The sequence below is a fragment of the Aequorivita viscosa genome, from assembly GCF_900106795.1.
In the GTDB taxonomy this organism is placed as follows: domain Bacteria; phylum Bacteroidota; class Bacteroidia; order Flavobacteriales; family Flavobacteriaceae; genus Aequorivita; species Aequorivita viscosa.
This window is the reverse complement of the sequence record NZ_FNNS01000013.1, coordinates 1-57,671: the sequence shown is the minus strand read 5'-3', so window position 1 is coordinate 57,671 and position 57,671 is coordinate 1. Positions and strand designations below refer to the sequence as shown.

General features: G+C 36.2%; 57 protein-coding genes and 1 pseudogene (1 of these 58 running past the window's edge). 35 read left to right on the top strand and 23 right to left on the bottom strand.

The window, feature by feature from the left end:
- Nucleotides 1–410 carry the 5' portion of a tetratricopeptide repeat protein gene (locus BLW28_RS09100; protein ID WP_073218102.1) on the bottom strand. 358 nt of this gene lie to the left of the window's left edge, so 410 of the gene's 768 nt are visible here — the first part of the coding sequence; the start codon lies at nt 408–410; its stop codon lies off the left edge, out of view.
- 139 nt (nt 411–549) lie between these two features.
- Here BLW28_RS09100 and recF point away from each other — a divergent pair, with 139 nt between their 5' ends.
- The 3 genes from recF (at nt 550) to BLW28_RS09085 (ending at nt 3,380) form a co-directional block, all read left to right on the top strand.
- A complete protein-coding gene (recF, locus tag BLW28_RS09095) occupies nt 550–1,647 on the top strand; it encodes a DNA replication/repair protein RecF (protein ID WP_073218253.1) in 1,098 nt (365 codons plus the stop codon).
- A gap of 49 nt (nt 1,648–1,696) precedes the next feature.
- Nucleotides 1,697–2,470 carry an O-methyltransferase gene (locus BLW28_RS09090; RefSeq protein ID WP_073218105.1) on the top strand — a complete coding sequence of 258 codons (774 nt, stop codon included), beginning with the start codon at nt 1,697–1,699 and terminating at the stop codon, nt 2,468–2,470.
- A gap of 214 nt (nt 2,471–2,684) precedes the next feature.
- Entirely contained in the window at nt 2,685–3,380 is a 696-nt protein-coding gene (locus BLW28_RS09085; RefSeq protein ID WP_073218108.1) for an ABC transporter ATP-binding protein, read from the top strand.
- Nucleotides 3,381–3,571: 191 nt separating this feature from the next.
- Here BLW28_RS09085 and BLW28_RS09080 read toward each other — a convergent pair whose 3' ends face one another.
- The gene (locus BLW28_RS09080) at nt 3,572–4,501 is read right to left on the bottom strand and encodes a T9SS type A sorting domain-containing protein (RefSeq protein WP_073218111.1); all 930 of its coding nucleotides are present in this window, start codon (nt 4,499–4,501) and stop codon (nt 3,572–3,574) included.
- A gap of 234 nt (nt 4,502–4,735) precedes the next feature.
- Complete coding sequence (locus BLW28_RS09075) at nt 4,736–5,386, bottom strand: NUDIX domain-containing protein (protein WP_073218114.1); 651 nt, start codon at nt 5,384–5,386, stop codon at nt 4,736–4,738.
- Nucleotides 5,387–5,393: 7 nt separating this feature from the next.
- Here BLW28_RS09075 and pyrE point away from each other — a divergent pair, with 7 nt between their 5' ends.
- Together pyrE and BLW28_RS09065 are read left to right on the top strand one after the other, a co-directional pair.
- Nucleotides 5,394–6,035: an orotate phosphoribosyltransferase gene (gene pyrE, locus BLW28_RS09070; RefSeq protein WP_073218116.1), complete on the top strand. Its 642-nt coding sequence runs from the start codon at nt 5,394–5,396 to the stop codon at nt 6,033–6,035.
- A gap of 143 nt (nt 6,036–6,178) precedes the next feature.
- Nucleotides 6,179–6,571 carry an orotate phosphoribosyltransferase gene (locus tag BLW28_RS09065; RefSeq protein ID WP_073218119.1) on the top strand — a complete coding sequence of 131 codons (393 nt, stop codon included), beginning with the start codon at nt 6,179–6,181 and terminating at the stop codon, nt 6,569–6,571.
- A 224-nt stretch (nt 6,572–6,795) separates the two neighbouring features.
- Here the strand turns inward: BLW28_RS09065 and BLW28_RS09060 are convergent, their stop codons facing one another.
- Nucleotides 6,796–7,527, bottom strand: coding sequence for a biotin--[acetyl-CoA-carboxylase] ligase (locus BLW28_RS09060; RefSeq protein WP_073218256.1), 732 nt, complete (start codon nt 7,525–7,527; stop codon nt 6,796–6,798).
- A gap of 90 nt (nt 7,528–7,617) precedes the next feature.
- On the opposite strand from BLW28_RS09060, the gene rsfS reads away from it, so the two are divergent.
- The 6 genes from rsfS (at nt 7,618) to BLW28_RS09030 (ending at nt 12,433) form a co-directional block, all read left to right on the top strand.
- Complete coding sequence (rsfS, locus tag BLW28_RS09055; RefSeq protein ID WP_073218122.1) at nt 7,618–7,989, top strand: ribosome silencing factor; 372 nt, start codon at nt 7,618–7,620, stop codon at nt 7,987–7,989.
- 15 nt (nt 7,990–8,004) lie between these two features.
- Nucleotides 8,005–9,960 carry an ATP-dependent zinc metalloprotease FtsH gene (gene ftsH, locus BLW28_RS09050; RefSeq protein ID WP_073218125.1) on the top strand — a complete coding sequence of 652 codons (1,956 nt, stop codon included), beginning with the start codon at nt 8,005–8,007 and terminating at the stop codon, nt 9,958–9,960.
- Between the two features lie 111 nt (nt 9,961–10,071).
- Nucleotides 10,072–10,692: an LUD domain-containing protein gene (locus BLW28_RS09045; RefSeq protein WP_073218128.1), complete on the top strand. Its 621-nt coding sequence runs from the start codon at nt 10,072–10,074 to the stop codon at nt 10,690–10,692.
- 1 nt (nt 10,693) lies between these two features.
- On the top strand, nt 10,694–11,527 hold the full coding sequence (locus BLW28_RS09040; RefSeq protein WP_073218131.1) for a phosphatidate cytidylyltransferase: 834 nt from the start codon (nt 10,694–10,696) through the stop codon (nt 11,525–11,527).
- On the top strand, nt 11,517–12,170 hold the full coding sequence (locus BLW28_RS09035; protein WP_073218134.1) for a phosphatidylserine decarboxylase family protein: 654 nt from the start codon (nt 11,517–11,519) through the stop codon (nt 12,168–12,170). Before BLW28_RS09040 ends, BLW28_RS09035 begins: the two co-directional genes overlap by 11 nt.
- Nucleotides 12,167–12,433, top strand: a complete 267-nt coding sequence (locus BLW28_RS09030; RefSeq protein ID WP_073218137.1) for an acyl-CoA-binding protein — start codon at nt 12,167–12,169, stop codon at nt 12,431–12,433. Before BLW28_RS09035 ends, BLW28_RS09030 begins: the two co-directional genes overlap by 4 nt.
- 246 nt (nt 12,434–12,679) lie before the next feature.
- On the opposite strand, the gene BLW28_RS09025 is transcribed toward BLW28_RS09030, so the two are convergent.
- Entirely contained in the window at nt 12,680–15,310 is a 2,631-nt protein-coding gene (locus BLW28_RS09025; protein WP_073218140.1) for a valine--tRNA ligase, read from the bottom strand.
- Nucleotides 15,311–15,437: 127 nt separating this feature from the next.
- Between BLW28_RS09025 and BLW28_RS09020 the strand changes: the two genes are divergently transcribed.
- A complete protein-coding gene (locus BLW28_RS09020; protein ID WP_073218144.1) occupies nt 15,438–15,833 on the top strand; it encodes a DUF1573 domain-containing protein in 396 nt (131 codons plus the stop codon).
- A 54-nt stretch (nt 15,834–15,887) separates the two neighbouring features.
- Here BLW28_RS09020 and BLW28_RS09015 read toward each other — a convergent pair whose 3' ends face one another.
- A complete protein-coding gene (locus BLW28_RS09015) occupies nt 15,888–17,138 on the bottom strand; it encodes an aspartyl protease family protein (RefSeq protein WP_073218147.1) in 1,251 nt (416 codons plus the stop codon).
- Between the two features lie 117 nt (nt 17,139–17,255).
- Here BLW28_RS09015 and BLW28_RS09010 point away from each other — a divergent pair, with 117 nt between their 5' ends.
- From BLW28_RS09010 to gap, 7 genes are all read left to right on the top strand, one after another.
- Nucleotides 17,256–18,446, top strand: a complete 1,191-nt coding sequence (locus BLW28_RS09010; RefSeq protein ID WP_073218149.1) for a pyridoxal phosphate-dependent aminotransferase — start codon at nt 17,256–17,258, stop codon at nt 18,444–18,446.
- Nucleotides 18,446–19,459, top strand: a complete 1,014-nt coding sequence (gene murB, locus BLW28_RS09005) for a UDP-N-acetylmuramate dehydrogenase (protein WP_073218152.1) — start codon at nt 18,446–18,448, stop codon at nt 19,457–19,459. The genes BLW28_RS09010 and murB overlap by 1 nt, the downstream gene beginning before the upstream one ends.
- Before the next feature lie 415 nt (nt 19,460–19,874).
- The gene (locus BLW28_RS09000) at nt 19,875–20,078 is read left to right on the top strand and encodes a membrane or secreted protein (RefSeq protein ID WP_073218155.1); all 204 of its coding nucleotides are present in this window, start codon (nt 19,875–19,877) and stop codon (nt 20,076–20,078) included.
- Between the two features lie 141 nt (nt 20,079–20,219).
- The gene (locus BLW28_RS08995; protein ID WP_073218158.1) at nt 20,220–21,314 is read left to right on the top strand and encodes a glycosyltransferase; all 1,095 of its coding nucleotides are present in this window, start codon (nt 20,220–20,222) and stop codon (nt 21,312–21,314) included.
- The gene (locus BLW28_RS08990; RefSeq protein ID WP_073218162.1) at nt 21,305–21,871 is read left to right on the top strand and encodes an RNA polymerase sigma factor; all 567 of its coding nucleotides are present in this window, start codon (nt 21,305–21,307) and stop codon (nt 21,869–21,871) included. Before BLW28_RS08995 ends, BLW28_RS08990 begins: the two co-directional genes overlap by 10 nt.
- A 242-nt stretch (nt 21,872–22,113) precedes the next feature.
- Nucleotides 22,114–22,986, top strand: coding sequence for a lipoyl synthase (gene lipA / locus BLW28_RS08985; RefSeq protein WP_073218165.1), 873 nt, complete (start codon nt 22,114–22,116; stop codon nt 22,984–22,986).
- Nucleotides 22,987–23,002: 16 nt separating this feature from the next.
- Nucleotides 23,003–24,001 carry a type I glyceraldehyde-3-phosphate dehydrogenase gene (gene gap, locus BLW28_RS08980; protein WP_073218168.1) on the top strand — a complete coding sequence of 333 codons (999 nt, stop codon included), beginning with the start codon at nt 23,003–23,005 and terminating at the stop codon, nt 23,999–24,001.
- 6 nt (nt 24,002–24,007) lie between these two features.
- Here the strand turns inward: gap and lpxK are convergent, their stop codons facing one another.
- Entirely contained in the window at nt 24,008–25,000 is a 993-nt protein-coding gene (gene lpxK, locus BLW28_RS08975) for a tetraacyldisaccharide 4'-kinase (RefSeq protein WP_073218171.1), read from the bottom strand.
- 101 nt (nt 25,001–25,101) lie between these two features.
- On the opposite strand from lpxK, the gene BLW28_RS08970 reads away from it, so the two are divergent.
- From BLW28_RS08970 to BLW28_RS16055, 4 genes are all read left to right on the top strand, one after another.
- Nucleotides 25,102–26,214: a Nif3-like dinuclear metal center hexameric protein gene (locus BLW28_RS08970; RefSeq protein WP_073218174.1), complete on the top strand. Its 1,113-nt coding sequence runs from the start codon at nt 25,102–25,104 to the stop codon at nt 26,212–26,214.
- A gap of 5 nt (nt 26,215–26,219) precedes the next feature.
- On the top strand, nt 26,220–27,002 hold the full coding sequence (locus BLW28_RS08965; RefSeq protein WP_073218176.1) for a zinc ribbon domain-containing protein: 783 nt from the start codon (nt 26,220–26,222) through the stop codon (nt 27,000–27,002).
- A gap of 104 nt (nt 27,003–27,106) precedes the next feature.
- A complete protein-coding gene (msrA, locus tag BLW28_RS08960; protein ID WP_073218259.1) occupies nt 27,107–27,778 on the top strand; it encodes a peptide-methionine (S)-S-oxide reductase MsrA in 672 nt (223 codons plus the stop codon).
- A gap of 169 nt (nt 27,779–27,947) precedes the next feature.
- The gene (locus BLW28_RS16055; protein ID WP_262481106.1) at nt 27,948–28,079 is read left to right on the top strand and encodes a hypothetical protein; all 132 of its coding nucleotides are present in this window, start codon (nt 27,948–27,950) and stop codon (nt 28,077–28,079) included.
- A gap of 61 nt (nt 28,080–28,140) precedes the next feature.
- Here BLW28_RS16055 and BLW28_RS08955 read toward each other — a convergent pair whose 3' ends face one another.
- Complete coding sequence (locus tag BLW28_RS08955) at nt 28,141–28,410, bottom strand: GNAT family N-acetyltransferase (RefSeq protein ID WP_073218179.1); 270 nt, start codon at nt 28,408–28,410, stop codon at nt 28,141–28,143.
- 93 nt (nt 28,411–28,503) lie between these two features.
- Between BLW28_RS08955 and BLW28_RS08950 the strand changes: the two genes are divergently transcribed.
- From BLW28_RS08950 to BLW28_RS08930, 5 genes are all read left to right on the top strand, one after another.
- The gene (locus BLW28_RS08950) at nt 28,504–29,229 is read left to right on the top strand and encodes a hypothetical protein (RefSeq protein WP_073218181.1); all 726 of its coding nucleotides are present in this window, start codon (nt 28,504–28,506) and stop codon (nt 29,227–29,229) included.
- Nucleotides 29,230–29,374: 145 nt separating this feature from the next.
- Nucleotides 29,375–30,640 (top strand): kynureninase, encoded by a 1,266-nt coding sequence (gene kynU / locus BLW28_RS08945; protein ID WP_073218184.1) that lies wholly within the window; start codon nt 29,375–29,377, stop codon nt 30,638–30,640.
- A 94-nt stretch (nt 30,641–30,734) separates the two neighbouring features.
- Nucleotides 30,735–32,162 carry an FAD-dependent oxidoreductase gene (locus tag BLW28_RS08940; RefSeq protein ID WP_073218187.1) on the top strand — a complete coding sequence of 476 codons (1,428 nt, stop codon included), beginning with the start codon at nt 30,735–30,737 and terminating at the stop codon, nt 32,160–32,162.
- 154 nt (nt 32,163–32,316) lie between these two features.
- On the top strand, nt 32,317–32,766 hold the full coding sequence (locus BLW28_RS08935; RefSeq protein WP_073218190.1) for a RidA family protein: 450 nt from the start codon (nt 32,317–32,319) through the stop codon (nt 32,764–32,766).
- Nucleotides 32,767–32,850: 84 nt separating this feature from the next.
- The gene (locus tag BLW28_RS08930) at nt 32,851–34,308 is read left to right on the top strand and encodes an aldehyde dehydrogenase (protein ID WP_073218193.1); all 1,458 of its coding nucleotides are present in this window, start codon (nt 32,851–32,853) and stop codon (nt 34,306–34,308) included.
- Between the two features lie 114 nt (nt 34,309–34,422).
- Here the strand turns inward: BLW28_RS08930 and pdxH are convergent, their stop codons facing one another.
- From pdxH to rpsA, 6 genes are all read right to left on the bottom strand, one after another.
- Entirely contained in the window at nt 34,423–35,067 is a 645-nt protein-coding gene (gene pdxH, locus BLW28_RS08925) for a pyridoxamine 5'-phosphate oxidase (protein WP_073218196.1), read from the bottom strand.
- A gap of 85 nt (nt 35,068–35,152) precedes the next feature.
- Complete coding sequence (locus BLW28_RS08920) at nt 35,153–36,061, bottom strand: ribonuclease Z (protein ID WP_073218199.1); 909 nt, start codon at nt 36,059–36,061, stop codon at nt 35,153–35,155.
- 102 nt (nt 36,062–36,163) lie between these two features.
- Entirely contained in the window at nt 36,164–36,499 is a 336-nt protein-coding gene (locus tag BLW28_RS08915) for a ribonuclease Z (RefSeq protein ID WP_073218202.1), read from the bottom strand.
- Entirely contained in the window at nt 36,489–37,424 is a 936-nt protein-coding gene (locus BLW28_RS08910) for an aspartate carbamoyltransferase catalytic subunit (RefSeq protein WP_073218262.1), read from the bottom strand. The genes BLW28_RS08915 and BLW28_RS08910 overlap by 11 nt, the downstream gene beginning before the upstream one ends.
- Before the next feature lie 80 nt (nt 37,425–37,504).
- On the bottom strand, nt 37,505–38,044 hold the full coding sequence (gene pyrR / locus BLW28_RS08905) for a bifunctional pyr operon transcriptional regulator/uracil phosphoribosyltransferase PyrR (protein WP_073218205.1): 540 nt from the start codon (nt 38,042–38,044) through the stop codon (nt 37,505–37,507).
- A 181-nt stretch (nt 38,045–38,225) separates the two neighbouring features.
- Nucleotides 38,226–40,076: a 30S ribosomal protein S1 gene (gene rpsA, locus BLW28_RS08900; RefSeq protein WP_073218208.1), complete on the bottom strand. Its 1,851-nt coding sequence runs from the start codon at nt 40,074–40,076 to the stop codon at nt 38,226–38,228.
- 290 nt (nt 40,077–40,366) lie between these two features.
- Between rpsA and BLW28_RS08895 the strand changes: the two genes are divergently transcribed.
- Nucleotides 40,367–41,056, top strand: coding sequence for a DUF4377 domain-containing protein (locus BLW28_RS08895; RefSeq protein ID WP_073218210.1), 690 nt, complete (start codon nt 40,367–40,369; stop codon nt 41,054–41,056).
- A gap of 8 nt (nt 41,057–41,064) precedes the next feature.
- Here the strand turns inward: BLW28_RS08895 and BLW28_RS08890 are convergent, their stop codons facing one another.
- The 3 genes from BLW28_RS08890 to BLW28_RS08880 all read right to left on the bottom strand — a co-directional run bounded on the left by BLW28_RS08890 (nt 41,065) and on the right by BLW28_RS08880 (nt 46,139).
- Complete coding sequence (locus BLW28_RS08890) at nt 41,065–43,713, bottom strand: DNA gyrase/topoisomerase IV subunit A (protein WP_073218213.1); 2,649 nt, start codon at nt 43,711–43,713, stop codon at nt 41,065–41,067.
- A gap of 79 nt (nt 43,714–43,792) precedes the next feature.
- A complete protein-coding gene (locus tag BLW28_RS08885; RefSeq protein ID WP_143036860.1) occupies nt 43,793–44,230 on the bottom strand; it encodes a hypothetical protein in 438 nt (145 codons plus the stop codon).
- Between the two features lie 58 nt (nt 44,231–44,288).
- Nucleotides 44,289–46,139 (bottom strand): DNA topoisomerase IV subunit B, encoded by a 1,851-nt coding sequence (locus BLW28_RS08880; protein WP_073218218.1) that lies wholly within the window; start codon nt 46,137–46,139, stop codon nt 44,289–44,291.
- Nucleotides 46,140–46,675: 536 nt separating this feature from the next.
- On the opposite strand from BLW28_RS08880, the gene BLW28_RS08875 reads away from it, so the two are divergent.
- Nucleotides 46,676–47,587 (top strand): DnaJ C-terminal domain-containing protein, encoded by a 912-nt coding sequence (locus BLW28_RS08875; protein ID WP_073218221.1) that lies wholly within the window; start codon nt 46,676–46,678, stop codon nt 47,585–47,587.
- The gene (locus BLW28_RS08870; RefSeq protein WP_073218223.1) at nt 47,587–47,877 is read left to right on the top strand and encodes a chaperone modulator CbpM; all 291 of its coding nucleotides are present in this window, start codon (nt 47,587–47,589) and stop codon (nt 47,875–47,877) included. The genes BLW28_RS08875 and BLW28_RS08870 overlap by 1 nt, the downstream gene beginning before the upstream one ends.
- Nucleotides 47,878–48,013: 136 nt before the next feature.
- Here BLW28_RS08870 and BLW28_RS08865 read toward each other — a convergent pair whose 3' ends face one another.
- Together BLW28_RS08865 and ychF are read right to left on the bottom strand one after the other, a co-directional pair.
- Entirely contained in the window at nt 48,014–48,673 is a 660-nt protein-coding gene (locus BLW28_RS08865; protein ID WP_073218226.1) for a hypothetical protein, read from the bottom strand.
- 574 nt (nt 48,674–49,247) lie between these two features.
- Nucleotides 49,248–50,342, bottom strand: a complete 1,095-nt coding sequence (ychF, locus tag BLW28_RS08860) for a redox-regulated ATPase YchF (RefSeq protein WP_073218229.1) — start codon at nt 50,340–50,342, stop codon at nt 49,248–49,250.
- Nucleotides 50,343–50,614: 272 nt separating this feature from the next.
- Between ychF and BLW28_RS08855 the strand changes: the two genes are divergently transcribed.
- Nucleotides 50,615–51,133 carry a hypothetical protein gene (locus BLW28_RS08855; RefSeq protein WP_143036859.1) on the top strand — a complete coding sequence of 173 codons (519 nt, stop codon included), beginning with the start codon at nt 50,615–50,617 and terminating at the stop codon, nt 51,131–51,133.
- Nucleotides 51,134–51,329: 196 nt separating this feature from the next.
- On the top strand, nt 51,330–52,031 hold the full coding sequence (pepE, locus tag BLW28_RS08850; protein WP_073218265.1) for a dipeptidase PepE: 702 nt from the start codon (nt 51,330–51,332) through the stop codon (nt 52,029–52,031).
- Between the two features lie 64 nt (nt 52,032–52,095).
- Here pepE and BLW28_RS08845 read toward each other — a convergent pair whose 3' ends face one another.
- A complete protein-coding gene (locus BLW28_RS08845) occupies nt 52,096–52,530 on the bottom strand; it encodes a GNAT family N-acetyltransferase (RefSeq protein WP_083540713.1) in 435 nt (144 codons plus the stop codon).
- Between the two features lie 37 nt (nt 52,531–52,567).
- Between BLW28_RS08845 and BLW28_RS08840 the strand changes: the two genes are divergently transcribed.
- Nucleotides 52,568–53,320 carry a M15 family metallopeptidase gene (locus BLW28_RS08840; protein WP_073218236.1) on the top strand — a complete coding sequence of 251 codons (753 nt, stop codon included), beginning with the start codon at nt 52,568–52,570 and terminating at the stop codon, nt 53,318–53,320.
- 77 nt (nt 53,321–53,397) lie between these two features.
- Here the strand turns inward: BLW28_RS08840 and argE are convergent, their stop codons facing one another.
- The 3 genes from argE to BLW28_RS08825 form a co-directional block, all read right to left on the bottom strand.
- Complete coding sequence (gene argE, locus BLW28_RS08835) at nt 53,398–54,552, bottom strand: acetylornithine deacetylase (protein WP_073218239.1); 1,155 nt, start codon at nt 54,550–54,552, stop codon at nt 53,398–53,400.
- A gap of 72 nt (nt 54,553–54,624) precedes the next feature.
- Nucleotides 54,625–56,037: a YfcC family protein gene (locus tag BLW28_RS08830; protein WP_073218242.1), complete on the bottom strand. Its 1,413-nt coding sequence runs from the start codon at nt 56,035–56,037 to the stop codon at nt 54,625–54,627.
- 86 nt (nt 56,038–56,123) lie between these two features.
- Nucleotides 56,124–56,966: a cyclase family protein gene (locus BLW28_RS08825; protein WP_073218245.1), complete on the bottom strand. Its 843-nt coding sequence runs from the start codon at nt 56,964–56,966 to the stop codon at nt 56,124–56,126.
- A gap of 449 nt (nt 56,967–57,415) precedes the next feature.
- Between BLW28_RS08825 and BLW28_RS08820 the strand changes: the two are divergent.
- Nucleotides 57,416–57,671 (top strand): annotated as a pseudogene (locus tag BLW28_RS08820) (IS982 family transposase); the annotation flags it as partial.

The window sequence follows — 57,671 nt, the reverse complement described above, 5'->3', positions numbered from 1 at the left end:
TAGTAGTGCGATAAATTGGCAGCATCTGTACCACTGTAGTTTTCGATTATATCTAAGAAACCGTATTTACCTTCGCCTCCTTGAAGTGAAAGATTGTATAACGAATCTTTTGCTGGTGCTGTTAAAGCTTGTTCCCAATAATGCTGTGCTTGAAACATTTCGTTTGTTGCTTCAGCTTCTCTTGGTTTCTGAACGTATTGGTGATACGCAAAATAGCCTAAAACACAAACTGCCACCAATGCAATTACGCCAATGATAGCTTTTTGATTCTTTTCTACCCAAGCCTCAGTTCTTGAAGCTCCTTCATCAAGGCTATTAAATACTTCTGCCGTTGTGCTGTTGTCTTCTATTTCGACTTCTTTTTCAGCCTTGGTTCTCGGTTTGCCCGCGCGTTTTTTGTACGTTGCCATAGTTCTTGGTTAATGTGGCGCAAAATTAAAATTATTAATGGAATTTGAAAGGATAAATATTTCTTATTTTTTGATAATTTGCAAAGTTGAATTTACTTTTTTTTCAAAAAGATTTAAAATTCACAACCCCCTCATAATTATGGTACTACAGAAATTATCGTTACTCAATTATAAAAATTTAGAATCCGAAACATTTGACTTTGATCCGAAAATTAACTGTTTTGTTGGAAATAATGGCGTAGGCAAGACAAATGTACTCGATGCAATCTACCATCTTTCGTTCGGAAAAAGCTATTTTAACCCAATCACCACCCAGAACATTAAACACGGAACAGACTTTTTTGTGGTGGAAGGAATGTATGCAAAGAAAAACACTGCCGAAAAAATTGTTGTAAGCGCAAAAAAGGGTCAAAAAAAAGTTATCAAACGAAATGGTAAAGCCTATGAACGATTTAGCGATCACATTGGTTTTTTGCCACTCGTAATCATTTCACCAGCAGATCGCGACTTAATAATTGAAGGTAGCGACACCCGAAGAAAATTTATAGACGGCGTAATCTCGCAACGCGATTCAGAATATCTTCACAACTTAATAAAATACAACAAAGTTTTAGCGCAACGGAATTCACTTTTAAAATATTTTGTTGCGAACAACACATTTAATCAAGATACTTTAGATATTTATAACGAACAGCTTCACGTTTTTGGCACTTCAATTTTTGGAAAGCGGACAGCTTTTTTGGAAGAATTTTTACCTATTTTTTTAAATCGTTATAAATCAATTAGCAGTGGCAACGAACAAATAAACTTAATATACGAAAGTCAACTTCAAGAAAACGATTTGTTGACATTGCTACAAAATAATGTTGCCAAAGATAGAATGGCACAATACACCAACTTTGGTATACATAAAGACGATTTAATTTTGGAAATTGACGGACACCCTATCAAGAAGTTTGGCTCTCAAGGGCAACAAAAATCATATTTGATTGCTTTAAAACTCGCTCAATTTGACTTTATAAAAACGCATTCAAAAACGAATCCGATTTTGCTATTAGACGATATTTTTGATAAACTGGACGAAACACGCGTTGCACATTTAATTTCGTTAGTTGATGACGAAAATTTTGGGCAAATTTTTATTAGTGACACCCACGCCGAACGCACAGAAGAAGTAATTAAAAAAGTGCGCCAAACGTATAAAATGTTTCCGCTAGGTAATCAGGAAAAAGAGTAACACATATTGAAAGCAATACGAACCATCATTAATAATTATTTTTCAGCTAATGATTCATCAGGCAAAAAGTCTTATTAAATTTCTTAGGCTATCGAAAAACAAACACGGGGTACATTCGCCTTTTGTATATGGCTTAGTGACGAAGTGTTTTAACGATAAAACGAAGTATGCCAATTACCAAGTTTTAAAAACTCACAGAAAAGCCTTAAAAAAAGACAATTCCGTAATCGAAATGAAAGATTTTGGTCAAGGATCACGAATTTTCAAAAAGCCTGTTAGAAAAGTTTCTGCGGTTTTAAAAAATGCAGGAATGAAAAAAGATCGTCAAAAACTCTTGTTTAGAATTGCTGCTTATCTAAAATGTGAAAATATGTTAGAATTGGGCACTTCACTCGGACTGGGAACCACAGCCCTATCCCTTTCAAATCAATTTGCCTACGTTCATACCGTCGAAGCGTGTTCCAATACTGCTAAGGTGGCACAAGAGTATTTCAAAAAGTTCGGCTTAAAAAATATTACGCTTCACAACGAGACTTTTAATGATTTCATCTTAAAAAATTCTTCTGAAACCTTCGATCTCATTTTTATTGATGGCGATCACAATGGCGAACGGACTTTAAACTATTTTAATTCATTGCTCAACAACGTTCACAATGGTTCGGTTATCATTTTTGACGATATTTATTGGAGCAAGGATATGACCGAAGCCTGGGAAAACATAATCGCTAATGAAAAAGTAACTGTGAGTATAGATACCTTCCAATGGGGAATTGTTTTCTTTAGAAAAGAGCAAGCAAAAGAACATTTTATAATTCGCGTATAGCTTTTGTACAATTTTATGAGCCAATAATTTTAATTTTCATTAAACTAAATCCAATGCTTATTCAAGACAACCCTGTTTGGTTTTTAAGCGTATGTGGTTTACAAAACCTGAAAGCTTTCTAAATTCGCAGAAGACTGTAACAGTAGCAGTATATTTGCGTCTTACAGATAATATAAAACATACATCCTTAACAGCTAAGAAATAAAAAAAAGTCATGAGCTTAATAATAAACATCAAAAATATTACTCGTAATTTTCCTATGGGAAATGAAGTTGTTAAGGTTTTAAAGGGAATTGACCTAGAGATTGAACGAGGAGAATATGTTGCGTTAATGGGACCTTCTGGATCTGGGAAATCTACGCTAATGAATCTTTTAGGGTGTTTAGATACACCTACATCGGGTAGTTATGAGCTTAACGGAAAGGACGTGAGCAACATGACCGACGATGATTTGGCGGAAATACGTAATAAAGAAATAGGTTTTGTATTCCAAACGTTCAATCTGCTTCCTCGGACTACTGCCTTGGAGAATGTTGCACTCCCGATGATATATGCCGGAGCTTCAAAGAAAGAGCGTACAGAGCGCGCTAAAGAGGTTTTAACTCAAGTAGGTTTGGCAGATAGAATGGATCATAAACCAAACCAACTTTCAGGAGGTCAACGACAGCGGGTCGCTGTAGGAAGAGCGTTGGTTAACAGCCCCTCTATAATTTTAGCCGATGAGCCCACAGGAAATCTCGATTCAAAAACATCAGTTGAAATTATGAGTCTTTTTAATAAAATTCACGCTGCTGGAAATACAGTGATATTAGTTACCCACGAAGAAGACATAGCCGAAAACGCACATCGTATTATCCGACTAAGGGATGGAATAATAGAAAGTGACACTAAGAAAGAAATTGTTGTTTAAGGCTTTTGATAACTATTAAATTACATCTTAAACCCTGAGAAAACCAGTTGTTCCATCCCTTCACAAGACTTCCTAAACAAGCAATTGCACCAAATTAACAACATCGCTGACAAGTTTTCTTTTGAGCTATAAAAAAGAAAAAGCCCCAATCTTTCGATTGAGGCTTTTTAAGTATTTAGATTAAGCAATAATTATTGCTTAACAACTTTTTGGGTAAGCGTACCAGCAGAAGTTTCTACTTTCAAGATGTAAACACCTTGAGAAAGAGAAGTCATGTTGATAGCGCTGTTGTTGTAGTCTGCGTTTACTTTTTTACCTAATACGTCAAAAAGAACAACAGATGTTACATCTACGTTAGCTGGAGTTTGAATGTTTAATACATCAGAAGTTGGGTTTGGATAAACTGCAACTTGAGACAATGCATTAGAGTTTACGCTCAATGCGTTACACTCACCAGAGATAGTTCTTACGTAATCAGCTGGGTCCATAGGGTCAGTGAATACTGTGCTTCCTGGGTACCAAGCAGCTGTATCAGCATCGTATAAATAACCTTCGTTAGGAGTAGTAATGATTGAAGTTACCTCCCAGTAAACAGAAGCACCACTGTAAGCAAGTACAGCTCCCATCCAGTATACAGTTTCAGCACCAGCAGAACCAACAAACTCAGTTGGAGTAATATCGATTACAACTCTTCTTACGTCGAAACCAAAGTTTTCACCAATTACTTCTTGTGAAGTGATTTCTTGTTGAGTAAAAGAAGCTACCTCGTCACCTGGTCCCATACCTGAGTCAGAGTAAAAGAATACATCAGCTTCATCAACTTCAACACCTGGCTCTGTAAGAACGTTGAAACCAACTTGAGTAACTGTAAATGATTCGCCCATGTTTACAACGAAATCATCTGCCCAAATAGATGCTGGATCATTTGCAGGTCCCCATCCATTTTCAAAGTCGTTACTTGGGATATCAAAATCACAAGGAGCTAAATTGTTAGTTTGGTTACCGTAATTTACAGTTTGTGCATTAGGGTCTCCCATTTCCTTTGCAGTAGAAACATTGCTTTGAGCAAAACCTACCGAGCAAACCAATGCTAAGGACAATAATGAAGTAATTTTTTTCATAATATAAAGTTTTAAGTTATTAATGAACTACAAACATAAACAACAATATTAAAAAAACCTAATGCTTTTCTATTGTTGATTTCTCCTTAACGTTAACACTGGCGCGTGTTTCTCAAATTCATAAGAAAAAAAACTAAGAAGTGTTTAAACAAAAGCTTCAAAAAAGAAGAATCTCGCATAAATTACACTCTTATCTTATTTAATCAAAAAAAAAGTTAAATTAAAAAGTACAAATTACTTAACCCCGTTGTGCAACTTCGATTTCAAATTACGGTCGTTTGGATGTGTAGTTAGGTATTCCTTAGGAAAAAGTAGCTTTATGTTCTCATACGAATCTTGTAACGCCTTTTGAGATTTTTCAAAATTCTTCCATCGTACTTTTTTAATACCTTCACTAGACTCAGGAGTAAGCGGCCCGTTATAATCACTAAACATTTCGTACCAATACGTAATCTTTAATTTAAATTTACCGTTTCGGGTAAAAACGTGATAAGTGGTTTTTAAGAAATCCCGAATTTCCAAATCCTTAATTCCTGTTTCCTCCATTACCTCGCGAATTGCCGCTTGTTGATAGGTCTCCCCTTTTTCAATTTTGCCTTTAGGAAGATCCCATTTTTTATTTCGTCTTATAAAAAGAATTTCTTTGTTACTATTATACACTAAGCCGCCACCAGCTTCTACTACTTTTATTTTCTTTCGTAGATATTGTTCTAATTTTTCAGCATTTTTGTGGTATAGATTAACGTAAAGGAGCTCGCCATTGTATATTTTTTTTACCAATTTCTTAAAATTGGCTTCCTTTAACGGGATGGTGGTGTAGTGTTCCCCTATATTTTTTTCTGTGGAGAGAATAATAGGGATTTCTTTTACAAAAACTTTATACATTTGTACAATGATATTAAATAACGAAACGGCTCAAAAAACTGCTGCATTATTATTGCAAATTAATGCAATTAAATTACAACCACAAAAACCATTTACGTGGGCTTCTGGTTGGAAATCTCCTATTTATTGCGATAATCGCGTTATACTTTCGTATCCTACTATTCGAAATTACATACGCGAAAACCTTGCAAGACAAATTGAAGAACTTTACGGAAAGCCCGAAATGATTGCTGGTGTAGCCACTGGTGCTATCGGAATTGGAGCTTTAGTCGCTGAGTATTTAAACGTTCCTTTTTGTTATGTTCGACCGGAAGCAAAAGGCCATGGCAGACAAAATAAAATTGAAGGCCACCTTGAAAAAAACACAAACGTAGTAGTTGTTGAAGATTTAATTAGCACCGGAAAAAGCAGTTTACTTGCCGTAGAAGCCCTAAAAGAAGCTAACGCAAACGTAAAAGGAATGGTAGCCGTATTTAGTTATGGCTTTCAAGTTGCTGAAGACAATTTTAAAAAAGCAAATATTACCTTAAACACGCTTAGTAATTACGAAATGTTACTAAAAGAAGCTGAAAAATCTAGATATATTAATGAGTCGGAAGCAATGCTTCTTTCTGAATGGAGAAATGCACCAGATACTTGGGGAATGTAGTGCTCAGTGATTCAGTACGCCGTGTTCAGTAGTTCAGTAATTAGTTTTCAGGATTACTATAAGGATCTACGCTTTTAAACTACTAAACTCATAAACACCTAAACCCCATTAATTCACAAACCTTAAACTTTTAAAATTTACAAATGAAACTAAATAGCAAAAGAGTAACCGTACAAAAATCTGCCGATCAACTTTGCGAATTTTTGACTGATGTTAAAAATTTTGAAGGCCTAATGCCCGAAAACACCAGTAAATTTGAAGTAATAAGAGATAACGCGTTCGTATTTGGATTGAAAGGAATGCCCGAAATAGCATTAGAACTAAAAGAAGTGGTAAAACCTAACAAAGTAGTTTTAGGCGCTATTAGCGATAAACTGCCTTTTACCTTAACAGGAGATATTCGAGAAGAATCTGAAAACACCTCGAGTGTAGAATTAATTTTTGATGGTGAATTTAATGCAATGATGGCAATGATGATTAAAAGCCCAATTACAAAGTTTATCGAAACGCTTGCTACAAATTTAGAAAAGTTATAACCACTTTTTCCGTCACCTTCAAAGGCCGATCCCTCTGAATTGCAAACGAAAAAAAAAACACTTTCACCCGTCTTTTCACCAACAACCTTCTTTACACTCCCTACCCTACTATCCTAGTGATTCGCAGAGGTTAAAAGCTTTTTAAACGTATAGTTCTTCTTGTAAAATCGCGGAGGTCATTAAGTATTATTCACATTCAACTTCATCTTCAACGTCAACTTCGCTTAATAAATCAGCTTCAATTCTTTTATTTGAAACGGCTCGATAGCTTTGTTTTCAGTTTCTATCAATAATTCGCCAATTCCCGAAATTCCTTTAATAATAGCATTAAAGTGCTGTCCTTCCTTGTTTTCAAATACCGAAACAATGTCTTTTCGAAATAAATTCTGCTCGTAAACATTTCGTAAGTCTGAAAAATTTTGAGTTGTCATTAGTTCAAATTTATCGAACATATTCTTTAAAACTGCATGCAGCACTTCCTCTAACTCAAGTGACTTGCCAATTTCCAATTTTAATGAGCTGGCTTGAGGTAAACTTGGAAATTCCATTTCGTTTACATTAATACCAATACCAATTACAGAATATTTAACCGTAGCGCCTTCCAAAACATTTTCGATTAATATTCCGGCAACTTTTTTATTTCCTGACAATATGTCGTTAGGCCATTTAATTGACACTTTTGGCAATCCGAAGGTTTTAAACGCATTGATAATTGCCAAAGAAACGGCCATTGAAATCATAAACTGATCCTCGGCCATTACACCTTTAAAACTCTTGAAAACACTGAATGTAAGGCTTTGACCTTTTCTAGATAGCCATCCATTTCCCATTTGGCCCCTACCCCTTTGTTGGTCTTCTGCAAGTACCACAGTTTGGTCTACAACATTGGTTTTATTAACCAATAATTTAAGGTAAGTATTGGTAGAATCGGTGGCATTAAGTTTGATTATATTCAAAACGACAACTATGTTTGGTTTTAGGCTTTTTATGGTGTCCACAAGAAACAAAAAAGTAATAACTTTGCGAAATAGAAAAGAAAGTAATTGATGCAAAAAAAACAAGCTGAAACAGATCAACTTATCACTGAAATAATAAAAGGGATTGAAGACATAAAAGGACAAGACATCGAGATTCTTGACCTCCGCGATATAGAAAACACCGTATGCGACTATTTTATCATCTGCAACGGAACTTCCAACACCCAAGTAAATGCTATTGTAGGCTCTATTCAAAAATCTGTGAGTAAATCACTAAAGGAAAAGCCATGGCATATTGAAGGCAGCGAGAACGCCGAATGGATTCTTATGGATTATGTTCACGTTGTTGTTCACGTTTTTCAAAAACATATTCGTGAATTTTACGATATTGAAGGACTTTGGGGCGATGCAAAATCAGTTAAAATAGAAAACACACACTAAAAGAAAGTTAGCCCTATGGCCACAGAAAATAAAAACAAAAAGAACGACTCAAAAAAACCGAGACCAAATTACTATTGGATTTATGCAGCAGTGATTCTGTTGTTTTTCGGTATTCAAATATTTGGAGGTGGCAATTGGGCACAACCAGCAAAAACATCGCAAGCACAATTTGAAGAATACTTAAAGCAAGGTGATGTTGAACGAGTAGACATCATAAACAAAAAAATTGCTAAGGTCTATCTTACAGATGAAGCCAAAACCCAAGCGGAACACTCCAAAAAAAGTGATGCACCGGCTTTTATGACTCCAGGTCCAAACGACCCTGATTATCAGTTTGAATTTGGAGATCTTCAGAATTTCGAAAACTCATTTCAACAAATTAAGCAGGAAAACAATCTTTCCACTAAAATGGAATGGCATACCGAGTCGAACGTATGGGGTGATATTTTAATGGGAATTCTACCTTTTGTAATTATTATTGCAATTTGGATATTCATCATGCGCCGTATGTCGTCTGGTGCTGGAGGTGGTGCTGGCGGACAGTTATTCAATATAGGAAAATCGAAGGCCAAGTTGTTTGACGAAAAAACGGACATTAAAACTTCGTTTAAAGATGTTGCAGGATTAGAAGGTGCTAAAGAAGAAGTGCAAGAAATTGTTGATTTCTTAAAAAACCCTGATAAATACACCTCTCTAGGCGGAAAAATTCCAAAAGGAGCTTTATTGGTCGGCCCTCCAGGAACTGGTAAAACACTCTTGGCAAGAGCTGTTGCAGGAGAGGCACAAGTTCCCTTCTTCTCGCTGTCTGGTTCAGATTTCGTCGAAATGTTCGTAGGAGTTGGAGCTTCAAGAGTTCGCGATCTTTTTAAACAAGCAAAAGAAAAATCACCAGCAATTATTTTTATTGATGAAATAGACGCTATTGGTCGCGCGCGTGGCAAGAATAATTTCTCCGGAAGTAATGACGAAAGAGAAAATACGCTGAACCAACTACTTACCGAAATGGACGGTTTTGGTACTAATACGAACGTAATCGTTCTAGCTGCTACCAACCGTGCAGATGTTTTAGATAAAGCATTAATGCGTGCAGGTCGATTTGATAGACAGATTTATGTAGACCTTCCAGACGTTCGTGAACGTGAAGAAATTTTTGAAGTACATCTACGCCCTATCAAAAAAGACGAAGGTTTAGATACAGATTTCCTTGCAAAACAAACTCCTGGCTTCTCAGGCGCCGATATAGCCAACGTATGTAACGAGGCTGCCCTAATTGCAGCTAGAGGTGGTAAAAAATCGGTTGGCAAGCAAGATTTCTTAGATGCTGTCGACAGGATTGTAGGCGGTTTAGAGAAGAAGAATAAAATAATGACGATTGATGAAAAACGCGCTATTGCCTTTCACGAAGCAGGACATGCAACAGTTAGTTGGATGCTTGAACACGCTGCTCCCCTTGTAAAAGTTACTATTGTACCCAGAGGGCAATCATTAGGCGCTGCTTGGTATTTACCCGAAGAAAGATTAATTATCCACCCAGAACAAATGCTAGATGAAATGTGTGCTGCCTTAGGAGGACGTGCTGCAGAAAAAGTTATCTTCGACCGTATTTCTACTGGTGCTCTTAGTGATCTCGAAAAGGTTACAAAGCAAGCTCGCGCTATGGTTACCATATACGGACTGAATGATAAAGTTGGAAATATTACCTATTACGATAGTAGCGGACAGTCGGAGTACAACTTTACTAAACCCTATAGTGAAAAGACTGCAGAACTAATAGATTCTGAAATTTCTAAGCTTATCGAGGAGCAATACCAAAGAGCGGTAAGAATATTAGAAGAAAACAAAGATAAATTGACCGAACTTGCAGAAGTACTTCTCGAAAAAGAAGTTATCTTCAAGGATAATCTTGAGAAAATATTTGGAGAAAGACCATTTATAGAGCCAGAAAAAGTGGAACGTGTAGCAAACGCTTAAGTTTGCTTATTCACTGTTGGAAGTAATCTTTATATTTTAAGCATACTACTTCTACTGATATTTTATATCTTTGGTCATTAACTCGTTTATCAACTCCTCAATGAATTATTAATGAGTCTAATAAAAAGGCTTTTATTCCCCAGCTATAAGTCAGATAAAAAGCCCCAAACGGGGCAACCCTCTGACCGTAGCAGTTATTATCCAGAACAGAAACTTCCAGTCGACGAAAAATTTACGTACCACTTCCGAAACAATGGAGGAAAATTTATCTATTGTGAGGATTGGGAAGAAGCACTGGAAGCTTTTGATAATATTATGGTTGAGAATGACTGGTACGAACAAGACGTTTTTTGTTTAGAAGAACAGCTCCGTCAACGATTTGATGGTTTCAACTTAAAATTCGTTAATAAATCTGATTCAAAATTCTTTCTTTCCACCTGTGAATCATTGGTGGCTAAGACTGGTGCAATTCTATTATCATCTAATCAGGTAAAAGAAAAGAAACTAAATGAGCTTCCTGACAGCATGATTATTTTGGCTAAAACGAGCCAAATTGTAGAAAATATTAGCGAAGGCTTACGGATTATTAAAAACCAAAGTTCGGGCTATATACCAAGCAATATTACTACAATTCAAGATTTCGAAACCGATAAAGAAGATAAAGAAAAGGATTTTATGAGTTATGGAAGTAGCACAAAAAACCTATATTTGTTGCTACTGGAAGACTTATAATATGAAGGAAACTATCGTGCGAACGATTTCGGGCGCGTTATATATTTCAATTATCACTATTGCGATGTTCACTTCACGTGAATGGTTTATGGGTTTATTCTTTGTTCTGGCTCTTATTACAATGAGTGAATTTTTAAAACTAGTACACCTTACTAGCTATTTTGCCTACTTCCTTCTTGCAGCTGCATTCTATTTTTTAAGTTATCGCGTTATTGACATAAATGCGGTTTATTTGTTTCTAATTTTAAGCGGATTTGTAAATTTATTTCTTTTAAAGGATGTACTATGGACCAGTAAAATCCCTATGTTTGAAAAAAAGAAGTACATTACCGTGGTTTTCTATATCATCAGTGGGTTTGTATTTCTAACCCTTATCCCAGTAATGGATGTTGATGGTAAATTTGTTCCGTATCTTATTGTTTCAGTTTTTATATTAATGTGGTCAAATGATACCTTTGCATACTTAATAGGAAAAAATTTCGGAAAACATAAACTTTTAGAACGCGTTTCCCCAAAAAAGACCATCGAAGGTTTTCTTGGCGGAATGCTAGGCGCTCTTTTAGCGGGATTTATTATTTTTAATATCACTAAAAGTTATAATCTTATAGATACTGAGAAATATGAACTTTGGGTATGGATTTGTATGGCAATTATCGTTTCATTTTTTGGAACTGTCGGCGATCTTATACAATCTAAATTTAAAAGACAAGCTGGCGTTAAAGACAGCGGAATTATAATGCCTGGACACGGCGGAATGTATGACAGGCTTGATAGTATTCTATATGCCAGTCCTTTTATTTATGCTTTTTTACTAATAGTTGATTATGTTTCATAAAGAAGGTTTTAAGATAATAACTATAGCGCTGATGATAGTAGTCGGACTTAGTCTATTAGCAAATGCGTTTGTGGAAAATCCAACCATCCGTGGCGGGGTTTTAATTGCACTTATTATTTTACTAATTGTTGTATTGCAATTTTTTAGAAATCCGAAACGTAATTTTACGCCCCAATCAGAACAAGTGCTTTCACCGGTAGATGGAAAAGTTGTTGTTATTGAAGAAGTATTCGAAAAAGAATATTTTAACGAGAAAAGATTACAGGTTTCGGTATTTATGTCGCCTATAAACGTGCACGTAACACGACACCCAGTGGGAGGAAAGGTTGTTTATAGTAAATACCACCCAGGAAAGTTCTTGGTTGCTTGGCACCCAAAATCTTCCGAAGAAAATGAACGAACAACTGTCGTGGTTAAGAACGATGTTTTCGGAGATGTATTATATAGACAAATTGCTGGTGCGCTGGCAAAACGAATTGTAAATTACGCCGAAGTAGGCGATGAAGTAACGCAAACTTCAGACAGTGGTTTCATTAAATTTGGCTCTCGTGTAGATGTTTACCTTCCTTTAGATACCAAAATAAATGTTTCGCTGAATGAAAAAGTTAAAGGTGGAATTTCAATATTAGCTACAAGGTCATGAGTCCAGAAGAATTGGATATAGTTTTTAAACAAGCAGTTGAAAGCATTAATCAGCACAAAGAACCTTTTCCTGCTGATTTCTTACTACGGCTCTATGCTTATTACAAAAGAGCCACAGGAGATCACGATTCACCTGGAAGCAATAAGCCATTGATCAATGCCTTTAAGACCAATGCACTCTTCCAAACACGTGGACTAACTCCAAACGAGGCGAAACAGCTTTATGTAGATGCTGTAAATCATTACTTTCTTTACAGAAAATAGGCAACCGCAGTTTTTACTATAGTTCGCGAATAGAAATTTTACTTTCTCTATTTACTTTTCCCTGCTGCTACCCCTACTTCATTCTAGTTCGTAATTTTCAATTTTGCGAAAAATCCAAGAACACCCTTTAAAATATTCTTGCTATATACCTCCTTAAAAAGAGTACACCTGTTAGGTTTTCTATTTGTCGTTCTAAAGCAACAGATATCCGAAAACCTAACAGGTGTAAAAATATAGTCTGTATGGTTATTTCAGACTTTTAAGACTTGCCTTTATTGTTTCGATTTTAGCTAAAGCATCGGCTTCTTTTTGCCGTTCTAATGCAACTACCTGTTCTGGTGCGCCATTTACAAAACGTTCATTTTTTAGTTTGCCTTGAACACTTTTAAGAAATCCTTCAGTGTATTTTAGCTCTTGAGTTAAGGTTTCAATTTCTTCTTCAATATTAATGGCTCCGGCAATAGGAATAAAGTATTCATTACTTTTTACACGAAAAGTCAATGCGCCATCAAGCTTTTCATTGATATAATTTAGCGATGAAATATTCCCCAATTTTGAAATTAGCGCATCAAATTCTTCAGAACTTCCTTCGTGGTTAATTACAGAAAGTTCGATTGAATCTTTAAACGAGATATTCTTCTCTTTCCTAATTGTTCGTATTCCAGAAATTACTTCCGAAGCGAATTCAAAATGCTTAATAATTGCTTCGTCATTAGCAACTAATTCTGGCCATTTCGCAATAATTAACGCTTCTGATGATTTTCGCGGTGTAATATGCTGCCAAATTTCTTCAGAAATAAAAGGCACAAAAGGGTGCAGTATTACTAGGTTGTCTTCCAGAATAGAAATAACTTCTTTGTACGTCTTTTCGGAAATAGGCTCACCGAACACCGGTTTTACCATTTCCAAAAACCACGAACAAAAATCGTCCCAAACCAATTTATAAGTTGTCATTAAAGCATCGCTTATACGGTATTTGCTGTATTGATCTTCCAAATCGGCAAGCGCTTTCTGGAACTTGCTTCGATACCATTTTATAGCCGTTGCATCGCTTTGGGATTGTTTTTTGGTTGCAGAAACTTCCCAACCATCTATTAAACGATATGCATTCCAGATTTTATTTACAAAGCCACTCCCCTGCTTACAAAGGTCTTCTTCAAACATAAGGTCGTTTCCTGCAGGAGAACTCAACAACATACCCACACGAACGCCATCAGCTCCGTAAATATCCATTAACCCAATAGGGTCTGGAGAATTCCCGAGTGATTTACTCATTTTCCTACGTTGCTTATCGCGCACAATTCCTGTGAGATAAACATTGGTAAATGGTTTTTCATTTCGGTATTCGTAGCCTGCAATAATCATTCGCGCCACCCAAAAGAAAAGAATTTCAGGCGCCGTAACAAGATCGTTTGTAGGGTAATAATAATTTATCTCCTTATTATCGGGTTCCATAATCCCATTAAAAACACTAATCGGCCAAAGCCAAGACGAAAACCAAGTATCTAAAGCATCTGGATCTTGTTTTAAATCGGTCGCTTTTAAATTTGTATTTCTGGTTTTTTCTTGAGCGAGTTTTACTGCCTCATCAATTGTTTCGGCAACTACAAAATCTTCTTTTCCATCGCCATAGAAATAAGCGGGAATTTGATGGCCCCACCAAAGTTGACGCGAAATGTTCCAATCGCGAACATTTTCCATCCAATGGCGATAGGTATTGACGAATTTTTCGGGTACTAGGTTTACATCCTTTTCTAGAACCGCATCCAAAGCTGGTTGTGCAAGTTCTTTCATTTTTAAAAACCACTGATCACTTAGTTTTGGCTCTATAACCGCTCCCGTACGTTCACTTGTTCCAACTTTATGAACGTGAGTTTCAATTTTTGAAATTACTCCTGTGTCTTGCAGTTCTTTTACAATTTCCTTACGAACAACAAAACGATCTTTACCTTCATAATGAAGTCCGTAGCTATTTAAAGTTCCGTCATCATTAAGAATATCAACAATTTCAAGATTGTGCTTATCACCTAGCATCTTGTCGTTTTCATCGTGTGCAGGGGTTACTTTTAAACAACCTGTACCAAATTCAACATCTACATATTCATCTTCAATAATTGGAATAACCCTATTACAAATTGGGACAATCGCCTTTTTACCCCGAAGATGTGCAAATCGTTCATCATTCGGATTAATACAGATCGCAGTATCACCTAAAATTGTTTCAGGTCTTGTTGTAGCGATAATTAAAGTGTCATCACTACCTTCAATTTTATAATTTAGATAATAGAGGTTTCCTTGTTTCTCTTCGTAGATAACTTCTTCATCCGAAAGTGTTGTCTGTGCTTCTGGATCCCAATTTACCATGCGGTAACCGCGATAAATGTTTCCTTTACGGTATAGATCGACAAAAACCTTAATAACTGAGGCCGACATATCTTCATCCATCGTAAACTTAGTTCGGTCCCAATCACAAGAGGCTCCTAACTTTTTTAATTGTTCGAGTATAATTCCTCCGTGTTTATGAGTCCAATCCCATGCATGTTCCAAAAACTCTTCCCGGGAAAGTGTGGTTTTATCAATTCCATCTGCTTTTAGTTTTGCAACAACTTTAGCTTCGGTAGCTATAGAAGCATGGTCTGTGCCGGGCACCCAGCAGGCATTAAAACCTTGAAGTCTAGCTCGGCGAATCAATACATCCTGAAGCGTATTGTTGAGCATATGGCCCATATGTAGCACTCCGGTAACATTTGGCGGAGGAATAACGATTGTGTATGGCGTTCTTTCATCCACCTCAGAGTGGAAATAGCGGTTCTCCATCCAGTAGTTATACCACTTGTTTTCAATCTGTTTGATATTATATTTTGCATCTAAAGCCATACTTTGGTCTGATATTTGAAGAGTAAGCTGCAAAAGTAAATATATCTGTAGGATAATAAAAGTGTATAGGATATTTTGCAGGTTCTTTAAAGTTCTATACTTTAGCAAAGATTAAAAACATAAAATCATGAAAAAATTAGCTCTTATTGCACTCGTTGCCTTGATTGGTTTTACCGCTCAAGCGCAACAAGCGAAAATTACGTTTAAAACAGATACCATTGATTACGGTACTGTATTGAAAGGAAGTGACGGAGTACGTGTATTTGAATTTACAAATACGGGCGATGCACCACTAATTATAACCGATGTAAAATCTAGTTGCGGTTGTACTATTCCGAAAAAACCAAATGGACCAATAGCTCCAGGTGAAAGTAGCTCCATTGAAGTAAAGTACGATACAAATCGTGTTGGCCCAATTAGAAGAAGCATCACAGTATCTTCAAATGCTACCGAACCTATGGTAGCACTTAAAATAAAAGGGGAAGTAGCTAAAGAAAATTCGAGCATACTCGAAAAAAGCTAAAAACCTTACATTATAATTTTAGTAAAAGCCGCATTTATTTTGCGGCTTTTTTGTTTAAAACACATTCTTTAAATAAAACTTAATTTTCTTACTTACGTTTCCTCTTTTTATTTTCATTGTTATTTTCTTACCACGCTCACTTGAAAAAAGGTTGATTATTTCGTATAATTTGTAATTATAATTTGGCTTTCCGTTAATTGTTAAAACTTCATCTTCCTTTTGTAATCCAGCGTGATGAGCTGGAGAACCCTCCCGAACATCTACAACAATAAAGCGAGGGACTAACGTGAATTGATTTTCGTCTATAAGCCAAGCCATTCCGGAATGCTCTATTGTAATTCCTGCCATATTATAATGAAATGGATTTTTAAAACGACGATTTTTTTTGAATCTAACTACCTTATTTCGATAATCAAAAATAACTTTAAAGCGGCTTAAAAACCCACCGCCTACGCTTCCATCTCTTTCCTCATATAATCGAGCTTTTGTAATTGCTACTTGTTCTGGAAAAGAAGTGTTTACATTTTTCAGAATAAACTCTCCCAACCGTAATTCAGGAATACGAGCCCGCTTACCATTTACACTACCGCTAAGGCCTAACCCAAGGAAATCGTGAAAATAATTTTTAGGCTTTTCCTTAATAAAATCATCTTCATCAAAAAGCCATAACACATCGCTACTTCCAGAGTCTATCAATAATGTTACTTCTTTATTCGATTTGCCAGAAGAAGCTGTTAGGTTAATATATGGTTTTCCTTTTTCAAAATTTAACGGTAAATCTTTACACTTTTTACAGTTAGAGAACGTGTATTTGTCTGGATCATAAAGTGTAATCATTTTAGAAATGTAGTTTATCTCCACCACAAAACTTTCAAAAAAACTACTACCTAAAATACCATTTATAGGAACTCCCATTCGTGGAGAGAAGTTTAAAGTGTTTTCAAAAATCAAGTATAATTCGTGATTTACATCTATCGCTTTGCCAACAACAACAGTGTTATTGCGACTCTTTAAAGCATTAATAGGCGTATCGGAGCCCAATCCATGTATTTGCACAGGAACAGTATTACTCAAAAAGAAATCATCTACTGATTCGGAGCTAAAAAGTAAACTAGTTTTAACCCCTGTATCCAGAATGAAGGAAAAATCGGTGCCGTTAATTTCAACTTTAATAACAGGCAAATTGTTTACCAATTCAAACGGAATACGACTCTTCGTTTTATTCTTCTTCAATTGGAAGCCTCCCTGCCCATAACCAGGAATAAAACCACATAGAAGTAGAAAACAAACAAATATCTTATTCATAAATATAAGAAGGAGCTCGTTAATGATATGTAAGTTAAGGAAAAATCATAAATGTTAGCATGTGCTTCATAGTATTGTATTAATATATTTTGCAACTTTGCGACAAAATTATAGACTATGCCTTCAGTATCTAAAAAAGGGGAAAACATGCCGGAATCACCAATCCGGAAATTGGTTCCTTATGCCGAAAAAGCTTATAAAGCGAATAAAACTGTTTATCACCTAAATATTGGTCAACCCGACATTAAATCGCCTGAAATTGCGATGGAAGCCGTGGCAAACCACAATTTAGAAATTCTTGCTTATACGCGCTCTGAAGGATCTTTGGAATACCGCGAAAAAATTGCTGGATATTACAAAAAAAATAATATTCCTGTTGAAGCAAGTGATATTATCGTTACCACAGGCGGCAGCGAAGCGCTTCTATTTGCTATGGGAAGTATTGCTGATACAGGTGACGAAATTATTATCCCTGAACCGTTTTATGCAAATTACAACGGATTTGCGACAGCCTCAGGAGTGACAATCGTTCCTGTTATTTCTAAAATAGAAGACAATTTTGCCCTCCCTCCTATTTCTGAATTTGAAAAACTAATTACGCCTAAAACTAAGGCAATACTTATATGTAACCCTGGTAATCCTACAGGGTATTTATACTCTAAAGAAGAAATCAAAACCTTGGCAGAAATCGTCAAAAAACACGATTTATTTTTAGTAGCAGACGAGGTTTATCGCGAGTTTACTTACGATGGTTCCAAACATTACTCTATTTTAGAAGAAGAAAGCTTGGCAGATTATGGAATTATCATTGATTCCGTATCAAAACGCTATAGCATGTGCGGTGCTCGCATTGGATGCTTAGTTTCTAAAAACAAGGAAGTAATTACTACTGCAATGAAGTTTGCTCAAGCCAGGTTAAGTCCGCCAACTTTTGCGCAAATAGCGAGTGAAGCTGCCCTAGGAACCCCTCAAAGCTATTTTGATGGTGTAATTACCGAATATCAAGATAGACGAAACACCTTGGTCGCTGCTTTAAAAGAAATTCCAGGTGTACAAGTTGGAGAGCCAAAAGGAGCTTTTTACTGTATTGTTCAACTACCCGTTAAAAATAGCGATGCCTTTGCACAATGGTTATTAGAAGAGTTTGATGATAATGGCGAAACCATTATGGTTGCTCCCGCTGCTGGCTTCTATTCTAGCCCAGGCGTTGGATTAAACCAAGTGCGTATTGCTTATGTATTAAAAAAAGAAAGCCTTATTAGAGCTGTTGAAATATTGAAACTGGCGCTTGAAAAATATAAGGATTAATGCAAATTGAAGAGTACAAATCCCTTAAAAACTACAATACATTTGGCATAGATTGTACCGCTAGGTATTTTGTATCGGTTAAAACGGTTGCAGAACTCAAGCAAATACTTTCTACAAAACCATCCTCAGAACTATTCATTTTGGGAGGAGGTAGTAATATGCTACTTACCTCCCAACTAGATGCTTTAGTGCTTCACGTAAATTTAAAGGGAATTGAAATTCTACAAGAAACTACAGATGAAGTTGTTGTAAAAGCAATGGCCGGTGAAAACTGGCACGAATTTGTACAATTTTGCATCGAAAAGGATTTTGGTGGCTTGGAAAACATGTCATTAATTCCTGGAAATGTTGGAACTGCTCCTATTCAAAACATCGGGGCTTACGGTGTAGAACTAAAAGACACCTTTGTTAGTTGTGAAGCTATTTCAATTAAAACACTGGAAGAGAGAATCTTTACCAAAGACGAATGCCAGTTTGGATATCGAAATTCAATCTTTAAAAACGAAGAAAAAGGCAACTATATTATTACAAGTGTGACTTTTGGACTAACGAAAGTAGAACACATAAAGAATATTTCCTACGGTGATATTCAAAAGATTTTGGCCGACAAAAACATCGATGAGCCAAGTATTAAAAATATTTCTGAAGCCGTTATTGCTATCCGTCAATCGAAGCTTCCAGATCCAAAAGTTTTAGGCAATAGTGGTAGCTTTTTTAAAAACCCGATTGTTGATATTGAAACTTTTCAAGAATTTCAAAAAAAATTCCCCGAAGCTCCATTTTACAAAATCTCCCCTACTCAATTTAAAATTCCAGCAGGTTGGTTAATAGAAAATGCAGGATTTAAAGGAAAACGATTTGGTGATGCAGGCGTTCATAAAAACCAAGCCTTAGTCCTTGTAAACTACGGAAATGCAACAGGTACCGAAATTTGGGAATTAGCGATGAAAATTCAGAAGCAAGTAAAAGAAACAACTGGAATTTCTATCGAACCAGAAGTAAATGTGTTCTAAGCTATTTTAAAGAAAGAATCACATTTTATTTTCTATCAACCCATCGTTTCTTAAATATATTTTGCATCAGGTAAGAACGAGCAAATGCTCAACTTTCAATGACAATTTAGATTGACTTTTCAATGAATTTCAACGCTATTTCTTCAACCCATGTTTATGATAAAAGTCCATTTCATTTTCTAGTAAACGGTTATAATTACCACATTGTGAAATAAGCAAAAATCTTATTTGTTTACGCATCGTTAAAGTTTGGAAAATGAAACGAAAATTACCAAAATTCCAAGTAAAACATTTGGAAAGGTTGTATTTTTGCAGTTGAAATCAGCGTTGTGAAACATCAACAATTATTTATAAGAAGTTAACAGCTACTTGAATAGTTTAATGTTCCATAAAACCTTGAAAAACTTATAGACCTATGAAACTGTTTTTGATCACATTTGGATTATTGCTATTAGGGGTAGCAGGTATTGCTATAAAACTTTGGGCAAAAAAAGATGGAAAATTTGCTGGAACTTGTGCTAGCCAAAGTCCCTTTTTAAACAAGGAAGGAGAATCTTGTGGATTTTGCGGAAAAACCCCCGACCAATTCGACACTTGTAAGGACACTTCACATCAATAAATTTCACTCAGAAATTTTCAAGTAAAGTTTCTAAGCTTTGGAGAGCTTTCAGGTTTTAACCTACCAAAGTTTATTAGCTTTTACACTATTGATTTTAATCAAAAAACTTGCCTTTTGGCAGAATCACAATCATAAAACCGTATGATATTACTTTACGTTTTTGGTGCAGTGACGTTGATAAACTGTGCATATTACCTTCTATTCGCCAAATTCTCTTTTTCAAAAATATCGAACAAAACACAATCTGAAGAACAGCCGGTTTCCTTAATTGTCTGTGCAAAAAATGAAGCTGAAAACCTTCAGAAGCACATTCCATTTTGGTTAAATCAAACGTATTCCAATTATGAAATCATTCTTATAAATGACGCTTCTGTTGATGACACTTTAGAAGTTATGGAACATTACGCCGAACAAGATTCGCGCATTCAAATTGTAAACGTAAAGAATAACGAAGCCTTTTGGGGAAATAAAAAATACGCCCTCACTTTAGGTATCAAACGCGCAAAAAATGATAGACTTGTTTTTACCGATGCCGATTGCTATCCTGCCTCAGAAGAGTGGCTTAGCAAAATGGTTGCTAATTTTTCGGATAAAAAACAACTCATTTTAGGCTACGGCGCCTACGAAAGACAACCTGGCTTTTTAAATAAATTAATTCGTTTTGAAACATTAATGACCGCTGTGCAATACTTTTCGTACGCCCAAGCGGGAACTCCGTATATGGGCGTGGGCCGAAATTTAGGATACACCAGTAGGTTATTCTATGAAAAAAACGGGTTTATGAGTCATATAAAAGTTGTTTCTGGCGATGATGATTTATTCGTAAACGAAGCGGCAACATCAGAAAACACCGCAATTTGTATTACTCCAGAAGCTTTCACCTATTCGCTTCCTAAAGAAAAAAGAGAAAAGTGGTTCCGTCAAAAAAGAAGACATTATACCACCGCCAAACTGTACAAACCGATGCATAAATTTCTATTAGGGCTATATTATTTCGCAAACCTATTATTTTGGATTCTCTCTGGAATAATTCTTTTCACTCCGCTTTGGATGTTTGGTTTGGGAATTATCCTAACAAGATTTTTAATTCAGTATACCATCATTGGGAAAGCGGCAGGAAAGCTTAAAGAAAAAGACCTTATTATATTTATTCCTTTCTTTGAATTGTTTTTAATATTAACACAATTGAGTATCTTTATTTCCAACCGCAGTGAAAAAAACACTCAATGGAAATAAACCCTGAAGATATAGCCCTTCAAATTGAAAAAGCCAAAAATGGAAAACAAGATGCGTTTAAGTTTCTTTTAGATTATTTTTGGAATGACGTTTATGGTTTTCAATTAAAAAGGGTTCGTAATGAACACGATGCCGAAGATATTTCCATAGAAACATTTGCAAAAGCATTCGACAAAATTAACAGTTTCGATAGTAAATACACCTTTTCTACTTGGCTTATTACTATTTCTAAAAACATTCAAATAGACCGTACTAGAAAGAAAAATGCATCTATTTATTCTAACACAACAGACACATCGCACGAACAAGTTAGAAAAATTGCAGACCACGCCCCTACTCCCGAAGACAAGCTAATTAAAGAGCAAAACCTTACACAACTTTTACAATACATAAAGCTATTAAAGCCACATTATCAAGACGTTATTAACTTGCGTTATTTCCAAGAAATGAGCTATAACGAGATTGCAGAAAATTTGGAAGAACCATTAAACAATGTAAAGGTAAGGTTACTCCGCGCACGTAAACTGTTGGCTGAAATTATTGTACAGAAAGAATAGCTCTGAAAATTGGCACTTTTTAATATTTCCAATAGGTTTATAAAATAAATTTAAACCAAACGATACTATCAAAAAATGGCAAAAAACGTCTGTAAATTAAAAGCTTGAAGTATCGAATAAGCTGAAAATCAATTTCTTTTAATTGCTGTTGATTTCTCAAAAAATCTTAATAGCAATCAACCTCATTTTCCCTTCTTCTTATTTACTTTTTAGACGTTCTATTTTGTATTTTTGTTACCCATATGAGCACACAAACCATCGCACCTCAAAAACCCGCTCCTAAACCAAAATGGTTACGGGTTAAACTACCCACAGGAAAAAAATATACTGAACTCCGCGGATTAGTTGATAAATACAAACTAAACACAATTTGCACCTCTGGAAGTTGCCCAAATATGGGTGAATGTTGGGGCGAAGGAACCGCAACATTTATGATTTTGGGGAATATTTGCACCCGTTCCTGCGGCTTTTGCGGCGTAAAAACGGGAAGACCTGAAACATTAGATTGGGACGAGCCTGAAAAAGTAGCGCGCTCTATTAAATTAATGAAGATTAAACACGCCGTTATTACTTCTGTGGATAGGGACGATATTAAAGACATGGGCTCCATAATCTGGGCAGAAACCGTTAAGGCTATTCGCAGAATGAACCCTGAAACAACTTTGGAAACGCTGATACCAGATTTTCAAGGAAATACGCGAAACATTGATAGAATAATTGAAGTAAAGCCCGAAATTGTTAGCCACAATATGGAAACAGTGAAGCGCCTTACGAGAGAGGTTCGAATTCAAGCTAAATACGAACGAAGTTTAGAGGTTTTAAATTATTTAAAGCAATCAGGACAACCGAGAACCAAAAGCGGCATCATGTTAGGCTTAGGCGAAAAAGAGCATGAGGTTATACAGACTATGGAAGATTTAAGAACCGTAGGACTTGATATTGTTACAATTGGTCAATATTTACAACCTTCTAAAAAGCATCTACCAGTTCACGAATTTATTACTCCCGAGCAATTCAAAAAATATGAAACTATTGGTCTGGAAATGGGTTTTAGACACGTAGAAAGTGGTGCACTAGTACGTTCTTCATACAGAGCTCAAAAACATCTAACCTAAAAATAAAATTCATATAATGGAAAAGAAGATAACTGTCGGCATAAACGGATTTGGCCGTATTGGTCGAAACCTCTTTAGATTGCTGCTAAATCATCCTTCCATTGAGGTTGTTGCAATAAACGACCTAGCCGATGCAAAAACAATGGCGCATCTCCTCAAATACGATAGTATTCACGGGGTTCTAAAAGAAAATATTTCGGCTACAGAAAATGAAATCCACGTTGGAGAACGAAAATTCACCTTCTCTTCTGTTAAAAATATTGAAGATATACATTGGGAAAATGTTGATGTAGTTATTGAATGTTCAGGAAAATTTAAGCAGAAATCACAACTCAAAAACCATTTAAAAAATGGCGCAAACAAAGTGATTCTTTCTGTCCCTCCTTTAAATGACGATATAAAAACTGTGGTTCTTGGCGTGAATGACGAAATTCTAGAACCCACAGATAACATTATTTCAAATGCGTCTTGTACTACTAACAACTCGGCGCCTATGTTAAAAATTGTAAATGAATTGTGCGGAATTGAACAGGCGTATATTACGACAGTCCATTCATACACGACAGATCAGAGTTTACACGATCAACCACACCGAGATCTGCGTCGAGCACGTGCTGCTGGGCAGTCCATCGTGCCAACAACCACAGGAGCAGCAAAAGCATTAACAAAGATTTTTCCTGAATTGGCAGACGTGATCGGTGGCTGTGGCATTCGGGTTCCGGTTCCAAATGGGTCGCTTACAGACATTACGCTTAATGTAAAAAGAGAAACTAGTATTGAAGAAATAAATAGCGCCTTTAAACACGCTTCGGAACACACAATGAAAGGAATTCTAGAATACACCGAAGACCCAATTGTTTCTATTGATATTGTGGGTAATAGTCACTCCTGTATTTTTGATTCAGAAATGACTTCCGTAATTGGAAAAATGGTTAAGATTATTGGCTGGTACGATAATGAAATCGGTTATTCCTCTAGGATAGTAGATTTGATTGAAAAAGTTTCAAGTAAATAGTCCTGCTTAATTAGCCATTAACTTACTCATAAAATCTTCTGCAGCTCCTTCGAGAAACTCTGTAGCGATAGGCAAATAATATAGTTCTGCTTTTTTTATAACGGGTTGTAGTCGCATAAAATCCTTTTCTGTTGTCAAGATTAAAGCTTCTTGCTCTAATTCTGAGACTTCAGAAGTACTAAAATCGTGATGGTCGCTATAAGCCTTATGATTAAACTTTAAACCCTTAGCTTTTAAAAATGAAACCAGCGGTTTCGGATTCGCAATTCCTGTTACCAAAGTGAAGGTTTTAGCTTTCAAATACTCCAATGTTTCTGAATTATCTTCCTTTTTTATTTCACTTCCATAACCAATTTTAGTAAAAAAAACTTCCTGATATGGTTTTGGATTTAGCCTTTTTCGAATAATCTTCATTTTTGAGTCCTCAAGCGTTTCTGGACATTTTGTAACTATTATAATATCTGCTCGTGCTGCACCTGATTTGGGTTCGCGTAGATTTCCAACAGGTAATATATAATCGTCTACAAATAAATCGCCATAGGATGTAAGCAAAATTGTTTTGGATGGACGTACTTTTCGATGTTGATAAGCGTCGTCAAGTAGCAGTAAGTCTATTGTATTCCTAAGTTTTTCAATTCCCGTTTGTCGATCTTCGCAAACAGCAACCGTTACATCGGGGAATTTTCGCTTAAACTGAAGCGGCTCATCTCCCACTTCCATAACTGTACTGCCAACATGAACCTCTTTATAACCCTTTGTTTTTCGTTTATAGCCTCTACTCAACACTGCTAACTTCCAGTCATTTTTAAGAGATGTTACTAAAAATTCTATCATAGGCGACTTTCCTGTGCCACCAGTTGAAAGGTTTCCTACACAAATTACAGGGAAATTATACGCCTTACTTTGCAACCAACCAAGGTCGTAAAATTTATTGCGGAGTGCAGTAACCCCCCAATAAAGAATAGCAAAAGGAAAAAGTAATTTTCGCAGCAATTTCATTTGACGAATGTACTAAATTCAACTAAAACGAAATGGCTTAAAGTTTAAATAGCTTCTTCAAATTTTGCCTAAAACCTTATCTTTGCCAAAAAAGGAATATTATGATAGTGAAGGACGTTGTAACGTTACTTGAAGAAATTTCTCCCCTTGCCTATTCCGAAGGATTTGACAACACAGGACTACTTGTAGGCGATGAAAAGATGAAGGTTACCGGAATTCTAGTTACCCTCGATACTTTAGAAGCTGTAGTCGACGAAGCTATTGAAAAAGGTTACAACCTTATAGTTAGTTTTCATCCCATTGTTTTTTCGGGATTAAAAAAACTAACGGGCAAGACCTATGTGGAACGTGTAGTGCAAAAAGCTATAAAGCACGATATCGCCATTTTCTCAAACCATACTGCGCTTGACAATGCTTGGAATGGTGTAAACGCTATGATTTGCGAAAAACTCGGTTTGCAAAATAGAAAGGTGCTAATCCCTAAAGATAGCACTATTAAAAAATTAGTCACATTTGTTCCTGTAAATGATGTAGAAAAAGTGAGAAACGCCATATTTGAAGCCGGTGGCGGAAGCATTGGTAATTACGATAAATGCAGTTTCAATACTGAAGGAATTGGAACTTTTAACGGCAATGACAGCTCGAACCCTGTAGTTGGAAAAAAAGGAGTCACCCAATTTGAAAAAGAAGTAAAGCTTGAAATAACATTTGGTAAACACCTACAAAGTAATGTTTTAAAATCATTATTTAACTCACATCCTTATGAAGAAGTTGCATACGAAATCACCACGTTAGAAAACTTCAACCAACATATAGGAATGGGAATGATTGGCGAGTTGAAAGCGCCAATGACCGAAATTGAATTCCTGAAATTTTTAAAAGAGACCATGCGAACCAATTGTGTTCGACATTCTGCCCTATTAAATAAAAGTGTAAAAAAAATCGCAGTTCTTGGCGGAAGCGGAAGTTTTGCCATTAACGCTGCAAAAAGTGCTGGAGCTGATGTATTTATTTCGGCAGATTTCAAGTATCACGACTTTTTTCAAGCCGAAAATAAAATAATTTTAGCCGATATTGGTCATTATGAGAGCGAACAGTTCACAAAAGAGCTCCTATATTCTTTCCTTACAAAAAAAATCACTAATTTTGCACCTGCTTTGCAAAAAGGCATTGCGATATCGGATATAATCACCAACCCTATTAGCTATCTATAAAATTTATGGCAACGAAAACTGAAGTTACTGTTGAAGAAAAGTTAAGAGCACTCTACGACTTACAACTTATCGATTCTAGAATCGACGAAATAAGAAATGTACGCGGAGAGCTTCCTTTGGAAGTTGAAGACCTTGAAGATGAAGTAGCGGGAATGAATACTCGTTTAGAGAAACTCAACACAGATCTTGAAGTTATAGAAGACTTAATCAAGGAAAAGAAAAATAGCATTGAGGAAGCTAATGCTTTGATGAAAAAATATGCTGCGCAACAAGATCACGTTCGCAACAACCGCGAGTACAACTCTTTAAGCAAAGAAATTGAATACCAAGAATTGGAAATCCAACTTGCCGAAAAGAACATCAAAGAATACCGAGCTCAAATTGAGCAAAAAAATCAGGTTATCGAGGAAACAAAAGCGCGCTTTAACGAGCGTTCCGAACACCTTAAGCACAAACAAGACGAACTTGATGAGATTTTAAAAGAAACCGAAAAGGAAGAACAAACCTTAATCAAGGAGTCTGAAAAATTTGAAGCTACCATCGAACCACGTTTGGTTAAAGCTTATAAGAGAATTCGCACCAACGTTAAGAACGGTCTAGCTGTCGTGGCAGTAGAAAGAGGTGCTTCTGGAGGTTCTTTCTTTACTATTCCACCGCAAGTCCAGATGGAAATCGCTGGTCGTAAAAAAATTATTACCGACGAACACAGTGGGCGTATTTTGGTAGATCCAGATCTAGCTAAAGAAGAGCGTGAAAAAATGGACGAATTGTTCGGAAAATTAAAATAAATTATACCTTGTGGTAATTATAACAAAGCCTTCACAATAATGTGGGGGCTTTTTTTGTACATTATTCTAAAATTATTTTTAAATCTATGTTTACACCTGTCCTTATGAAAAAGCACCTCTTTATACTAGCAAGTTTTGTAGTGTTCGCACTTCAAGCGTCCTGCAAACCATCTAATGATTCTAATAAAAAAACAGAAGCATTGGCGCAAGAAACCCAAACACCAGTTCAAACCGAAACTCAAAACGGACTAAAAAAAGCATATTTCGCTAGTGGTTGTTTTTGGTGTGTCGAAGCTATTTACGAAAGCGTAAACGGAGTTACAGAAGCAATATCCGGGTATAGCGGCGGAAAAACGCAAAATCCAACATATAAAAATCACGGAGACCATGCCGAGGCAGTTGAAGTTATTTATGATCCAGAACTTGTAAGTTATAGTCAATTGGTCGATGTATATTTTGGATCACAGAATGTTACACAAGTAAACGGTCAAGGTCCTGATCGTGGATTGTCTTACCGCTCTATTGTCTTTTATCAAAACGAATCCGAAAAAAAGATTATCGATCAAAAGATAGCTGCATTGAATAAAGAATTAGGCGGAAACCAAGTAGCCGCTCAGGTTTTACCTTTTCAGAAATTTTGGATTGCCGAGGCGTACCACCAAAATTACGAACGGAATAATCCTGAAAATCCATACATCCAAAGTGTTTCAATCCCTAGACTCAATAAGTTTAAGGAAAAATTTCCGCAATTACTAAAAGAAGAAAACAGCCATTAAACTCTTCTGTAAACCTTGATTACCAACACAATGACACTTTCACGAAATGCTGTGTTAATTCTAAAAACAATTTAAATATTGGTTGAATAAAGCTAAGATTTGGTTAAAAACAACTAAAGAAAGCTGATTTTTTATACTTTTATAATCTAACCTTTAAAATCAACAAATCATGAAAAAAGTATTATTGGTATTATTTGCAGCAGGTTTATTAGCTACAAGCTTTACAAGCTGTCGTGAAAAAGAAACGGTTGGCGATAAAATTGAAGATGTCGCTGACGACGTAGAAGATGCAATAGATTAATCTAAAGTTACAGTTTGATTAAAAAAGCCCTCAAATTAAGCATTGAGGGCTTTTTTTATGGCTAAGCCAATATCGATTTCCATTCAGGATGCTTGTCTATATACTTTGCTATAAACGGACATTCGGGAATGGCCTTTAACCCGCGTAATTCCATTTGAAGCAATACAGCTTCAATCATTTCACTCCCCACTCCTTTGCCAGCTAACCGTTTATCGACTTCGGTGTGTGTTAATACCAAAACATTGGGCTTCACTTCGTATTCCACAAAAGCCTTATAACCATCAATTTCAGTTTCAAATCTGTTTTTTAATCTGTTATCTTTTACATCCATTGTAATTCAATTTTGTAAATTATTTGCACTTTAAAATTACAAAAAATATAGAAGCCAAAAAGGATTTGCTATTTTTACAAGAAACAATTAGTTATGAAAGCTACCATGTTAGTTCTGATTTTATTCTTCGGAATAATGAGTTGTAAAAATTCTGATAAAAATTATGAAGCACCTTCATCTCTTGAAGCTACAGACGAGATCGAACCTCTCCAAGATTCAAAAATCCCACAAATAGCCCAGAAAATTGCTAAAAGTAATGGATTCGATAACTGGGATAAAATTTCGGAAATAGCCTTTACTTTTAATGTAGACCGAAAAGGCAACCACTTTGAGCGCTCGTGGGTTTGGAACCCAAAGACCAAAGACATCCTTATGATTTCTGATAAAAACGACACCGTAAGTTACAATCGAACAAAAATGGATAGCCTTGCAATAAAAACCGACGCAGCCTTTATAAATGATAAATACTGGTTATTGGCTCCTTTTCAGTTACTGTGGGATGAAAATTTGGAATATACTACACAAGAAACTGCAGTGGCGCCTATTTCCAAAGATACTCTAGGAAAACTTACTATAGTCTATCCAAATGAAGGTGGCTATACGCCCGGCGATGCATACGACTTTTTCTACGATAAAAATCATTTAATAAAAGAATGGAATTATCGTAAAGGAAATACTGCCGAACCGAGCTTATCAACCACTTGGGGAGATTACAAAAATTTTAATGGCGTTGAAATCGCTAGAATGCGGAGAGATAGCACCGGTGATTTTAAACTGTATTTCACAGATATTTCAATTAAAACGGATTCTCAGGATTAGAGCTGTAAGTACATTTAGCCTAAGATTACAGTGGTGGTGGCATAAAATAAACAAATATTAATCCCTATTTTTGTGAAAACAGCTTGAGGTTTTCCTTGATAACGAATCGACACATTTCGCAACGATAAAAATCAATTTTTTCAAAATGTTTCAAAACACTTTAGAATACGCTAAAAAACAAGATGCTAATGACCCTTTGGCATCTTTCAGAAATAAATTTCATATCCCTAAAGATACGAAAGGAAATGAACTAGTTTATCTCTGCGGAAATTCACTGGGATTACAACCTAAAATCACTTCAGAATATATAAGTGAATCGCTTACAGATTGGGCAAATCTGGGCGTTGATGGACATACTGAAGCAAAACACCCTTGGCTTCCATACCACGAATTCTTAACCGAAAACATGGCAAAAATCGTAGGCGCAAAACCTTCAGAAGTTGTCGTTATGAATACGTTGACGACTAATCTTCATTTAATGATGGTTTCATTCTTTCAGCCTACCAAAACTAAATATAAAATTGTGGTTGAAAGCGATGCTTTTCCAAGTGATAAATATGCGGTTGAAAGTCAATTGAAATTTCACGGAATCGACCCAAAACAAGGTTTGATTCAATGGGCGCCTAGAGAAGATGAAGACCTTTGCCGATTTGAGGATTTGGAAGAAATTATGAAAAATCAAGGAGACGAGATTGCTTTGTTGATGATTGGCAGCACTAATTATTATACTGGTCAATCATTTCCATTAAAAAAAATCACGGAACTTGGTCATAAATACGGGTGTATGGTGGGTTTTGACTTAGCACACGGGGCAGGGAACATACAACCTAATCTTCACGATTCGGGTGCCGATTTTGCGGTTTGGTGTTCGTATAAATACTTAAACAGTGGCCCTGGAAGTTTGGGAGGTTGTTTTGTTCACGAACGCCACGCTAACAATAAAGAACTCAATCGCTTTGCCGGTTGGTGGGGACACAACAAGAAAACGCGTTTCAACATGCGAAAGGATTTCGACGCTTTACCCGGCGCAGAAGGTTGGCAGCTTAGCAATCCCCCGATTTTATCAATGGCAGCAATTAGAGCCTCATTAGACACATTTGCTGAGGCTGGATTTGAGAATCTTCTTAAGAAATCTGAAAAACTTACAGGCTACTTAGAATTTCTCCTCGACGAAATGCAGAACGATGCTATTAGAGTAATAACTCCCAGAAATCCTGAAGAACGCGGCTGTCAACTTTCGATTCAAGTAAAAAATGCCGATAAACAATTATTTACTAAACTAACCGAAGCTGGAGTCATTAGCGATTGGCGCGAACCAGATGTTATCCGCATTGCCCCTGCCCCACTTTATAACAATTTTGAAGACGTATATAAGTTTTCAGAAAAATTGAAGAAAGTATTGAAGAAATGACTTAAGACTTATTGACATCGGACGTAGGACAAAAAATCTGTAATATTTGTCCTTAGTCTTAAGTCCTAACGTCTTACGTCTAAAGAAATAAAATATGAGCAAAAACCAAAACATACTTATAATAGGTGCAGGCCTCTGCGGAAGCTTGCTAGCCTTACGTTTAGCACAACACGGATTCAATATAACTTTAGTAGAAAAAAGACCTGATTTACGAAAGTTTAGTTTAGATGCTGGACGCTCTATAAATTTAGCTTTAAGCGATCGCGGCCTGCGAGGTTTACGCCTAGCTGGAGTTGAAGAAGCCGCACAAGAACTCTTGATTCCTATGACAGGACGAATGATTCACGAGAAATCGGGAAACACTTTTCTGAGTCCGTATAGTGGTAGAGAAGACGAATATATAAACTCTGTTTCTCGACCTGGATTGAATAAACTGCTGCTCAACGAGGCCGAAAAAATGCCTAATGTTAAAATAGTTTTCAATCAAACGTGCACGGAAGTAGATTTCGATACACCTTCAGCCACTTTCGAAGATTTTGAATCTGGTGAAAAATCTACTTATTCCGCAGATGTGATTTTCGGGACCGACGGTGCTGGCTCTGTGGTTCGAGCAAATATGATTCACGACAAATCATTTCTTCTCAACATTTCTCAACAATGGTTAGGGCATGGGTATAAGGAATTAGAAATTCCTCCAGCAGAAAATGCGGGATATCGAACTTACAAAAATGCCCTTCACATTTGGCCGCGAGGCGAAGATATGCTTATAGCGCTACCAAATTTGGATGGCAGTTTTACGGTAACACTCTTTCTTCCATATAAAAACAGCGATTATTGCTTTGAAAATCTAACAACTCCTGAAATGGTACAGGAATATTTTCAAAAGGAGTTTCCTGATGTATTGGAGTTAATTCCAAATTTGACTGAAGAATTTTTTAATAATCCTATTGGCGCAATGGGAACCGTAAAGTGTGATCCTTGGCACCGATTCGGAAAAACGTTACTTATGGGCGATGCTGCTCACGCAATGGTTCCGTTTTATGGTCAAGGAATGAACGCCAGTTTTGAAGATGTCGCGGTTTTTGATGAGATTCTTTTAAAGCATAAAGATTCATTAAATACAGGTGATACTTCCTGGAAAACCATTTTTGACGAATATGAAAAAGTTCGTAAAAAAGATGCCGATGCCATAGGCGAACTCGCTGTTGACAATTTTGATGAAATGAAAGCCCATACGGGAATGGAATTATTTCAAAAGAAAAGAAAGCTGGAAACTGCTTTTGAAGCCGAATTTCCTCAAGATTATTACAGCAAATACTCACTGGTCACTTTTAAAGAAGACCTCTCCTATTCTGAAGCAAAACGACAAGGAAGAGCACAAGACAAAGCCATTTTGAGTTTGCTACACAACGGGAAACTAGAAGAAAGCATGACGTTAAAGGAAAAGCTGGAAATAGTCAAAAAACAAACTCAGCGTATTCTTAATGAAAGTGAAATGGACGATTATTTAAAATTAAAGTAGTCGTGATGAGTTTGTTGAACTGTGCTTTTGCTCTTTCAATAAACTTATTATAAGTCTAAATACTGAATAATTATAAATTAAGAAGGTTGTTCATCATCTGTCTGATAAATGAAAACCTCGCCAGGTAATCAATAAAATTTGAAAAATATTAATTATGAGCAATGACAAAAAAGATTCCCGCCTTCACGGGAATTTAGTTGAAGGTAAAGCAACTCCGCGCGGTGCATTTCCACACATTAAGCGTGCGGGTGATTTTCTTTTTGTAAGTGGTACTAGTTCGCGCTTGCCCGATAACACCTTTGCTGGAGTCAATAAAGTTGACGAATTAGGTACAATGTATTTCGATATTCGAGAGCAAACGCGCGCAGTCCTTGAGAACATTAAAGATTATCTTGCAACCGAAGGCGCTACAATGGCCGATGTTGTTGATGTTACTAGTTTTTTGGTAAATATGAATGACTTTGGAGGCTACAATGAAGTATATGCTGAATATTTTGATAAAGAAACAGGACCCGCACGAACAACCGTTGCTGTACATCAATTACCACATCCACATTTAGTTGTTGAAATTAAGGCGATGGCTTATTCTCCTTTGAAAAAGTAGCAGTAATCAGTAACAGTAGGCAGTCGAAAGACCTCACAGGTTTTTGAAACCTGTGAGGTCTGAATCCAAAATAATATAAAGACTTTGAAAATCCTAAACTACATAAACGGCGAATACGTTGAACCTGTGTCAAAAAAATGGTTGGATAATTACAATCCTTCCAATGGCGAAGTGTATTCACAAATAGCGAATTCAAATTCCGAAGATATTGAAACCGCGTATCAAGCTGCAGCAGCTGCATTTCCTAAATGGAGCAATACAACCATTGATGAGCGCAGTATAATTCTGTTGAAAATTGCAGATTTGATTGCCGAAAACCTAGACAAGTTAGCCGAAGCCGAAGCGAAAGACAATGGGAAACCGCTTAGTTTAGCATCTGCTGTAGATATTCCTAGGGCCTCTGCCAACTTCAGGTTTTTTGGAAATGCAATCACCCAATTTGCAAGTGAAGCGCACGAAAGTGTCGGATTGAATACAATAAATTACACTTTGCGCCAACCTTTAGGGGTTGTTGGCTGTATTTCGCCTTGGAACCTGCCACTCTATTTGTTCACTTGGAAAATCGCGCCAGCAATTGCGGCAGGAAACACTGTGGTTGCGAAACCCAGTGAAATAACTCCGATGACAGCGTTTCTTTTAGGCGAAATATGCACAGAAGCAGGTTTGCCAAAAGGGGTTTTAAATATTGTTCACGGCTCTGGTCCTTCTGCTGGACAGGCTATTGTTGAACATCCAAATATTAATGCTATTTCGTTTACTGGTGGCACAAAAACTGGCGAACATATTGCCAGAACTGCGGGGCCGATGTTTAAAAAATTGTCGTTGGAATTGGGCGGGAAAAACCCCAACCTTATTTTTGCCGACTGCAATTACGACAAAATGCTCAAAGAAACTGTGCGTTCTTCTTTCGCGAACCAAGGACAGATTTGCCTTTGTGGCAGTAGGATTTACGTAGAAAAACCCATTTACGACAAGATCAAAAAAGATTTTGTCGAAAAAGTGAAACAATTAAAAGTGGGAAACCCTTTTGATGAGGATACGAATTTAGGTGCATTGGTTTCAAAAGAACATTTGGAAAAAGTAGAATCGTATATACAACTTGCAGAAAAAGAAGGTGGAAAAATCCTTTTCGGAGGAAACCGAGTGAGAATCAAAGGGCTGGAAAACGGATATTATCTAGAACCAACCGTTATCGAGGTTTTCGACAATGAATGTCGCGTAAATCAAGAAGAAATATTTGGTCCAGTAGTAACGATTATGCCTTTTAAAACCGAAGAAGAAGCCCTGCAAATGGCTAACTCAGTCAAATATGGTCTTTCTGCTACACTATGGACTACAGATTTAAACCGGACGATGCGAATCTCTAAAGGAATTGAATCAGGAATTGTTTGGGTAAACACTTGGCTCAATCGTGATTTACGAACTCCATTTGGCGGAATGAAAGCCAGCGGCCTAGGTCGCGAAGGTGGTTTTGAAGCGCTAAAGTTTTTCACGGAACAGAAGAATGTTTGTATTAGATATGAAGGCTTCGATACAAATTAGAACGCCTCTTCACGCTGAAATCTACTAAGAGCTGCGGATTATAACAGAAACTTTGTCAAAATTTTGAACTTTGTCAAAGTTGTGGGGCTTGCAACCTGAAACTTGAAACCGTTTTTACGGCGCCAAACGCTCAATAACCCAATCATACTCTTTTAAGGTATAGCGAATCCTGTCGTGTAAGCGATTTGCCCTTCCTTGCCAAAATTCAATAGAGACTGGTCTAATCAAGAATCCTCCCCACTCTTTCGGTTTTGGAACCTCCTTGTTTTCATATTCCTTTTCAAGCTCGCTAAGATTTTTCTCTAATATTTCACGGGAAGCCACGGGACTACTTTGAGGCGACACCATTGCCCCTAGTTGACTTCCTTTAGGACGCGAATGAAAGTAATTGGTAGAATCTGCTTCGGATGTTTTTTCTGCTATTCCTTTAATAAGAATTTGACGTTCCATTTTTGGCCAGAAAAAAGAAAGTGAAACCTTGTTGTTTTGAGTTATAGCCTTTCCTTTCTCGCTGTTGTAATTAGTATAAAAATAGAATCCGTTTTCGTCATATTTCTTCAAGAGTACTACTCTACCCTTTGGGAAACCATCAACACCCACGGTAGAAATCGTCATTGCGTTTACTTCGTCAACAGAATTACTGTCTTGCACTTCAAAAAACCAAGTGCGAAATTGCTGCATCGGATTTTCGTGAACAGATGTTTCTGAAAGCACGGCTTTTTCGTAAGATTTTCGATAATTATATAGTTTTTCTTCCATTGCTTTTTATTGGCAATTTACGAGTTATTATCGTTTTTTCAATCTGAAGAAGCTTCAAAAACATAATAATTCAATCCAAAAATTACTACTTGAACTGAAAAACCTTCCCATCTTCGGCCAACAGCACATTATCGAAAAATTCTTTAGCTTCACTTCTAAAAAGCTCCAAATTATTATAGCGCCCAGAGTAATGACCGAGAATCAAAGTTCCTACTTGTGCATCCTTAGCAATCATTCCCGCTTCTTTAGCTGTGCTGTGCTTGGTTTTTACGCAGAGTTCTTGGTGCACGTTTAAAAACGTAGATTCATGATATAAAACCGTTGTGTTGGATATCTGAGGCACCATTTTGGGGCTGTAAACAGTATCGCTGCAAAATGCATACGATTTTGGTGTAGGAGGATCAAAAGTTATCTGAGCATTTGGTATCAATTTACCATCTTGATTTTCTACATCAAATCCGCTTTTAATCTTGTTGTAATAACTCAAATCGATATTTGCTTCTTTAGCAGCTTCAATATTAAGTTTTCGGTCTCCTAATTTTTCTTTAAATAGAAATCCATTGGTATAAACCCTGTGAATTAGAGGAATAGTCTCTACAGTAACTTTTTCATCTTCGTAAATCAATTGCGTTGAAGTGGCTTCCAATTCGTGAAAATAGAGCGGAAATTTAGTGCGGGACTTTCCTAATTTTAAAAGCAATAAAATGGCTTCTTTAATACCTTTAGGACCGTAAATATGCATTTCGGCTTCTCTTCCCATTAAGTGAAAAGTAGAAATAAGCCCAGGCAATCCAAAAAAATGATCTCCGTGCAAATGCGAAATAAAAATGTGCTTGACTCTCGAAAACTTAACCTTGTACTTTCTTAATTGAACTTGGGTTCCTTCGCCACAATCAATCAAAAACAGATGCCCTTTCATTTCCAACACCTGCGCTGTAGGATGAGCGGAAATTTTGGGCGTAGCAGCGTGGCATCCGAGGATTGTTAAGTTCATAAATCAGTATTCAGTGGGCAGTTGCAGTTTGCAGTTGTGTCAGTTTAAAGTGGTCTGTGATTATAAGTAATACTGCCACTGCAAACTGTTACTGTTGACTTTTTAAAACCCAAGATCTCTTTCTATTTCTTCCATTTCGATAATGTCTCCTGCTTCTTGAAGGGTTGGAACAACAATCATTTCGTACGGAATTTCATCCATAGATATTGCATCATTCACAATTACAAAAGAATGTTTCGTTTTTCGGTGAAGATTGGAAACCTTCAGGAACAATAAAAGTTCGTTGAGCTCCAAGGAGTCGTATTTCAAAAGGTTCAACACCACATTTTGCCCCTTGTATTTTGAAGGCACTTGCGATTCTATAAAGGTTGCAAAACTTGAAATGTCGTTCTTTTCATCCTCAAGAACAACATAGTCTGGATGATTGTTAATCTTCATTATGTTTAATTTTTGAAGCTAATAAATATATTACCGCCATTCGGATGGCTACACCGTTTTGAACCTGTTCCAAAATAATAGATTGCTTGCTATCGGCAACGTCACTTGTAATTTCCACTCCACGGTTTATCGGACCTGGGTGCATAACGACTATTTCTTTGCTTAGTGAATCGAGCAAGGCTTTATTCAGTCCGAATTGTTGAGTGTATTCTCGCGTGGTTGGAAAATAACTGATGTCCATACGTTCATTTTGAACACGAAGCATATTGGCTACATCGCACCATTCTAACGCCTTTCTTAACTTAGGCTCAAAAGAAACACCTAACTTATCTATAAACTTAGGCATAAGAGTTTTAGGGCCACACACTTTAACCAAAGCTCCAAGCTTCTGAAGTGCAAAAATATTTGATAATGCAACTCTGGAATGTAGAATATCTCCAATTATTACCACCTTTTTACCAGCAACATCACCTAGTTTTTCACGAATGGAATAGGTATCTAACAAGGCTTGTGTAGGATGTTCATGTGCGCCATCTCCAGCATTTACTATACTCGCCTTAACGTGTTTTGAAAGAAACACTCCAGCGCCTGGATTTGGATGCCGCATTACAACCATATCCACTTTCATTGAAAGGATATTATTTACTGTATCAATTAGGGTTTCGCCTTTTGAAACTGAAGAACTTGAAGATGCAAAATTAATTACATCGGCTGAAAGTCGTTTTTCTGCAAGTTCAAAAGAGAGTTTTGTTCGGGTACTGTTTTCGAAAAATAAATTGGCTATTGTGATGTCTCGCAGGGAAGGCACTTTTTTTATTGGTCTATTAATTACCTCTTTAAAATGATCTGCCGTTTCAAAAATAAGCTGAATATCGGCTTCGGTAATGTATTTTATTCCCAGTAAGTGGTTTACACTTAATTCCATTTTTTGGTTTTCAGTTTTCAAGCTCAAGGTTGTAGGCGAATTAATACGCTACATTTTTGATTTCAATATTGATTTCGTTTTCAATTTTTCACTAAATATACAGCGTCTTCCCCATCGTTCTCTTTCCAAGAAACTCTCACCTTTTCGCCATCAATAGCATCTACTTGCCTGCCTCGATAGTCTGGTTGAATTGGCAAATGGCGACTGAAACGTCGATCAATTAGAGTTAGTAATTCAATTTCCAATGGCCTACCGAATGATTGAATTGCGGTAAGTGCAGAACGAATGCTTCGTCCGGTGAAAAGCACATCGTCAATAAAAACAACTCTTTTATCTTCAACAATAAAGATTATACTTGTTTTATTGGCTTCAAGGGGCTTGTTACTTCTTCTAAAATCGTCTCTGTAGAAAGTAATGTCTAAATAACCGAGTTTGATGTTTTCTATATCATACTCTTCCTCGAGCAATGTTTTTAATCTTTCGGCCAAGAAAACCCCTCTCGGCTGAAGACCAATTAGCACTGTATTGGAGAAATCGTCGTGATTTTCAATCAATTGACAAGCCAAGCGATTCAGCGCAATGTTTATCTCGGTTGCGTTCAGTAACACTTTTTGGCTCATAGAAATTCTGAATAGGATTCAGCAGTCAAAAATACGATTTTTTTACGTTCAAAAAAGGCAGTTTGTAAAATTGTTAAAAACAGATTTTGGATAGAGAGGTACTGTTCAAGTAATAATAAATAGACTACAAAAAAAAGCCTCTCGTTTCCGAAAGGCTTTTCATTATTTATAAATGCAACGATTATTTTTTACCGTCCATTTTATCTTTAAGCGCTTGAAGGGCAGAGTTTGCGTCACCAAGAGTTGGTTTTGCTTCTGCTTCGGCTGCTACTTGTTTTTTAACAGCTTCTTTTACAATCTTAGCTTCTTCTTCTTTGTGAATTACCATATGCGAAGCAACCACTTTTTTGAATTCTTTGTTGAACTCAATAATTTGGAATTCAGCTTCTTCACCTTTAGTCAACATAGAACCATCTTCTTTTTCAAGGTGACGGTTTGGTATGAAGGCAGTAATATCATCATTGAAGTTGATAGTAGCTCCTTTGTCTACCATTTCATCAATAGTAGCCGTGTGCTTAGTTCCTAATGCGAATTCAGCTTCATACTTATCCCAAGGATTTTCCTCAGTTTGCTTGTGACCTAAACTTAGTTTACGCCCATCAACATCTAATTCTAATACAACCACTTCTAGCGTGTCACCAATATTGGTAAACTCGCTTGGGTGCTTGATTTTCTTAGTCCAAGAAAGATCGCTAATGTAGATAAGACCGTCAATACCTTCTTCTAGCTCAACAAAAACGCCGAAGTTAGTGAAGTTGCGAACAATACCTTTGTGGCGTGAACCAACTGGGTATTTTGTAGTAATATCAGTCCATGGGTCTGGAGTCATTTGTTTGATTCCAAGGCTCATTTTACGCTCTTCTTTGTCCATTGTTAGAACAACAGCTTCAACTTCATCTCCTACTTTTACGAAATCTTGTGCGCTACGTAAGTGTGTAGACCAAGACATTTCGCTAACGTGGATAAGACCTTCAACACCTTCAGCAACTTCAACAAACGCACCGTAGTCTGCAATAACAACTACTTTACCTTTTACTTTATCGCCTACTTTTAACTCATCACCAAGAGCTTCCCAAGGGTGAGGGTTAAGTTGCTTAAGACCTAATTGGATACGTGTTTTATCTTCATCGAAATCAAGAATTACAACGTTCAATTTTTGATCAAGTTCAACGATCTCATTTGGATGGTTGATACGTGACCAAGAAAGGTCTGTAATATGTACAAGTCCATCAACACCACCAAGATCAACAAATACTCCGTATGAAGTGATGTTTTTAACAACACCTTCAAGTACTTGACCTTTTTCAAGCTGCCCGATGATTTCTTTTTTCTGCTCTTCGATATCCGCTTCAATAAGCGCTTTATGAGAAACAACAACGTTTTTAAACTCGTGGTTGATTTTAACAACTTTGAATTCCATTGTTTTACCAACATACATATCGTAATCGCGGATTGGCTTAACGTCAATTTGCGATCCTGGTAAGAAAGCTTCGATACCGAAAACATCTACGATCATACCACCTTTTGTACGGCATTTTACGTATCCATTTACGATTGTAGCTTCGTCGTGAGCAGCATTTACGCGATCCCACGCCTTGATAGTTCTTGCTTTACGGTGGCTAAGGATAAGCTGACCTGTACTGTCCTCACGAACATCGATCAATACTTCTACCTTGTCTCCAACTTTTAAATCTGGATTGTAACGGAATTCGTTTAATGAAACAACACCTTCACTTTTCGCGTTGATGTCGATAATAGCATCACGATCTGTAATATAAACTACAGTTCCTTCAACAACTTCATCATCAAGTGTGTCAACGAAATTTTCCTTTACTAATTTTTCAAATTCTTCTAGTTTACCATCGTCGATAGGATCAATTCCTTCTTCGTAGTTGTGCCAGTTGAACTCTTCTAGAAATTTTTCTGGGTTGCTTTCTTTTAATGAAACTTCCCTTTGAGGTTTTGTAGCTACCTCGTTTTGAGTTGCAGTATCTTCTACTTGCACTTCTTCTTTGTTTGCTTTATCAGCCATTTGTTTGTAAAATTGATTTCTGAGCCCTCAAGATTGAGACACCTTAAAAATCAACGTTTTGTATTCTGCTTTGTTACAAGAAATTAATGCGACTATCCCACAGAAGGGTTCTTTTAGTTTTTATATCAATTCCTCTTACTCTTGATTCGTCGCTAAGAGGGGTGCAAAAGTACTATTTCTCTTTTGATTTTCAAAACTTTAATTCGCTGTTGTTTAAAATTATCCTAATTATCTAACTCTTGAGTATCACGTTTTTATATTTGTCATAATTGAAACTTAAAATATATCTGATGAAATTTATACTATTCTTCTTCTTTTCTGCTTTAGCACTTAATACTTGTAGGAACGAATCCAACGAAAAAACGCCAAAAACAATTTTATTCATCAATAGCGAAAAGGTTGATTGTACGGGTGTTGGGAAAATGAAATGCCTGCAAATACAAGAATCTGATACTTTAACAAGCAATTGGAACAATTACTATGGAACTATAGAAGGTTTTGAATATGAACCCGGGCACATTTATAAAATTTCAGTTAAAAAGAAAGAATTAGATCCTGCAACTGTTCCTGCAGATGCGTCCTCGATAAAATATTATTTAGTTGAAGTAATTGAAAAGAACGAAGACGTTAAACTAGTATTGGATAAAATATGGACTGTAAAATCGATTAATGGGAAATTAGTTGAAATGCCGCGAATTCCGGATGAAGATAACGACCTTGTATTATCGATTGATACTGTTGAAATGAAAATCTTTGGATATGACGGCTGTAACAACTTTTACGGCAATTTTGAGCTACTGGATAATTTAATTACTTTTAATTCTATAGGGGCAACTGAAATGATGTGCAGCAATATGGAATTACCATCAAGTTATATGACTGCTCTTGAAAACACCAAGACTTTCAAATTAGAAAATGACAATCTGTTTTTCTATGACACTAACGAAAGTGAAATTTTAAGTTTCGTAAAAGCAGAATAGTTAGAAGTTTAGAACAACAATCCCTGCCCGCCTTCGTCCGTTTTTAAATCTTCATCATCGTTTGAATCGTTTTTCGTCTTTGAACCGTCTTTGTCTATCACCACATCTATTTCCTTTGGATCTACAGGTTTAGGCGGATCATACGGAAGTGAAGGTAGCGCATTTATTTCTAGAACTTTTTCTTTTGTAAGTTGATTGCCCATTGCGGTGATTCCCTTTACAGCGATAAATTCTTTTAAATTGACTTCTAAATTATCCTCGCGTTCCTGTCCCCTTTTCTTTGTAAAAACAACTTCGGCCATTGGGCGGTAATCGGTGAAAATTTTCTCTAAATAGGAATCAGGATGATCTGTAATTATGGTTTCTTCCTTATCAGGATGCTCGATTAAGAAGCGTTTTACATAAAATAGCTCCTTTTCTCCTTCCCAATAAATAGCACTTAATGGTTTTTTGGGATCCCATTTTTCGAGAATAATCATATCGTCGTCAAAACGTAAAACCAAATCAGGCGTTACAGTTTTCACAACTCCCTTTTGATTTACAATTAGCAATCGGTCTTCTTTTTTGAATTCACCTAAAAGCTCCCCGCGCTCGTCAACATTTAAACGTTGCACGGAGTCGTCAAACCATATTTTTCGAGGCTTTAATGTAGATAGCCCCTTCTCCTTGAGTTCGATTTTTCGGATTGGATATTTAGTAACAATATTTCCTTTAGATTTTCTACCTTTTACGAGCTGGTCTGCGAAATCTAAATCGAATTTAAGCTTTTTAACGCTTCCTGTTTGACGTAAATAAACGGTAACAACCTCTGCTTCTCCGTTAGGATTAGCTGTAAAATAAAGGACTTTCGAGCCTTTAGTGCCGTTCGTCATATCGTATTCCCTATCGCGGGTAACTGAAGTAACAGCAAAACGTTTTACATAGCTTGCACCACGCGGACCGTCTTTGTAAACCATATTATAAATGGTTCGCTTGTCCTTTTTCTTAAATATCGCAACATGAATGATTCCTTTCCCCACGAAAGTTTTAGAATCAACCTTGGTAACCATCATTTTACCATCCTCGGTAAACACGATGATGTCGTCTATATCACTACAATCAGTAACATATTCGTCGCGTTTTAAACTTGTACCCACAAAACCTTCTGCACGGTTTACGTATAACTTAGTGCTTCTAATTACAACCTTTGTGGCTTCGATATCTTCAAAGGTTCGGATTTCGGTTTTACGTTCTTTACCAGCGCCATAATCTTTTTTCAATCGTTTGAAATAGTCTATTGCGTATTCAATTAAATGCTCCAAGTGATGCTTTATTTGAGCAATACTATCTTCCAGTGCATCAATCTTTTGCTGCGCCTTATCGATATCGAATTTTGAAATTCTTTTAATTCGAATTTCCGTCAATCGCACTATATCTTCTTCGGTAACAGGACGTTTTAAATGTTTTGTAAACGGCTGTAAACCTCTATCGATTGCGGCAATAACACCTTCCCAAGTTTCTTCTTCTTCAATATCGCGATAGATTCTATTTTCAATAAATATTCGTTCCAAAGAAGCAAAGTGCCACTGCTCTTCCAATTCGCCTAATTGAATTTCCAATTCTCGTTTAAGCAGCTCGACGGTTCGGTCGGTACTTCTTCTTAGCATTTCGGAAACACCAATAAACAAGGGTCTATTGTCTTCAATAACACAACCTAAAGGCGAAATGGATGTTTCGCAAGCCGTAAAAGCGTACAAAGCATCAATAGTTTTGTCTGGAGAGATTCCGCTAGGTAAATGAATGTGAATTTCTACTTCGGCAGCGGTATTGTCTTCTATTTTTTTTATTTTTATTTTCCCCTTGTCATTAGCCTTTAGTATAGATTCTATAAGGGATGAAGTGTTTGTTCCAAAAGGAATTTCGGTAATAATTAGGTTGTTTTTATCAACTTGGTTAATTCTGGCGCGACTCCTAATTTTTCCACCTCGCATACCATCGTTATAGTTGGCAATATCCATAATTCCTCCCGTTGGGAAATCGGGATAAATCTGAAATTTTTTTCCTTGTAAATGCTTGATGGAGGCATCAATAAGCTCTATAAAGTTATGCGGAAGAATTTTTGTGGAAAGTCCAACCGCAATCCCCTCTGCTCCCTGGTTTAAAAGTAATGGGAATTTTACTGGCAGGTTTATTGGCTCTTTTCTACGGCCATCATAAGACGCTTGCCAAGTGGTTATTTTGGGATTAAAAAGCACATCTAATCCAAATTTAGAAATTCGTGCTTCAATATATCGTGAAGCTGCAGCCCCATCGCCAGTAAGGATATTTCCCCAGTTTCCCTGTGTATCGATTAACAGATCTTTTTGCCCAATTTGAACCATTGCATCCGCAATACTCGCGTCACCGTGTGGGTGATATTGCATAGTATGACCAACGATGTTCGCCACTTTATTGTAACGGCCATCATCCAAATCTTTCATCGACTGCATTATGCGGCGTTGCACGGGCTTAAAACCATCTTCAATAGCAGGAACGGCGCGTTCTAGAATTACGTAACTGGCGTAATCCAAGAACCAATCACGAAACATTCCTGTAACCTTTGTTATGGTTTCCTCAGAAGATTTTAATTCATCTTGAGGTAATAATTCGTCTTCGTTATTGTCGAGTTCGTCACTCATTTAATATTGTCTATTCTTTATTATAATTATTATTGGGCTAGGAAGCAAATTTAATATACATCGAAGCTGAAAAGTATTGTTATTTTTGAATTATATACGTATTTGAATCACTATCCTCTTGGATTTCCTGACCATTTAGCAAAAAAGTTTCAACCGATAAAAAATCAAAACATTCGCTTACAACAGTTTCCAATTTCAAATTCAATTCAGCTGTTTCTTGATCATTTAGCTTTAGTTCATACTCTTTTCCAGACTCCATTTCTGAATAAAATAGCTTAATTAAGGTTGTTTCGCCGAATTCATTAAATATCAATACAATCTCTTGGCTCCCTCTTGTTAATTTTATATCAGCAGGTTTGTAATTTTTGTCTTCTCCTATCAACGAATTGCCTTCGTCATCAACAATAGAAATATTGATTGCTGTTTCACGACTATCTGTTTGCGCACAATTATACATAGTGCGAGTACAAGAAGAAAAAAGAACTAAACTAAAAATTAATACAAGTATGTTTTTCATCGATTTCTTCTATTCTTTTTAGGCTGATATAATTTTCTAGTAATCCAATAAACCAATACTACCCTTCTACCTTATCGAGCTCAACTTTCAAGTTATCAATAATAAATTCTTGTCTATCTGGGGTGTTTTTTCCCATATAAAACGAAAGAAGTTCCTCGATACTCATTGCTTTGTCTAGCATAACAGGGTCTAGCCTAATATCGTTTCCTATAAAATGCACAAACTCGTCTGGCGAAATTTCACCAAGACCCTTAAATCGAGTAATTTCAGGTTTTGGGTTTAGTTTCTCAATTGCGTTAACGCGCTCTTCTTCGGTATAACAATAAATCGTTTCTTTTTTATTTCGCACTCTAAATAAGGGCGTTTGCAAAATATATAAATGACCTTCTTTTATTAATTCAGGGAAAAATTGAAGGAAGAATGTAATAAGAAGTAAGCGAATGTGCATACCATCCACATCGGCATCTGTAGCGATAACGATGTTGTTATAGCGCAAATCTTCCATAGAATCCTCTATGTTCAATGCAGCTTGCAACAAGTTGAATTCTTCATTTTCATAGACGATTTTCTTCGTCATTCCGTAGGTGTTCAGTGGTTTTCCTCGAAGCGAAAAAACTGCTTGCGTATTTACATCACGGCTTTTGGTAATACTTCCACTCGCCGAATCTCCCTCTGTAATAAACAAAGTCGATTCTAAGTTCCGTTCATTTTTAATGTCTTGCAAATGAACTCGACAGTCGCGCAATTTTTTGTTGTGAAGACTTGATTTTTTAGCCCGATCTCGAGCAAGTTTCCGAATTCCGCTAAGCTCTTTGCGCTCTCTTTCTGCCTGAACAATTTTTTTATGAATTGCTTCTGCGGTTTCAGGGTTTTTATGAAGGAAGTTATCGAGTTGTGTTTTAACGAAATCATTTATAAACGTTCGTACCGTTGGTAGTTTTCCACCCATATCGGTACTTCCGAGCTTGGTTTTGGTTTGGCTTTCAAAAACCGGCTCCATAACCTTGATGCTAATTGCCGAAACTATAGACTTTCGGATATCACTAGCATCGTAATTCTTGTTGTAAAACTCTCGTAAAGTTTTCACCAAAGCCTCCCTAAAAGCCGCCAAATGCGTTCCACCTTGGGTAGTATTTTGTCCGTTAACAAAGCTATGATATTCCTCGCTGTATTGCGTTTTACTATGTGTTATGGCTAGTTCAATATCGTCGCCACGAAGATGGATGATTGGATACGCCATATCATCTTCTGTAATTGTTTCGCCTAATAAATCCTTTAAACCATTTTCGGAATAAAACTTTTCGCCATTAAAATCAATCGTCAATCCAGGATTTAGATAGACGTAGTTTTTTAGCATTTTTACCACATACTCAGTTCGGTACTTGAAGTTTTTAAAAATGCCTTCATCTGGTATAAATACTACCTTGGTACCCCGTCGTTTGGAAGAATCTTCAATATCCAAATCGTTCGTGAGCTCTCCTAATGAAAACTCAGCTGTTTTCATCTGATTATCTCGAACCGATTCAACCTTGAAGAAAGAGGATAATGCATTTACTGCTTTTGTACCAACCCCGTTTAGTCCAACAGATTTTTTAAACGCGCGGCTATCATACTTTCCTCCGGTATTCATTTTGGAGACTACATCAACTACTTTTCCTAGCGGAATTCCACGGCCGTAATCGCGAACCCTCACTTCTTTTTCCTTAATGCGCACCTCAATGGTTTTTCCGGCGCCCATAACAAATTCGTCAATGCAGTTGTCAAGAACCTCTTTTAGAAGGATATAGATACCGTCATCGGGCGAAGATCCATCTCCGAGTTTCCCAATATACATACCTGGACGCATACGGATATGCTCCTTCCAATCGAGTGAACGGATATTGTCTTCGGTATATTTGGTCTCTGTCATAAATTTTTGGTGTAGGGTGGCTAATATAATTATACGTGAGCACTTGTGAAACCTATACTTGGGAAAGTAATTAACAATAAGCTACTACAAATTGTTAGTAATTTATTGCGGTCCACAAAAATGCAAATATTTTATTTTTCGTGAATAAAATACGACTTATTTCGGATAAAAAAAACTCATTTATAAAAGTAGTTTGAAGGTAGAAATAACTAACTCTAAATCCTTTTATGGACTTAGCTGACTATTACTAAAATCACAAGCACTTTTTTATTCTATCTTTAAATGCTTGCGAAACACAACTGATCTGAATAAAGAATATAACACGGTGTAATTTGTCGTCGATTAGCTTATAAAATAACATTAATGTTATAGGAATCTTCTGTGAAGTAACCAACTTGATTGATGTAGATTTTATAAGATTAGAGATGTGAACTTCTTCATTCAAGAACACATTTTTAATTCTTTGAATTTCTATTTTTATTCTGTTTTAAAAGCTGTAAATTTGAGTGTTTCACTAATAAAATCATGGTATCTGAATGGAATTTATTGACTACTATAAAGTTTTGGGAATTGACAAAAGTGCGACAGCCAACGATATTAAAAAAGCATATCGTAAATTAGCTCGTAAACTTCACCCAGATTTAAATCCAAACGACAAGGCTGCTCAAGAAAAGTTTCAAAAAATTAATGAAGCCAATGAAGTATTAAGCGATCCTGAAAAACGTAAAAAATACGACCAATACGGAAAGGACTGGCAACATGCCGATGCCTTTGAACAGGCACGACAGCAGCAACGCAGTCAAAGCTCCTATGGCGGTGGTAGGACCTACAATGGAGGAGGGCAAGGTTTTGATGAAAGCCAGTTTTCCGACTTTTTTGAATCTATGTTTGGCGGTGGCGGATTTTCTGGTGGCGGGCAACGCAGGCGCACAGCTCAATTTAAAGGTCAGGATTTAAGCGCCACACTTCGGTTAAACTTAACTGAAACCCTAAGCGATCAAAAGCAGACCATCGATTTAGGCGAAAAAAAGATAAGACTGACCATTCCCGCTGGAATTGATGACGGACAAACCATTAGAGTTAAAAGCCACGGAGGCGAAGGCATTGGTGGTGGTCCGAAAGGTGATTTACTTATCACTTTTGAAATAGTTAATAACACGCCGTTTAAAAGACTTAAAAGTGACTTATATGCCACCCAGGAAATCTCGCTATACACTGCCCTACTCGGCGGTGAAATAACAGTTGAAACCCTAACTGGTAAAGTAAAATTGAATGTTAAGCCTGAAACACAAAACGATACGAAAGTAAAGCTGAAGGGTAAGGGATTGCCCAAATACAAAAAAGAAGGACAACATGGCGATTTGTATATCACCTATAAAATTGCCCTGCCCACAAATCTTTCAGATAAAGAAAAAGAACTGTTTAACCAACTCTCAAAACTTAGATAATGGCAACAGAAAAATACATATTAGTACGGCACTTTTGCAAGCAGACTCAAATAGAAGACGATTTTATTAAAAATTTGCAGGAGTATGGTTTAGTAACTTTTGAAGAACGTGAAAACGAAATGTTTATAGATGAAAGTGATATTTCCGATATAGAACGCCTTTTTCGTCTTCATAACGATCTTGGAATAAATTATGAAGGTTTAGATGTAATAAATCAAATGCTTAACCGTATGCACGCCTTAGAAAAGGAAATGGATTTTCTTCAGAAAAAATTGAGGCTTTATGAATAGAATCAGATTCTCATAACAGCAATAAAAACAAACAACCTTTTAAAACCACCTTTCTGTTATTTAAAAAATAAGGATAGTCTTAAATGGTTGTTTTTAAGCGTAAAATGATTTTTTATCGCTTTTACCAGAAGGTGTATTACAACTTCTTATATAATTTTTTCTTGATAAACTCTTCTTTTCTTATGGCTTCAGTTTTCTTAAAATCCATATATTCTGAAATCTTATCAAAAGCGGTTTTAAGATCACACAAGTAATATATCGAAAAGGATAAATCATTATTATTAACCAAAATTAAATTTGAGTTTTTATCTGCTATATATTCATTTTTAAAATCTATAGAATCGCCGTTAAAATACTTTTTTTGAATAACCTCTAGCATTTCACTTTTATCATTCGAAGAAAGATTTGAAAATGTGTAGCTGTAAAGAAATAAACTGTTTTTAAAAAAGTGATATTCCGTTTTAACTTTATGCTTACCTAGTTTTTCTCTGTATAGCAGAATATTTATGTTTGGCAGGTTGTCGTGGTTAAACTTAAAAACAGGTTTACCAAATTTTTTAATAACATCTCGCTCGCCAATTTTATTAAGTAATTTGTTTTTTACAAGCGCTATTTCAGCATCCGAATTGATTTTTTTATCATTCTTGATTCTCTTTAGTAAATTACCATAATATTGACCATTTCGATACTTGTCTACAATTGAATCATAGTGCTTATAATAAAGATAATAAGATGATTTTTTCGTTTTTGTAATCATGGAAATAAACATGATTACCGTGTGGGTAATTTTTTTCATTTAGGTTTGTTTTAGTTGGTTGTTCAGTATAAAAAGAGGGGGATATTTTCATCCTAAACTCTATCTTTATAATAAAAAATATCAAGATAGAGATAACCTTCTGTTCTGTAAATGTAAAAAATATTTGTGATGACAAAGCACTGTAATTGTTAAAACAGCCCTTTAAATTAGTATGATGGCAAGAAATTTAATTTTAATTTTTCATGAAGAAAATTCGCGAAATTGGTAATTAACACTCAATCATCTCATTAAGTATATAGTTTGTGAAAGAAACCACTTAAAAATGAATTGTCAACTTAAAAATCAAGTCTGAAATAAATCTCAAATAATTTTAAAAAACCTAATTTTAAAGAAATAGCAAGCCAATTTGGGTTATGTTAACATTCCTAGTGAAATTATGAAGGAGTTAAGAGTTCAACTGTGAAAAATTATTCAATACTTGAGTCAATTAGCAGGTTTACCTATATTACTTCAATCTATATATTAAAAAAAACGACTCAAATGAGCCGTTTTATGATTTTAGCTATGTGTTTAAAAAATTGTTTAATATAAAAAAACCACTAAATTAGGTTGATTACACGTTAAATCGGAAATGCATTACATCGCCATCTTTTACGATGTATTCCTTCCCTTCTACTCCCATTTTTCCAGCTTCTTTTACTTTTGCTTCGCTTCCGTAATTTACAAAGTCTTCATATTTAATAACTTCGGCTCTAATAAAACCTTTTTCAAAGTCTGTGTGTATTACTCCTGCTGCTTGTGGCGCGGTGGCACCAACCGGAATGGTCCAAGCACGAACTTCTTTTACTCCAGCAGTAAAGTAGGTTTGCAAATTCAATAATTTATAAGCACTTCGAATTAATTTTGCAGAACCAGCTTCGTCTAAGCCTAAATCTTCCAAGAACATTTGGCGTTCTTCAAAAGTTTCCAATTCGGTAATATCGGCCTCGGTGCCAACAGCTAAAACAAGAACTTCAGCATTTTCGGCTGCGACAGCTTCTTTTACTTTTTCAACATACGCATTTCCAGAAACGGCAGAGTTTTCATCTACATTGCACACATATAGTACAGGTTTGTCGGTAATAAATTGCGAAGGAACAACATACTCAATTTCTTCCTCTTCACTCAATTCTATTGCGCGTACCGAAATCCCAGCTTCTAATCCAGCCTTTACCTTTAACAATACAGCTTCTTCTTTTTGGGCTTCTTTATTTCCAGTTCTTGCAGCCCGTTTTACTTTTTCCAGCTTTTTATCAACCGTTTCTAGATCCTTCAATTGAAGCTCCATGTCGATTGTTTCCTTATCTCTAATTGGGTCTACATTACCATCAACGTGTACGATATTGTCGTTGTCAAAACATCTCAAAACGTGCAATATAGCATCAGTTTCACGGATGTTGCTTAAAAATTGGTTACCAAGACCCTCTCCTTTACTGGCTCCCTTTACAAGACCAGCAATATCAACTATTTCGACAGTTGCGGGTAAAACGCGCTCAGGGTTTACCAGTTCTTCAAGTTTCAATAACCTAGGATCTGGAACGTTAACAACACCCACATTGGGTTCAATAGTACAAAATGGAAAATTCGCACTTTGCGCCTTTGCATTGGATAAACAATTAAATAGTGTTGATTTTCCAACATTCGGTAATCCTACAATACCTGCTTTCATTTATTCTTTTTTTTGAGGTTGCAAATATACACCATAGTATCAAACTTTTCACAGCAACCAAAAATGCTTTTCAGAAAAGATTACGTTGTAATTACAACCCACCTCAACCCTCACTTAAATTGTTTGACTGAACGCATTTCAATTAAATGCATCTTTGCGTTGAATACCTTGAAAACAGTCAAGTTTTTGTGAAATGATTATAACGCTATTGTGCATATTTAACATTCATACTGACTATTTTTGTAGTAAACAATTAAAAGAAAACCATGATTATGAAAAAAATAGCATTAATTTTTGCATTAGCAGCCTTTACCACTGGCTTTGCACAGAAAAATTTGAATACTCAAAAAGAAACTGTTATAACCAAAACCGAAGTCAAAGATAACAAAGGAACAACCGAATCAACTAAAGCTGTTTCCATTAAAAAGAATCAAAAAGTAAAGTTGAGTGCGGCCGATGTAAAAAAGACCAATCAGAATATTGTAATGACTCCTGTTGAAGTTAACACTGAAGTAACTTATGGCTACGATGGAAATAGATTTCAGTTTTTAAACCAAAAAGATAAAGACGGATATCGATTGATGACCATTAAAGACAATAAAACTAGAGAAGATTACGCCGTAATTAAGCCAACTTCGCAAAACGGTTATTATATTTATTCACAAAATGGTCAATCGTCATTCGGTTATTTTAATGAAGAAGGTAACTTTGTTGTAGAAAGTTATAACCCAAAAACCGATGCAGTTGAATATCAAATTTATAAAATGCATTTAAAGGACGATAAACAATAATATACCTTAAAACAGCAACTCCCCTACTAACAAAAACCGTTTCCCATTTTTTTAGGAAGCGGTTTTTTCATGTTTAAAGTGAATAAATTAAGTATTGACAAGAGTAACGACATCAAACTTTTATTCAGTTTTGTTACGTTAAACGCTGCTAAGTTTCATTCCAATGGCTAGATTTGCAACACTAACTTTTTTTAAAATGAAAAACTTTATTGTAGCAAGTACAAGCACTGTTTTTGGTGGAAATTATTTAGATTATCTAACCGAAGAAATGGCTGAACTATTTAAAAACACCAATGAAGTCATTTTTATTCCATACGCCCGTCCTGGCGGAATAAGCCACGATGAATATACTACCAAAGCTGCTAAGGCATTCGAAAAAATAGGCAAAAAACTTATCGGATTACATACATTTAGTAATCCTGTTGAAGCTATTAAAAATGCAAAAGGTGTTTTTACTGGTGGTGGAAATACATTTGTTTTGGTCGATGCACTTTATCGCTTAGAATTAATGCAACCACTTCGCGAAGCTATTTTTAACGGCTTACCATATATGGGAACCAGTGCCGGAAGCAATATTTGTGGAACTTCTATGCAAACCACGAACGATATGCCAATCGTTTACCCACCATCGTTTAAAACTTTGGGTGTGATACCTTTTAACCTTAATCCGCACTATTTAGACCCAAACCCAGAAAGTACCCATATGGGCGAAACGCGTGAAACCAGAATTGCAGAATTCCACACGCAAAACACCGTTCCAGTAGTTGGTTTACGTGAAGGAAGCTGGTTACGCGTTAAAGGCGATGAAATTAAATTGAAAGGCAAATTAGAAGCTCGTGTTTTTGAACAAGGAAAAGCACCTTATGAAGTAGCAACCGGAACAATTATGAATTTCTAAATTCTGGGTGCACATTTCAGTTCCTTTCAATACCTGAAACTTTGCTGAAAGAGTGAAGCCGGAGTTACAATTCCTTTACAAAATGATATCCCTTAGCCACAAAGCCTTGATTGTAAAAGAACTTATGCGAAGGAAAATTATAGACATAGCTGTTTAATTCAATCCAATTACACGATTTTTCCTTAGCATAATCGGTGACAAAATTGACCATTATTTCACCAATTCCTTGGCCTCGATAGGCATCGTCAATAATTACATGATCCATTTCTAAGCTTCTACCCGCATAATGTCGTGTTTGAAACCAGAGTCCGCAAGTGCCAATTAAAACCTCCGCATCAAAAATGCCAAGGCATTCATAATTCTGCTGTGTCATTTCTAAAAGACGTTCTTTTAAGATGGGTTCTGGGACAGCATAATTACCGAGCTTTTGAATTAGGGGAAGAATTCTGAAAATCTCCGTCGCCTCAATAATACGAATAGAAATAGCGTTATCTTTCAAATTAATAGTAATTTTAAAACTTCACAAATTCATTATAATGAAGCGAAACGAATTTATTAAAATTTCTGGTCTTATGGGACTAGGGTTGGCCATATTTCCTCATTTTTCTTTCACAAGTTTTTCAGAAGAATTTACTCGAAACCAACTAATTGGACAAGGAAACCCCGATATTATTGGTGATAGTTATACTTCAAAAATGCACAAAGCCGCTAAAGAAGCGTTTAACCGAATGAAAGTTGAAGCGGCAAAAGAAAATATTAAAATTGAAGTAGTTTCGGCTTACCGAAGTTTTCAGCGCCAAAAAGAATTATTTGAAAGAAAATACAAACGGTTTACAAATGAAGGGCTTTCACCTGAAAAAGCCATTGAGAAAATTATTGAATACTCCACCATTCCTGGCACCTCTCGCCATCATTGGGGAACAGATATAGATTTAATAGATGCAAATGCGCCACGTCCTGCCAATGTGCTAATGCCTGAAAACTTCCACGGAAATGGCCCTTATTGCAACTTCAAAGTTTGGCTAGATGCCAATGCTGAAAGATTTGACTTCTATGAAGTTTACACCGATAACGGCAACCGAAAAGGTTTTAAATACGAGCCGTGGCATTTTAGTTATGCGCCAGTGTCAATCCCAATGCTAAAAGAATACAACGAAAAGATTGATGTAAAGAAAATGCTTTCTGACGAAAAACTTTTAGGAAGTGAGTTTTTTTCAGATGAATTTATCACGAGATATCAAAACGAAAACATTTTGGATATTAACCCTAAGCTGCTTCCTAAGGTTTAGTTATTAGTATTAAACCGGGCGATTTAAATTTACCTATAACACTATTCAAAATAACGCCTTTGCATTAAATTCAATCATCAAGAACTCATCTCAAAAATTAAACGTTCTAGCATCTCCTCCCCTTTTCTGATTTGTTCCTTTGAAATAAACTCATTTGCTGTATGAGCTTGAGCAATTGATCCAGGGCCACAAATAACACTTTCAAAACCACCTTGCGAAAATTGACCAGCTTCGGAAGCATACGACACGGCACTATAATTACTATTGCCTGAAATCATCTTGATTAAATTGACGATATCCATTTCGTAATGTGTATCTAAATGTGGAACCTCAGGGTGCCTTGGAATGGTTTCAATCTTAAATCCTGGAAAGACCTTAGACAGTTCTTTTTCACGTTGTGAACAGTATTGTTTAAAATCCTTCAATATATCGTCAATTGAATCAGAGGGAACTGTTCGTATATCCCAAGAAAACGAAGCTTTATCGGCTATTACATTCGGCGCAATTCCACCGTTAAATTGTCCCACATGAATTGTTGTATGCGGCGGAATAAAACGATCATCGTTTGGTGTTGCATCAATCAATTTGTTCATTTTATCTTCCAGCCAACCTATCAACCTTGTCGCTTCGTGAATTGCGCTTACTTCTATTTTAATTCGGCTGCTATGCCCAGTCGATGCAGAAATATGAGTATCGAAAATATTAATTCCCTTTTGAGCTAAAATTGGATGAAGCATTGAAGGTTCGCCGATAAGGGCATATTTCGGCTTTTCTTTGTATGTTTTGTTTATATGCTGAATCAACTCGGGAGCTGCCAAACAACCTATTTCTTCATCATACGAAAAGGCAAAATAAATAGGTTTATTTAAGTTGGCGGCAATCATTTTAAAGATGCTGTGCAAACAAATTGCTAGAAAACCTTTCATATCACACGTTCCTCTTCCGTATAAGTTTCCATCACCTTTATCAATAAGTTTAAATGGGTCTGTTACCCAAGCTTGCCCTTCAACAGGAACCACATCTGTATGTCCTGATAATATAACCCCTCCATCAACGGCTGGACCTATTCGGCAATGTAAAGAAGCTTTTGTTCCATTATCATTAGGGACTAAAGTCGTGGTAATATCTAATGATTCAATATGGTTTTTAATCCAATTAATTATCTCCAAATTAGATTCACCACCCAAAACGGGGAAAGACACTAACTTTTCTAAAATCTGTATTGTTGTCATACTATTTTATTTTTACGATTTCGGCTAACTTAATTTTAATTTAGACATAAGTTCTTTAGTCTTACATCAAATTTAATACCCCGTTGCCACAGCCACAATTAAAGCGGTAAACGCCAATGCGAGAAGCAACATCACCATTGGAAATATAAACCGAATCCATCTATCTAAAGGCACTCTGCACATTGCCAACATAGCGACTAATCCGCCCAAAGTAGGGTTTATCAAATTTGAAATCCCATCTCCTATCTGGAAAGCCAAAATAGATGTTTGTCTCGTCAATCCTAAAGTTTCTCCTAGGGGAATCATTACTGGCAAGGTTGCCAATGCCTGCCCACTGCCAGAAGGAATGAAGAAATTGATTACAGATTGAGAAATAGACATACTTATTGCCGAACCATAAAGCGACATATCTTTTAGCATCAATGCTAGATTATAAGAAATAGTATCGCCAATATTTCCCATTTCCATCAACACTTTAATAGTCGTAGCAAAGCCAACCATAAATGCACCAGGCGCAGCCATTGAAACAGCTTTTAAAACCGTTTTGCTCATTGTGGTAGCTCCCATTTTCGAAACGAGTCCGCAGATTAATGCTATTATAAGAAAGATTGCAGAAAGCTCCGTGAGGTACCAATTGAAGTTAAAAACCCCGTAAAGAATTACCGTGAGACCGATTAAAAATATTGAAATCACCATCCAGTTATTTGGAGATACCGAGTATTCTTGAATAGGTTTTGACAATGAAATCCCTTCTTCATCAAGCCCTTTCCCAAGGCTTTTTTCAGGAAAGGCGGTTATCTTTTTAAAATACCTAATATTATAAAATGCCATAGCACTAAGCGCTATTAAACACAGGACACTTCGAAGGCCATAACCCGAGAACATAGGTAATTCAGCAATTTTGTGTCCCATCCCGACTGTGTAGGGATTAATTGGGGAAAGTCCAAACCCAATGGTCATTGCGCCAACCGAAATACCCGCGGCTAAAATCAGATCTCCACCAAGAGCAAGGCTTAACACGGCAGCTATGGGCACCATCGCAATGTTGTTTTCATACCCAACAGCAATTCCTAAAAACCCATAAACAAAGGTGAAAATAACGATTAGAAGATGTTTTCTTTGAAGCCCCATGTGTTTTAATAAAGTGCCTACGGAGTTCTCAACAGCTTTCGATTTCTCCATAAAAGCGAACATTATCGCTCCCGCAAAAACAACGAAAATTATATCTGAAGCAGCCTTAAATCCAAGTGGAATGGCTTTAAACAAATCAAGAAAACTTATTGGCGTAGACGCAATTGTGCTATATGAATCTGGAACTACGACATCTCTGCCGTTTAAAGGAACGCGATCATAAGTTCCTGCTGGAAGTATATAGGTTAACACCGAAACAAATACTATAATCCCAAAAAGCATGGTGATTGCGTGAGGGGTTCGGCTTAAGAGTTTATTGAGGTTTGATGGCTTTTCTCCTTTGGTTTTATCCATTGTTTAATTGGAATTTTTTATAGCTGAAAAGCCATATTCTTGACTCCGAGGTCGAATTTTCTTGATTGGTTACAAGTTAATTTGAATTATAGTTTTAAATCATCTGGAACAATAGCAATAATCCGCAAAGGGCCACCACTGCCGCCTTTAATCTTCATTGGCAATGCGATAATTTGAAAGCCTTTAACTGGTAGTTTATCCAAGTTGGCGACATTCTCAAAAGCTGGGATATTTTCTGAAAGTAGAATAACGTGGCTTTGAAAATGAGTCGATTGCCCATAGTCTATACTAGCTGTATCCAATCCAATACTTTTAATTTTTCTATTTTCAACCAACCAAGTGGCAGCTTCTGGCAACAAGCCTGGGAAATGTAATTTTTGTACTGCATCATTTCCGCGTTCGTCAGTGCCTAAGTATTCCTTTTTATTTGGATAGAATTTTGAAAACCCTGTTTCTAGTAAGACAATAGCATCTTCAGGAATGGTGCCATTTTCCTTTTCCCAATTGGTGAAATCTTCTACTGAAACCTGATAATCACGATTATTCTTTGCCTTTTCAGAAACATCAATTTTTATCCCCTGTCCGATGAGTCGAGTTAACGGGATTTCATCTAAGGATTGCGCATTTGCAGCAAAATGAATCGGTGCATCTATATGAGTTCCTCCGTGTTCCGCAGTTTCAAAGTTATTTGCCGAATAGAAATAGCCTTTATCTGTTTCGCCAAAAGCAACAGTGTCTAACTTGAATTCTTTGGCTGTAACCCAGTAAACACTTTCTTTTGAAAAGGTATGCGTGAGGTCAATAATGTTTCCATCAAGCATTGACTTTTCTGTGGAAGAAGCGGTTTGCTCTGGCGAAATACTAGCTTTCTTGTTTTCACATCCAATGAATATGAAACTTAAAGTGGTTAAAGTGATGAGTAGTTTCATGTTAATAATTTAATAGTTATCTTCAAAGTTAAAAGGAATATTAAAATATTCAGCTAAAAGAATTAAATATATACTATTTAACACATATTATTAACTAAACACCAAAATAAGCTTACTTAAATTTCTTTTTAAGTAAAAGCCCAACCTCAATCATTTTAATATCCTACCTAATTTCTTATCACTCAAATTTCTTGCATTTCGAAAAAACTCACAATACGTACACCTACTTATACCCCACGTGACAAGGATAGTGTTTACGCAGTCAGGCTAAATTAAACTGCACTAAAACAGTCTATCAACCTACTGCCTTAATTTTCAAATTCAATCAAAAGCGTTTACATTTATGGAGAATTAAACTATTATAACCCGTTGTGCATTATGATTTAAAAGAAAAAAGTTGTCCATATTACTGATAATCAGTATCTTGTTTTAGCTATAAAACATTATATATGAACAACTTAAGTGCAAATTACGAAAGAATATTGGAAGTTTTAAGAAAAATATCAAAAGATCAACTTTTACCCTATCAAAGGCGTGAACCAAAGCTCTGTGACTTGGAACTGATAAGTTTGAGTTTAACGGCTGAGTTTATGGGCATAGATAGTGAAAACGATCTTTTCAGAAAACTTCCCGAAATGATATATACAAAAATTGAGCGAAGTGTATACAACAGGCGAAGGCGAAGGCTCGCCAATGAGCTTGATA

What these genes read in the sequence shown, in the direction of transcription:
- BLW28_RS08915 (WP_073218202.1), bottom strand. Translation starts at nt 36,499, where the DNA reads ATGAAGATTAACAATCATCCAGACTATGTTGTTCTTGAGGATGAAAAG.
- pepE (WP_073218265.1), top strand. Translation starts at nt 51,330, where the DNA reads ATGAAAAACTTTATTGTAGCAAGTACAAGCACTGTTTTTGGTGGAAAT.
- kynU (WP_073218184.1), top strand. Translation starts at nt 29,375, where the DNA reads ATGTTTCAAAACACTTTAGAATACGCTAAAAAACAAGATGCTAATGAC.
- ychF (WP_073218229.1), bottom strand. Translation starts at nt 50,342, where the DNA reads ATGAAAGCAGGTATTGTAGGATTACCGAATGTTGGAAAATCAACACTA.
- BLW28_RS16055 (WP_262481106.1), top strand. Translation starts at nt 27,948, where the DNA reads ATGAAAAAAGTATTATTGGTATTATTTGCAGCAGGTTTATTAGCTACA.
- recF (WP_073218253.1), top strand. Translation starts at nt 550, where the DNA reads ATGGTACTACAGAAATTATCGTTACTCAATTATAAAAATTTAGAATCC.
- BLW28_RS09000 (WP_073218155.1), top strand. Translation starts at nt 19,875, where the DNA reads ATGAAACTGTTTTTGATCACATTTGGATTATTGCTATTAGGGGTAGCA.
- BLW28_RS08885 (WP_143036860.1), bottom strand. Translation starts at nt 44,230, where the DNA reads ATGAAAAACATACTTGTATTAATTTTTAGTTTAGTTCTTTTTTCTTCT.
- BLW28_RS08890 (WP_073218213.1), bottom strand. Translation starts at nt 43,713, where the DNA reads ATGAGTGACGAACTCGACAATAACGAAGACGAATTATTACCTCAAGAT.
- BLW28_RS09085 (WP_073218108.1), top strand. Translation starts at nt 2,685, where the DNA reads ATGAGCTTAATAATAAACATCAAAAATATTACTCGTAATTTTCCTATG.
- BLW28_RS08830 (WP_073218242.1), bottom strand. Translation starts at nt 56,037, where the DNA reads ATGGATAAAACCAAAGGAGAAAAGCCATCAAACCTCAATAAACTCTTA.
- gap (WP_073218168.1), top strand. Translation starts at nt 23,003, where the DNA reads ATGGAAAAGAAGATAACTGTCGGCATAAACGGATTTGGCCGTATTGGT.
- BLW28_RS08875 (WP_073218221.1), top strand. Translation starts at nt 46,676, where the DNA reads ATGGAATTTATTGACTACTATAAAGTTTTGGGAATTGACAAAAGTGCG.
- BLW28_RS09035 (WP_073218134.1), top strand. Translation starts at nt 11,517, where the DNA reads ATGTTTCATAAAGAAGGTTTTAAGATAATAACTATAGCGCTGATGATA.
- BLW28_RS09010 (WP_073218149.1), top strand. Translation starts at nt 17,256, where the DNA reads ATGCCTTCAGTATCTAAAAAAGGGGAAAACATGCCGGAATCACCAATC.
- BLW28_RS08880 (WP_073218218.1), bottom strand. Translation starts at nt 46,139, where the DNA reads ATGACAGAGACCAAATATACCGAAGACAATATCCGTTCACTCGATTGG.
- BLW28_RS08990 (WP_073218162.1), top strand. Translation starts at nt 21,305, where the DNA reads ATGGAAATAAACCCTGAAGATATAGCCCTTCAAATTGAAAAAGCCAAA.
- BLW28_RS09045 (WP_073218128.1), top strand. Translation starts at nt 10,072, where the DNA reads ATGAGTCTAATAAAAAGGCTTTTATTCCCCAGCTATAAGTCAGATAAA.
- BLW28_RS09030 (WP_073218137.1), top strand. Translation starts at nt 12,167, where the DNA reads ATGAGTCCAGAAGAATTGGATATAGTTTTTAAACAAGCAGTTGAAAGC.
- pdxH (WP_073218196.1), bottom strand. Translation starts at nt 35,067, where the DNA reads ATGGAAGAAAAACTATATAATTATCGAAAATCTTACGAAAAAGCCGTG.
- BLW28_RS08950 (WP_073218181.1), top strand. Translation starts at nt 28,504, where the DNA reads ATGAAAGCTACCATGTTAGTTCTGATTTTATTCTTCGGAATAATGAGT.
- BLW28_RS08955 (WP_073218179.1), bottom strand. Translation starts at nt 28,410, where the DNA reads ATGGATGTAAAAGATAACAGATTAAAAAACAGATTTGAAACTGAAATT.
- BLW28_RS08935 (WP_073218190.1), top strand. Translation starts at nt 32,317, where the DNA reads ATGAGCAATGACAAAAAAGATTCCCGCCTTCACGGGAATTTAGTTGAA.
- BLW28_RS09040 (WP_073218131.1), top strand. Translation starts at nt 10,694, where the DNA reads ATGAAGGAAACTATCGTGCGAACGATTTCGGGCGCGTTATATATTTCA.
- pyrR (WP_073218205.1), bottom strand. Translation starts at nt 38,044, where the DNA reads ATGAGCCAAAAAGTGTTACTGAACGCAACCGAGATAAACATTGCGCTG.
- BLW28_RS08855 (WP_143036859.1), top strand. Translation starts at nt 50,615, where the DNA reads ATGAAAAAAATAGCATTAATTTTTGCATTAGCAGCCTTTACCACTGGC.
- pyrE (WP_073218116.1), top strand. Translation starts at nt 5,394, where the DNA reads ATGATATTAAATAACGAAACGGCTCAAAAAACTGCTGCATTATTATTG.
- BLW28_RS08940 (WP_073218187.1), top strand. Translation starts at nt 30,735, where the DNA reads ATGAGCAAAAACCAAAACATACTTATAATAGGTGCAGGCCTCTGCGGA.
- BLW28_RS08910 (WP_073218262.1), bottom strand. Translation starts at nt 37,424, where the DNA reads ATGGAATTAAGTGTAAACCACTTACTGGGAATAAAATACATTACCGAA.
- BLW28_RS09015 (WP_073218147.1), bottom strand. Translation starts at nt 17,138, where the DNA reads ATGAATAAGATATTTGTTTGTTTTCTACTTCTATGTGGTTTTATTCCT.
- lipA (WP_073218165.1), top strand. Translation starts at nt 22,114, where the DNA reads ATGAGCACACAAACCATCGCACCTCAAAAACCCGCTCCTAAACCAAAA.
- BLW28_RS08970 (WP_073218174.1), top strand. Translation starts at nt 25,102, where the DNA reads ATGATAGTGAAGGACGTTGTAACGTTACTTGAAGAAATTTCTCCCCTT.
- rsfS (WP_073218122.1), top strand. Translation starts at nt 7,618, where the DNA reads ATGCAAAAAAAACAAGCTGAAACAGATCAACTTATCACTGAAATAATA.
- BLW28_RS08995 (WP_073218158.1), top strand. Translation starts at nt 20,220, where the DNA reads ATGATATTACTTTACGTTTTTGGTGCAGTGACGTTGATAAACTGTGCA.
- BLW28_RS09090 (WP_073218105.1), top strand. Translation starts at nt 1,697, where the DNA reads ATGATTCATCAGGCAAAAAGTCTTATTAAATTTCTTAGGCTATCGAAA.
- BLW28_RS08920 (WP_073218199.1), bottom strand. Translation starts at nt 36,061, where the DNA reads ATGAACTTAACAATCCTCGGATGCCACGCTGCTACGCCCAAAATTTCC.
- BLW28_RS09075 (WP_073218114.1), bottom strand. Translation starts at nt 5,386, where the DNA reads ATGTATAAAGTTTTTGTAAAAGAAATCCCTATTATTCTCTCCACAGAA.
- BLW28_RS09020 (WP_073218144.1), top strand. Translation starts at nt 15,438, where the DNA reads ATGAAAAAATTAGCTCTTATTGCACTCGTTGCCTTGATTGGTTTTACC.
- murB (WP_073218152.1), top strand. Translation starts at nt 18,446, where the DNA reads ATGCAAATTGAAGAGTACAAATCCCTTAAAAACTACAATACATTTGGC.
- BLW28_RS08840 (WP_073218236.1), top strand. Translation starts at nt 52,568, where the DNA reads ATGAAGCGAAACGAATTTATTAAAATTTCTGGTCTTATGGGACTAGGG.
- BLW28_RS08870 (WP_073218223.1), top strand. Translation starts at nt 47,587, where the DNA reads ATGGCAACAGAAAAATACATATTAGTACGGCACTTTTGCAAGCAGACT.
- BLW28_RS08895 (WP_073218210.1), top strand. Translation starts at nt 40,367, where the DNA reads ATGAAATTTATACTATTCTTCTTCTTTTCTGCTTTAGCACTTAATACT.
- ftsH (WP_073218125.1), top strand. Translation starts at nt 8,005, where the DNA reads ATGGCCACAGAAAATAAAAACAAAAAGAACGACTCAAAAAAACCGAGA.
- argE (WP_073218239.1), bottom strand. Translation starts at nt 54,552, where the DNA reads ATGACAACAATACAGATTTTAGAAAAGTTAGTGTCTTTCCCCGTTTTG.
- BLW28_RS08825 (WP_073218245.1), bottom strand. Translation starts at nt 56,966, where the DNA reads ATGAAACTACTCATCACTTTAACCACTTTAAGTTTCATATTCATTGGA.
- BLW28_RS08865 (WP_073218226.1), bottom strand. Translation starts at nt 48,673, where the DNA reads ATGAAAAAAATTACCCACACGGTAATCATGTTTATTTCCATGATTACA.
- BLW28_RS09025 (WP_073218140.1), bottom strand. Translation starts at nt 15,310, where the DNA reads ATGGCTTTAGATGCAAAATATAATATCAAACAGATTGAAAACAAGTGG.
- msrA (WP_073218259.1), top strand. Translation starts at nt 27,107, where the DNA reads ATGAAAAAGCACCTCTTTATACTAGCAAGTTTTGTAGTGTTCGCACTT.
- lpxK (WP_073218171.1), bottom strand. Translation starts at nt 25,000, where the DNA reads ATGAAATTGCTGCGAAAATTACTTTTTCCTTTTGCTATTCTTTATTGG.
- BLW28_RS09080 (WP_073218111.1), bottom strand. Translation starts at nt 4,501, where the DNA reads ATGAAAAAAATTACTTCATTATTGTCCTTAGCATTGGTTTGCTCGGTA.
- BLW28_RS08965 (WP_073218176.1), top strand. Translation starts at nt 26,220, where the DNA reads ATGGCAACGAAAACTGAAGTTACTGTTGAAGAAAAGTTAAGAGCACTC.
- BLW28_RS09065 (WP_073218119.1), top strand. Translation starts at nt 6,179, where the DNA reads ATGAAACTAAATAGCAAAAGAGTAACCGTACAAAAATCTGCCGATCAA.
- rpsA (WP_073218208.1), bottom strand. Translation starts at nt 40,076, where the DNA reads ATGGCTGATAAAGCAAACAAAGAAGAAGTGCAAGTAGAAGATACTGCA.